Origin of the sequence: Nonomuraea ferruginea, assembly GCF_039540635.1 — a bacterium.
Lineage (GTDB): Bacteria > Actinomycetota > Actinomycetes > Streptosporangiales > Streptosporangiaceae > Nonomuraea > Nonomuraea ferruginea.
Window position 1 is genome coordinate 1 of record NZ_BAABFD010000037.1, and the last position, 52,741, is coordinate 52,741.

Sequence of the window (52,741 nt, forward strand, 5' to 3'; positions counted from 1 at the left end):
CACGAGCAAGATCAAGAGATTACGTGGCCATCGACCAGGATTTCCGATGTCCGTCTACCGGGACCCTTCTGGCCATCTACCTGGAGTCACCTGTCCGCCGACCTGGAGTTTTAGATGGCCGCATACAGGCCTCCAGGGCGGGGGTTCGCGTACGGTACCGGACCTTCACGGTGCCGGGCGGCCTCCACCCAGGGCGGGGGTTCGCGTACGGTACCGGACCTTCACGGTGGCGGGCGGCCTCCAGTGGGGGTCCGCGTACGGACCGGACCCCCACGGCGCGGGGCAGCCTCCCCACGAACCCACATGGAAGCCCGCGTACGGTACCGAATACTCACAGCGCCGGGCAGCCTCCACCACCCCAGGGCGGGGGTTCGCGTACGGACCGGACTCTCACGGTGCTGGGCGGCTCCTCCACGAACCCGGGGGGAGTTCGCGTACGGTACCGAACCTTCACGGTGCCGGGTGGCGTCCACCCAGGGTGGGGGTTCGCGTACGGTGCCGGATGCTTACGGTGCCGGGTGGTTGATCGTGCGGGCGAGGACGAGGAGGCACCGTGGGCTGCCGTCGTCGCGTCGGCCCAGAGCCGTCAAGGGGGCCGTCGTCACGGTGAACCCGGCCGCCGCCAGCTCGGCGCGGACCGCGCTCAGCGGGCAGGTGTTGTAGTACATGACGAACGGCGGGCGCCACAGCGCGTTCCGGGCCCGCATGGCGAGGTCGAACCCGAGCATCGCCCAGTACATGCCCGACGTGACGGGTGGCGGCGCGCCGATGGGGAAGGCGAAGAGCCCGCCGGGCCGCAGCGCGCGACGCACCCCGGCGAAGAGCGCCGGCCGTTCGGCGGGCAGGAAGTGCCCGAGCGCCCCGAAGCTGACCGCGAGGTCGAAGGACCCGGCGAAGGGCAGGGCCCGGGCGTCGGCCTGGACCCACGCGGCGTCCGGGTGCGTCCGGCGCGCCCGCGCGAGCATGCCGGCGCTGAAGTCGACGCCCGTGATCGGTCCCCGGCACAGGGGCGCGAGGACCCGCATGCCCGCGCCGGTGCCACAGCACACGTCCAGCGCCTGACCGAACGGCCCGAGCGGGCGCAGCACGTCGGCCGTGGCGTCGAGGACGCTGTCGGGGGTGCGGAAAGGCGTGTGGTCGAACTTCGGGGCCAGCAGGTCGTAACCCCGCTCCACCGAGGACAGCGCCTGGACCACCAGTTCACGCAGCGACGGACCCTGAGGCGAGAACATCGGCCCAGGGTACTTCGCCCGCCGACGTCGCGTTCGAACACCCGCCCCGAAACGGCGGGCAACCGCCGAAAGCGCCTTCCGCTTCCGCCGCCGTTACGTGCGGACCGGCAGCGCATGGCACGCTTCTCCGTGACGTCACCGCCCGGTGACCCCCTTCTCCGCAACCTGCCGCGATGCGTCATCACCCGGCAGCCCTCTTCTCCGCGACCTCCCGGAGTGCGTCATCGCCCGGTGGCCCTCTTCACCGCGACCTGCCGCGATGTGTCATCGCCTGGCAGCGCCCTTCTCTGCGACCTGTCGCGGTGCGTTATCGCCCGGCGGTGCCCCTCTCTGCGACCTGCAGCGGGGCGTTATCGCCTGGCGGCGTCCCTCCGGGACCTGCAGCGGGGCGTTATCGCCCGGCGGCGCCCTTCTCCGCGACCTGCCGCGGGGCCTCACCGCCCGGCGGCTCCTTCTCCGCGACCCGCCACGGGGCATGATCCGCCGGTTTCCGGTCCGGGGGGCGTCTGGTGAGGCGGGCCGCGATGGGTTGTCCCAGGAGGATGCCGAGGAAGACCAGGACGAGCCCGAAGACCTGCCGGCCGGTCAGCGTCTCGCCGGCGAGCACCGTACCGAGGAGGACTCCCGTCACCGGGTTGAGCAGCCCGATGAGCCCGACCGTACCGGCGCTCAGGTGGCGCAGCCCCGCGAACCAGGCCGCGAAGGCGAGCGCGGTCGCGATGACCGTGACGTAGCCGAAGCCGAGCAGCGCGGGCCCGTCCAGCGAAGGGGGCGCGCCCTCGACCGCGACCGCGACGGGCACCAGCGCGGCGCCACCCGCGATGAGCTGCCAGGACGTGAGCGAGAAGACGTCGACGTCGCCGCTCCACCGCTTGGCCAGCACGTATCCCAGGGACGACATCGTCATGGCGGAGACGGAGGCGAGGATGCCGGTGAGACCGGCCGCTCCCATGTCCTCCAGCAGCATCAGGCCGACGCCCGCGATCCCGACGCACGCCCCGGCGAGATGGGCCACCCGGGGCCGTTCGGACAGGGCGGCCCAGGCGAACAGCATCATCACCATCGGGGAGGTCGCCATGATGGTGGAGGCGACGCTGGTGGGGAGCGTCTGCGCCGCCAGGTAGACCAGGGCGAAGAAGGCGCCCATGTTGAGCGTGCCGAGCACCGCCGACTTCCACCACCACGATCCCCGGGGGAGTCTCCTGCGGACGAGGAGGAGCAGCAGGCCCGCGGGCAGCGCCCGGATCGCGGCGCCGTACATGGGATGGTCGGCCGGCAGGAACTGCTGGGTGACGTAGTAGGTCGCGCCCCACGCCACGGGCGCGATCGCGGTGATGGGCAGCCAGCGGAAGGTAGCTTCCATGGAAGCAATATAACTTCCCGGGAAGATATATTGGAACCATGAGCGAGTACTCGGACCACGTGGCCAGGATCCAGCGAGCGTGGGAGCGCGAACGGCCCGACCTGGACGTGCGGCCGCAGGGCGTGATCGGGCGCCTCCACCGCCTCGCCGGACATCTGACCGAGCAGCTCTGCGCGGTCTACCGCCGCTACGGGCTGGCGGAGGGGGAGTTCGACGTGCTCGCCACGCTGCGGCGCGCCGGCGAACCCTTCGAGCGCGCGCCCGGCGAACTGGCCGCGCACACCATGGTCACCACGGGGGCGATGAGCAAGCGCATCGACCGGCTCGAACGCGCGGGGCTGGTCACCCGCCGCCGCAGCGCGAGCGACGGGCGCGGCCGGGTCGTCGCCCTGACCGCCGCCGGCCGGGAGCTGATCGACGAGGCGTTCACCGAGCACATGCGCAACGAGCGCCGGCTGCTCGACTGCCTGCCGCCCGAGGAGGCCGCCCAGTTGGAGTCGCTGCTGGCCACCTGGCTCGCCTGCTTCGAGACGCCACGCCGGGACGACGCCGGCCGTTGACGTGGGGGCCTTCGCGGCAAAACCCTTAATTTCAGGTTGACTTAGTGGGGAATTTCGGCCAACCTGTGACGCATGCACTCCGGGTCCCTTCTCTGGTCAGACCTGCCCGTCGATCTCGGGCGGCAGGCGAGCGCGCTGTGTACGGCGCCCGCATCCGCGTGACGACGACCGGCATCGACCAGATCAGGAACACCGACATGACCGTGACGACCTCCGCGCCCGCCCGTCCCAGCCTGGAGAGCAGGGCCCGCGCCATCGCCGCCGACCTCGACGCGTGGGTGGGGCGCGTGCGGCTGAACACCGGGGAGCGCTGGTACGAGCGACTCCACCAGGACGACGACCACGAGGTCTGGCTGATCAGCTGGCTCCCCGGGCAGACGACCGGCTTCCACGACCACGGCGGCTCGCGGGGCGCCTTCGCCGTCGCCCTCGGCACCCTCCGGGAGCACGACCTGACCGCCGAACGCGACCTCGCCCCCGGTGAGGCCCGCGCGTTCGGCCCCGGCTACGTGCACGAGGTCCACAACGGCTCCGCCGCGCCAGCGGTCAGCGTGCACGTCTACTCGCCTCCGCTGTCCACGATGAACCGCTACGAGCTCACGGACCACGGCCTGGTCAAGCTGGTGGAGGAGACGGCGGAGCAGTGGTGACGGGACCGCCGCCCGGCGCGCGCACGATCGACCAGATCCTCGACGACAGGCGGAGGCTGCTGCGCCGGCTGCCGCCCGCCGAGGCGCACACCCGGTCCCTCGCCGGGGCGCTCATCGTCGACATCCGCCCGGCGGCCCAGCGGGCGGACGAGGGCGAGGTGCCGGGCGCGCTCGTCGTCGAACGCAACGTGCTCGAATGGCGCTTCGACCCCGCGGGAGAGGCCAGGCTGCCGGTGGCGACCGGCTACGACGTCGAGATCATCGTCCTGTGTTCGGAGGGCTACACCTCCAGCCTGGCCGCCGCCTCGCTGCACGAGCTCGGCCTGACCAAGGCCACCGACGTCGTCGGCGGCTTCCACGCCTGGCGCGCGGCCGGCCTGCCCACGACCGGCGGCACCGCGGCCTGGTACGGCAGCCGGAGGTCGTGATCTTGGGTGTGGCGGCGTGACATAGGACAGCCACCACATGATCATGCCGGGCTTGTGCCGAGTACGAATGCATCAGGATGCACGTCTTGGGGACAGCACTGCATCAAGTCGGTCGAAGCCCTCGGCCACACCGCGGGCCATGGGGGAGGAGACGACGAGATCGCGGGTGTGCTGCGAATCGAACAGCATGGTGGTGGTCAGCGTCGTCCTGTCGTCCTGTTCGGTGAAGTCGTGGCTGACCAGCGACTCGCCCGGGTACCAGTGGTCGTCGAAGGACTCCGTGTAAGCGAGGCGGGCGGGCGGATCGATCTCCCGGTAGACCCCGCCGGAGGACATCGAGGCGCCGTCCGGCCCATCCCAGACGAAGCGCCACTCGCCGCCGAGACGGAGATCGACCTCGGCCACGACCAGGTTCCAGCCGTGCGCGCCGTACCACTTGACCAGCAGCGAAGGTCGGGTCCAGGCGTCGAAGACCAGATGGCGTGGGGCGCTGAAGACCCGCAGCATCACCACAGTCCGGTCGGAAGGCGTCAGAACGGTGACCCCAGCCGTCATGCGGACCACCGCGGATCGCGGCCGATGAGGGCGAGCAGCCGGTCCTGCGGCGGGGCGTCCTCCTCGATCCGCACCTCCGGGCCGAACACCTCCACGCCCGGACCGAACGCGCCGGGCGTGCGGTACTTCTCCAGCAGGTCCGCCGGCAGCGCGGTGATGGCCGACCAGTGGTATTCCACATCGGCGGGGTCCATCGTGTCGTCCTGGCCGGTGGCTCGGGCGAGGTCCCATCCGTGCAACGGAAGATCGGCGCTCGGGACCTTGTCGATGTGCTCCTCGGCCGTCATCCTGCCGGTGGGCGTTTCACACTCGAGGCTCGCCAGCGAAGGGTCGTCCAGGATCGCCTCGACGTCGGCCCGCGCGGAACGGAACGCGGCGACCGGATCCTCGTCCACGGACGGCGCGGCGCTGGGGGTGCGGTCAAGCTGGCGCAGTATCACGCCGTGCATGTCGATGATGTGCCGCACCACATCCCGGGCGGTCCACTTCTCGCACGGGGATGGGTTGTTCCATTGATCAGGGCGTACGGTCGCGACCTTGCGGTCGAAGGCGTCCGCGCGCCGCCGGTAGCGGTCGGCGATCTCACCCATCGTTGGCCTCTTCACCTTTGAGTTCGTCCAGCAGTTCGTCGAGGTTCTGGTAGCGGTCCTCCCAGAACCGGCTATAGCCCTCCAGCCAGTCGGTGGCGGCCTTGAGCGGACCCGCCTGGAGCCGGCAGGGCCGTCGTTGCGCATCCCGGCTCCGGGAGACGAGCCCGGCGCGTTCGAGCACTCTGAGGTGCTTGGAGATCGCCGGCTGGCTCATGTTGAACGGGCGGGCGAGCTCTGTCACGGTGGCCTCGCCAGACCTGAGCCGGGCGAGGATCGCCCGGCGCGTCGGATCTGCGAGGGCGGCGAAGGTGTCGTCGAGCACACTCATCCATAACCTAGAAGTTCAATAACCACCTGGTTTCATACAGCATCGGCGGATCGGGTGTCAACGAGGACTCGTGCGGCGGCCGAAGGTTGTGACCTTTGTGGTTCCGCCGTCGGCTTGCGTCGCCGGTGGTGACAGGTTCGGGCGCGGTGCTGGTGTGGTCCGCTCCGGCGCGTGTGTCATGCGCCGCCCCACATGGGCACGTCGGCGATGTCGTCGTGCTTCCAGCTGAGCTCGTCGCGGACGGAGACGACGCCGTCGACGTTCTCGGCCAGGCGGACGGCGGTGACGGCCTGGCTGTGCTCGGGCAGGGTGCCGGTCAGGGTGACCACGCCCTCGGCGACGGCGACGTCCAGGGCGTGGTCGCCGGCGCGGACGATCTCCCGTACGTGCCGCTCGATGTCCTCGTCGGGGCGCAGGAAGATCTTGATCAGGTCGCGCCGGCTGACGATGCCGACCAGGCGTCCGCCGGCGTCGACGACGGGCAGCCGCTTGACGCCGTAGCGGTCCATCACGCGCGCCGCGGCCACGACCGGCGTGTCGGGGGTGGTGACGCGGGCGGGGCTGGTCATCAGCGCGCCGGCGGTCTCGCCGAGCGACTTGCGGTAGCCGCCGCCCCCGGCGCCCGCGCCGTGGCGGATGCGCGCCCGCAGCGGCGGCCGGTAGTCCTCGCCGTAGTAGAGCTGCTTGAACTCGTGCTTGGCCAGGAGGTCGTCCTCGGAGACGACGCCCAGCACGCGGTTCTCGTCGTCCAGGACCGGGACCCCGCTGACGCCCCGGCTGATGAGCAGCTCGGCCACGGTGTGGAAGGACGCGTTCTGGTTGACGGCGGCGACGTCGGTGGTCATCACGTTCTCGACGATGGCGGTCATGGCGATCTCCTCAGGAGCTTGACCCGGACGACGCCGGGCACGGTGCGGGCGAGCAGCCCGGCGATCTGACCGGTGTGCTCGGAGGGCGGCCCGCTGAGCTCGGCCACGCCGTCGCGCACGGTGACGTCCCAGCTCGGGCCGGAGGGATACTGCTCGCGCAGCGCCGCCTCGACCGCCGCGCGTAGTTCGTCGTCGGTACGGGCGAGCATGGCCATCAGGTCCCGGCGGCTGACCATGCCAACGATCTCCTTGCCGCGGAGCACGGGCAGGCTCTTGATCCGCTTGCCCACCATCAGGTCGACGGCGGTGGTGACGTCGGTCGTCTCGGTGACGGTGACGACGTCGCCGGTCATCACCTCGTTCACCTGGTGCGGCGGCGGCCCGTCCGTCCGGGGGACGGGCGTCACGGTGGCGCGGGGGTCGGGCTCGAACTCCCCGCGCAGCAGATCCAGCTCGCTGACCACGCCGACCAGGCGGCCCGCGTCGTCGACGACCGGAGCGGCGGTGATGTCGTGGCCGTGCAGGATCCGGACGGCCCGCCGCACCGGGTCGGCGCCGCGGACGGTGACCACCGGGCTGCTCATGACCTCGCGCACCAGCATGGCTACCTGCCCTCCCACGCGGAGTCGTCCTGCTTCCAGGTGAGCTTGTCGATGACATCGACGACGCCGTTGACGCGACGGGTCATCCGGACGGCGATGGCGGCCTCGGTGCGGCGCTCCATCCAGCCGGACAGCGTCACGACGCCCTGGTGCACCTCCACCCGCACGCCGGAGGTCTCCACCCACAGCGCGCGGTCGAGGATGTCCTCCCGGACCTCGGCGGCGATCTCCTCGTCGCCGCGCAGGAACAGCTTGACCAGGTCACGACGGCTGACGACGCCCGCCAGCCGGCCGTCGGGGTCGACGACGGCCAGCCGCTTGACGTCGTGCGCGTCCATCAGGCGAGCGGCCTCGACCGCCGACGCCTGGGGGGAGACGGCCACCGCGGGCGCGGTCATCAGCTCGGCGGCGGTGTCGCCCTCGGCCTTCTGCCGTCCCTTGGGGTTGCGCAGCCGGGCGCGGAGCGGCGGCCGGTAGCCCTCACGGTAGAACTGCTCCCTGAACTCCTCCTTGCGCAGGAGGTCGGCCTCGGACACCATGCCGATCACGTGGCGGTCGTCGTCCACGACGGGGACGGCGCTGATGCCGCCGGTGATGAGCGCTTCCGCGATGTCCTTGAACGGGGTGGTGGCGGTGACGGAGACGACCTCGGTCGTCATCACGTCCGCGACGGTCATCCGCATCGGGGTCTCCTTTGTCGTCCCATCCATCGCACCTCATGGAGGAGGCGGATCGAAGGGCCGGAAGTCCTCTGCCGGACGGTCGTTGGTCAGCGCGCCACGCGGGGGCGGACGCTCAGCCGGACGGGGTCCGGCGCGGCGCGTTCTCGACGGCGCGCGCGAGGGCGAGGCAGGCGGCCGTCAGCGTGCGTACCTGTTCGTCGAGGTCGTCGACCCGCTTCTTCAGGGCCAGCAGTTCGGCGTCGATCGCCGGGGCTTCCATGATCACGCGTCCACCGATCATGATCGGTTCACCTCCACATGCCGTGACACCGTCAGGATGGTTTCCCGGGCGGGCCGGGGGAAGCGGCGAACGCCCCTGGTTTCCGGGACCTATGGCTGTGGCCGGCGCCGTCGCGCCGTGGGCCGCCGCCGCTCCGGCCCCGCCGGGGCCTGAAGCTCGCCCGAGCCCGTGGCCGGCCGGCCACCTCTCGGGCGATGCCAGGAGCGCCCTAGTGGGCGGCTTCGTACTTCTCCACCACCGAGGAGGCGATCCGGCCGCGCTCGCTCACCGGCAGACCCTGGGCCCTGGCCCACTGCCGGATCTCGGCGGACTTCTCCCGGCTCAGCGCGCGGGCGGCGCCGCCGGACCCGCGACGGCCGCGCCCGGCCCGCTCGCTCTTGACCGGGCGAGCCTTGGTGATGAAGGGCGACAGCGCCTTGCGCAACGCTTCTTCGTTCTTCTCTCCCAGATCGATCTCATAGGCGACGCCGTCGAGGCCGAACTTGACGACGTTCTCGGACGACATCCGGCTTCCGTCGAGGTCGTCAATGTAAATCTCGCGAATCTGCTTAGCCATGCTGCAGCTCCATAGTCATAGGCTTGCGGTCTACTGTAGCGGTCTTCAGTAGACGGGTTGTCCTCCCGTGACTATGGTGCAGGCGAAACGCGGAGACCGGAGCGTGAAGTCATCCGGGGCGCGCATTGAACCATCCGGAGCGGGCGGGCATGCCGACGGGAGAACGGGCCGATTCATGGCGGGAGAAGGTTGTCCTGAGCGCTTGGGAGCCGGGCGGTCCCGCGCGCCCGATCCGTTCGTCCCACCCGGCGTGACCAGTGCGTAGCCGATAACGGCGGAGGCCCGGTGCAGCGTCCATATCAGCTCGGCATCTCTTCCGCCAGCCTGATTCCCGGCCGTATTGAGAAAAGCCCGTCCGGCGGTTTCCCCGATCCCCCGGAGCGGGGCCCGGCAAAGGCTTCTCCGCGGCGGTTTCGCCGCCGGATGCGGGCCCATGCATCGGGGCGATGAGCGCGTGCTGTCGAAATCGAATTCAGTAGCCCAAGCCGTTCGGTACGTTCCAGACCGGCGCCGGCGCGCATGGAACAGCAGAGCCGCGGACGAAAACTCGCCCGCGGCTCAGTCCCGATCTCTACGCCTCGACGGCCGCCGCGGTGGGACCCGACGGGCGGTCGCCGCTCCGCGCGCGGGGAGCGGTGGAGTCGCGGAGGATGAGCTGCGCGCCCACCCGGTAGGCGCGGCCGTTGGGGGTCTCGCCGTTCTCCGCGCCCCGGGCCTGCTTCAGCTGGTGCAGCAGGAGGTTCATCGCCAGCTCGCCCAGCTCGCTGGCGCCGTTGTCGACCACCGTGATGGCGGGGGACCAGTAGCGCAGCCACGGGATGTCCTCGTAGCACACCAGCGACAGGTCGCCGGGGATGGCGACGCCGGTGCTCGCCAGCGTGGGCAGGATCCCGAACACGGCCTCGTGGTTGGCGGCGAACAGCGCGGTCATCCGCGGCGTGCGCCCCAGCAGCCGGGCGATGGCCTCGGTGCCGAAGGCGGGGGTGAAGGGGCCGCGCTCGATCAGTGACGCGTCCGGGTCGAGGCCGCGTTCCCGCAGCGCCTGCTCGTATCCGGCGAACCGCTCCCGCCCGGAGTTGGCCGTCGGCTCGCCTCCGATGAACCCGATGCGCTCGTGACCGAGGTCGAGCAGGTGGGCGGTCGCCGCGTGGGCGCCCTCCCGGTCGGCGGCCAGCACGGCTGGGGCGGCGCTGTCGATCGGACGGCGGATGACGTTGACCACCGCCACGCCCTCGGCGCGCAGCGCGTTGGTGGTCGCGCCGTTCTTGCCCGTGCCGATCATGACGATCCCGTCCACACCGTGGGCGGCGAGGGTGAGCAGGAACGCCTTCTCCCGCGCCGGGTCGGCGTCGGTGATGCCCAGCATGACCTGGTATCCCTCGGCCGCGGCGCGGCGCTGGACGACCTCGGCGATCGTGTGGAACGACGCGTTGATGAGGTTGTTGAGCACCAGGCCCACCAGGTGGGACTGCCGCGTGCGCAGGGCGCCGGCCAGCCGGTTGGGGCGGTAGTTGAGCCGGGCGGCCGCCTCCTCGACGGCCGCTCGTGTCTCGGCGGAGATCAGCGGGGAGCCGCTGAGGGCGCGAGAGGCGGTGCTGCGCGACACCCCCGCCTCCGCGGCGACCTCCTTCAGTCCGATCCGCATCGTCCTCCTGCCTGGCGTGGATCTTTGGGATCGATCCCATCGTGCACGGTGATCCTTCCAGAAGATCACTCGTACGTCGACGTAACGCCGAGATTTCGCCGGTAAAAACCTGGTTTCGCCCTTGACCGGAAACCGGCGGATGCTACAACCTTATGCAATCGATCCCATTCCAACTTTTTAGAGGTCGAAGAACCGCATGGACCGCGACGACGTCACCTGGCACGGCTACTGGCCTGCCGCTCCCACTCCCTTCACCGCCGACGGGCGCCTCGACGAGGACGCGTGGCGCGCGCTGCTGCGCCTCTACGCCGAGCAGCGCGTGCACGGGGTCCTGGTCAACGGGAGCACCGGCGAGTGGTTCAGCCAGAGCCCGGACGAGCGCCGGCGGGTCGTCGAGATCGCGGCGGAGGAGGTCGCCGGGCGCTTCCCCGTGGTCGCCGGCATCACCGCCTACACGCCGGACGAGGCGATCGGCCTGGCCCGCCACGCCGCCACCGCCGGCGCCGACGGCGTGCTCGCCACGCCGCCGCCGTACGTGCACCCGGGCCCCGACGAGATCGTGGACTACTACGACCGCATCAGCTCCGCCACCGCGCTGCCGTTCATGGTCTACAACTGGCCGCGCGGGGTCGCCGTGGACATCTCCGCCCATCCCGGGCTGGCCGAGCGGCTGGCGGCGCTCGACAACGTGGTCGCCATCAAGGACAGCACCGGCGACTGGCTGCGGATGCTCGGCACCGTCGAGGCGGTCTGCGACCGGGTGCGGGTCTTCGGCAGCTTCCTGCACCGGCGCGGCCTGGCCGTGCTCATGGAGATCGGCGGCGACGGCAACATCGACGGCGGCGGCATGGGAGCCCCGTTCGCCGTCCCCTACTACGAGGCGGTCGCCGCGGGCGACCGTCAGGCCGCCCGCGAGTGGGCCGGCCGCTACGGCGCGCTGTCGTCCCGGCTCATCAACCCGGACTACAGCGGCGTCTACGGCACGCCCATCGCCCAGCTCAAGGCCGCGATGAACCTGCTCGGCCAGCCCGGCGGGCACGTCCGCCCGCCGCTCCTGCCGATCGAGGACGAGGCGACGCTGCGGGCGATCGACGCCGTCCTGACCGAATCCGGCCTGAAGGCCGCGGCGGGAGCCCGGGCATGAGAGCGAAGGCCGTCATCGGGACGCCGCCGCGCACGGTCACGATCCACGTGGACGGCCGGCCGGTCAGCGTCGTCGAGGGCGTCAGCCTCGCGGCGGCGCTCGTCGGCGACCGCACCTGGACCTTCCGCTACAACCCGGTCAGCGAGGAGCCGCGCGGCCCGTTCTGCGGCATGGGCGTCTGCCTCGAATGCGAGGTGACGGTGGACGGCCGGCCCGGCGTGCGGGCCTGCCTGACCCCGGTACGCCCCGGCATGCGCGTCGAGACCGAGGAGGAGCGGGCGTGACCGTCCACGAGCGCGACGTGCTGATCGTCGGAGGCGGCCCCGCCGGGCTCGCCGCCGCGCACCGGCTGGCCGCCGCCGGGCTGAGTGTCACCGTCGTCGACGAGCAGGCGGAGCTGGGCGGCCAGTACTTCAGGCGGCCCGCCCCCGAGGTCGCCCGCGTCTGGGGCGACCACCGCCCCGAGGGCGGGCGCCTGGTCGGCGCCGTGCGCGCGGCCGGCGTCGAGTGCCGCACCGGCCACCTGGTCTGGGGCGTCGGCGACGACGGGCGCACACTGCTGGTCTGCGACCCCGCGGAGCGCCCCGTGCGGCTGCGCGGCCGCTACCTGATCATCGCCACCGGCGCCCACGAGCGCCCCTTTCCCTTCCCCGGCTGGCAACTGCCCGGCGTGACCACGCCCGGCTTCGCCCAGCATCTGGCCGCCGCCGACCACACGCCGATCGGCGAGCGGGTCGTGCTGGCCGGCTCTGGACCGTTCCTGCTGCCGGTGGCCTGCTCGCTGCTGGACCTCGGCGTGACGGTCGCCGGGATCGCCGAAGCGGGCCGTCCCTACCGGCCCAGCACCCGCGCGCTCGGAACCGTACGGCATCCCGCGCGGTTGCGTGAGCTGGCCGGATACGCCGCGCGCCTGGCCCGGGCACGCGTGCCGCTCTGGCAGAACACCGTGGTGGTGCGCGCCGACGGAGGCGACCGGATCACCTCCGTGACGCTGGCCGCCGCCACCGCGCCCACCCGGCCGGTGCGCACGGTCCAGGTGGACGCGCTCTGCGTCGGGTACGGCTTCCGCCCGCAGACCGACCTGGCCAGGATGCTCGGCTGCGCGGTGCGCACCGACCCGGCGACGGGGGACGCGACACCGGAGCTCGACGACTCGGGGCGCTCCTCGCGCGACGACGTGTACGTCATCGGCGAGGCGGCGGGGATCGGCGGCGCGCCCGTCGCGGAGGTCCGCGGCCTCGCCGCCGCGCTCGACATCCTGGGCCGCGAGGGGCACGAACCCCGTGCCGGCGAGGCGCGCGGGCTGGCCGCGGCCGGTCGCCGCCTCGCGCACTTCAAGCGGCTGACCGACGCGCTCTACCCGGCTCCGGCCGAGCTGGCGCGGCTGCTGCCGTCCGCGCTGCCGGACGCCGCCACGCTCTGCCGCTGCGAGGCCGTCTCCGCGGGAGAGGTCCGCGGGATCGCCAGGACCGCCGGCCGCGACGTGAACGCCGCCAAGGCGTGGACCCGCGCCGGCATGGGACCGTGCCAGGGCCGGGAGTGCGGCTTCGCCGTCACCGCCGTGACCCGGGCGTCCCCGGCGGACGGGCTGCCCGCAGGGGTCTTCCCGTCCCGGCTCCCGGTCCGCCCCGTGCCGGTGGCCACGCTGCTGGAGATGGCCGGCGAAGGGGAGCCGGCATGAGGACGGCGGACGTGGTGATCGTCGGCGCCGGCGTGCTGGGCGCGTCGGCGGCGAGCAGGCTGGCCCGCGACGGCCACCGGGTCGTGGTGCTGGAACGCGGCGCCCCCGGACGTGAGGGTTCCGGCACCACCGCCGGGAACCTGCACGTGCAGGCGGTGCACACCCGGCGTCCCGGCCAGGCCGTCCCCCTGGACAGCGCGCGGTTCGCGCCGCTGCAGCGCGCCGCGAGCGACCTGTGGGAGACCGTCGAGGACGACCTGGGCGCCTCGGTCGAGCTGCGCCGCAGCGGCGGGTTCACCGTCGCCGAGACCCCCGAGCAGGTCCAGGAGCTGTACGACAAGCAGGCCTGGGAGAACGCGGCCGGGATCAAGACGGAGATCCTCGGCGGCGACGCGGCCCGCGACGCCCTGCCGCAGCTCGGGCCGACCGTCGCCGCCGCCACCTGGTGCCCGCACGACGGCTACGCCAACCCGCTGAAGGTCACCCCGGCCTACCTGGACGACGCGGTGCGGCACGGAGCCGAGGTGGTGCCGTTCGCGCCGGTCACCGCGATCGCCCGCGAGGGCGGCTCGTGGCGGGTGCGCGCCGGTGCGCGGGAGATCGAGACCCCTGTGGTGATCGACGTGGCCGGGCCGTGGCTGCACAAGATCGCCGCCCTGACCGGGGTCGCGCTCGACATGGCCCCGGTGGCGATCCAGATGCACGCCACCGTGCGCTGCTCGTCGGGCCTGCCGCACCTGGTCCAGCACATCGGCGAAGGACTGTCGGTCAAACAGGTCAACGCGGGCAACCTGCTGGTCGGCGGCGGCTGGCCGGCCCGGCGGCTGAACCTCGACGGCCGCAGCGACGCGGGCGTGGACAGCATGGTGGGCAACCTGGCCCTGGCCGTGCGGATCCTGCCGTTCGTCCGCCGGCTGCGGCTGCTGCGGGCATGGGCCGGGCCGCTCGCGGCCACGCCCGACGAGATGCCGGTGATCGGCGAGGTGCCGGGCAGGCCGGGGTTCCTCGTCGCGGGCGGCACGTACGCCTTCACCTTCGCCCCCTTGTGGGCCGAGACCCTGCGCTGCCTCGTGGCCGGTGCGGAGCCGCCCGTGGACGTCTCCGACCTGGGGCCGGATCGGCTCATGCACAACCTCCCCGAGAAGAAGAGATGAGGAAACGGTGACAGCGATAGACGGGCGAGCGCCCGTGACCGAGCCCGTGTGGCTGTCCGGCGGTCACGTCGTGGACGTGCGATCCGGATCGATCCGGCGGGACACCAACGTCGTCGTACGCGACGGCCGGATCGAACGGATCACCAGCGACGCCCCGCCCCCCGGAGCGCGCACCGTGCCCCTGGGCGGACGCTACCTGCTGCCCGGGCTGATCTCGGTGCACACCCACCTGTCGGTGGTCTACCCGTTCTCGGACAACGACGAGTCGGAGAACCCCGGCATCACGGCTCTGCGCGCGCTGTCCAGAGCTCGCGAGGCGCTGTACGCGGGAGTCACCACGATCCGGACCGTGCACGAGCAGAACCGTGCCGACCTCCTCGTCCGCACCGCCGCCGGCCAGGGCTGGGTGGAGGCGCCGCGGATCGTGGGCGCCGGCCGGGCGATCTCCACGACCGGCGGCCACGGGCAGGGCAGCGGCTGCGCCTACGCCGACGGCTACGACGCCTTCCTGCGCGCCGCCCGCACGGAACTGGCCGCCGGGGCCGACCTCATCAAGATCTTCATCACCGGCGGCATCGCCCACCAGGGCGAGTCGTTCAACGGCGCGCAGATGACCGTCGACGAGATGCGCGCCGTGGTCCGCGCCGCCGACGAGCACGGCACGTACGTGACCGCGCACGCCGGCGCGGGCTCGGCCATCCGCGAGGCGCTCACCGCCGGGGTGCGCGGCTACGAGCACGCCTACGACCTCGACGAGGCCACCGCCAGGCAGATGGCGGCGCAGCGGGTCTACCTGACCCCGACGCTGTGCGTGACCCGCTGCCCCGACTGGATGGCCGAGCACGCCTTCACCCCGTGGCAGATCGAGCGGGCCCTGGAGGTCGGCCCCGGGCATCTCGCCAGCATCCGCACCGCCATCGCGGCCGGCGTCGCCGACCCGTCCGACCCGGAGAAGCCCGGGATCACCTTCCTGGCCGGCACCGACTACCCGCCCGGCGCGCCGATCGAGGACACCGTGGTCGCGGTCCGCGAGATGGAGTTCCTGGCCGAGGCCGGGCTCGACACCCACCAGGCGCTGCGCTCGGGCACCCTCGACGCGGCCCGCCTGACCGGCCTCGAAGGGCAGGCGGGTGTGGTGGAGGAGGGTCACCTCGCCGACCTGATCGTCACCGAGCGCGACCCGCTGAGCGACCTGTCGGCGCTGCGCCGGATCACCTTCGTCATGCAGGCCGGGCGGGTCGTCCGCGACGACCTGCCCGCCGTACCCGACCACCACGCCACGGAGGGCGCACAGTGAGCCAGGACTCCGGCCGCACCCGCTTCGCCGTCGACATCGGCGGCACCTTCGTCGACGCCATCTCCTACGACGACGCCACCGGCGAACTGCGGCTGCACAAGGCCTCCACCACCCCCGACGCCCCGGCACGCGGCGTCCTCGACGCGGTCGGCGGGCTCGCCGACCGGCTGGACGACGTGGAGGCGTTCGTCCACGGCACCACGCTGGGCCTGAACGCGATCCTCCAGCGGCGCGGCGCCGACGTCGGGATCATCACCAACGAGGGCTTCCGCGACCTGCTGGAGATCGCCCGCGCGAACGTGCCCTCCCAGTACATGTACGACTTCTCCTACGCCCCGCCGCCGCCCCTCGTCCCGCGCCGGCACCGCGTCGGCGTGCCCGGCCGCGTGGACGCCCAGGGCACGGTGATCGAGCCGCTGGACGAGGACGCGGTGCGCGAGGCGGGCCGGGTGCTGGTGGAGGAGCACGGCCTGCGCTCGCTGGCCATCTGCTTCCTGCACTCGTACGCCAACCCCGAGCACGAGCGGCTGGCGGCGCGCATCCTGCGCGAGGCGTACCCCGAGGTGTCGGTCTCGACCTCCACCGACATCACCCGCGAGTACCGCGAGTACGAGCGGACCAGCACGGTCACCCTCGACGCCTACATCCGGCCGGTGCTGAACGACTACATCGCCACCCTGGAGTCGCGGCTGAACGACTCCGGGCTGACCCACCCGCTGCACATCATGCGCTCGGGCGGCGGCGCGATGACCTCCGAGCTGGCCAGGCAGGCGCCGCTGATGACCGTGCTGTCCGGGCCCGCGGGCGGCGTGGTCGGCGCCTCCTTCCTGGCCCGCGAGCAGAACCTGCCGAAGGTGATCACCTTCGACGTGGGCGGCACCAGCCTGGACTGCTGCGTGATCGAGGACGGCGAGCCCGGCGAGGTGCACGAGGCCGCCATCGACGGCTTCCCGCTGCTCATCCCGATCTTCGACATCCGCACCGTGGGCGCCGGCGGCGGCTCGATCGCCTGGATCGACGAGGGCCTGCTCAAGGTCGGCCCGCACAGCGCGGGCGCGGTGCCCGGCCCGGTGGCGTACCGCGCCGGCGGCACCGAGCCGACCGTCACCGACGTGGCGCTGGTCCTCGGCTACCTGGACCCCTCCGGGTTCCTGGACGGCGACATGACCATCGACGCCGACGCCGCCCGCGCCGCCGTGCGGACCGAGCTGGCCGAGCCTCTCGGCGTCGACGTCACCAAGGCGGCGGCGAGCGTCTTCCAGGTCCTGCTGGCCCGCACGGTCGGCGCGCTGCGCGAGATCACCGTGGAGCGGGCGCTGGACCCGAGGGAGTTCGCGCTGCTCGCGTTCGGCGGGGCGGGGCCGCTCCTGGCGCCCATGCTGGCCCGCGAGATGGGCATCGCCACCACGATCGTGCCGCAGGTCCCGGCCGCGTTCTCCGCCTTCGGCATGCTGATGTCGGACCTGGAGTACGAGTTCGCCACCACGGTCCTGCGCCCGCTGACCGACGAGACGCTGGCCGCGGTGGAGGACACGTTCGCCGAACTGGAAGGGCAGGGCGAGGAGGTGCTGTCCGCCCAGGGCGTCAAGCCCGAGGACCGCACCCTGATCCGCCGCCTGGACGTGCGCTACCACGGCCAGGAGCACAGCCTCGGCATCGACCTGGTGCCGGGCGACACCGCGGCGTCCGTGCTCGCCCGCTTCAGCGAGCAGCACGAGGCCCGCTACGGCCACGCGATGCCGGAGCCGGGCCAGATCCTGACGCTGCGGGTGCGCGCGGTGGGCCGGCTGGCCAAGCCGGGCCTGCGCGAGCTGCCGCCGGCCGGGACCGCCACCCCCGAGCCGATCGCCGAGCGCCCGGCGTTCGACGTCGCGACGGGCGAGACGGTCCCGTTCCCGGTGTACGCGCGGGCCACCCTGGGCGCCGGCCACGAGGTGAGCGGGCCGGCCATCGTGGAGGAAGGCACCTCCACCACGGTCATCTTCGGAGACCAGCGGCTCACCGTCGACCGATACGGGCAACTGGTGATCACGGGAGGCCAGGCATGAGCACGGGCGAGCGGCTGGACGGCGCGACCGTCGAGGTGATCAGGAACTACCTGGTCTCGGTGGGCGAGCAGATGCGCCGCACCCTGGTCAGGGCGGCGTTCAACCCGGTCATCTACGAGGTGCTGGACTTCGGCATCTCGATCTACAACGCCGACCTGGACCTGACCGCCGAGGCGGCCGGCATCACCTCGTTCCTGGGCGCCAACGACTACGCCATCGTCAAGGGCGTGGAGTACGTCGGCCGCGAGAACCTCGCGCCCGGCGACGTCTACCTGCTGAACTATCCGTACTGGAGCGGCGCGCACTCCTACGACGCGATGCTCTTCGCCCCGGTGTTCCGGGACGGGCACGACGGCCCCGCGGCCTACCTGGCGGTCCGCGCCCACTGGATGGACCTGGGCGCCAAGGCCCCCGGCTACGTCCTGGACTCGACCGACATGCACCAGGAAGGCCTGATCTTCCCCGGCACGAAGATCGTCAGCGGTGGCGAGCCGGTGCGGGACATCATCGAGCTGATCCGGTTCAACTCCCGGCTGCCCGACCTGACCATCGGCGACTTCCACGCCCAGCTCGCGGCGCTGCGCACCGGCGAGAACCGGCTGGCCCAGGTGTGGGAGAAGTTCGGCGGCGAGACCGTGGACCAGGCCATCCGGCAGCTCATCGAGCACGGCGAGCGGGTCGCCCGCAAGGCCGTGGCCGCGCTGCCCGACGGCTCCTGGACCGCCGTGGACTACTGCGACGACGACGGCATCACCGACGACCTGATCCGGATGGAAGTCAAGGTCACCATCGACGGCGACCACATGGAGGTCGACTTCAACGGCTCCGACGGAGCCGTGCTGGGCCCGGTCAACCTGCCCATCGGCGCCACCGAGAGCCTGGCCAAGGCCACGTTCAAGGAGCTGACCAGCGCGGACGAGCCGTCCAACGCCGGGCACTACCGGGCGCTGTCCGTCGTGGCCGACCCCGGCAACTTCTTCAACGCGCAGTATCCGGTGGCGACGTTCACCCAGTGGAGCGCCATCGTCGCCTTCGAACTGCTGCACAAGGCCCTGGCCCAGGTGCTCGACACCATCCCGGCCTCCTCCGGCGGCGACGAGCCGGGCTTCATGGCGCTCGGCAACGACCCGCGCACCGGCGCCGACTTCGTCATCAGCAACAACGAGGGCATCGGCTGGGGCGCGCGCAAGGACCGCGACGGCGCCAACGCCCAGCAGCACCCCTCGCAGAGCGTGGTCCGCAACACCCCGATCGAGGTGCTGGAGCACAAGTCGACCGTGTTCCACGAGCGGCTGGAGCTGATCCCCGACTCCTGCGGGGCCGGCCGCTTCCGCGGCGGCGTGGGCGTGCTGCGGCAGGTCCGCTACCTCGCCGACGGCGAGGTGCTGTCGATGAAGAAGAAGAGCAAGACCCGCCCCTGGGCGCTGGACGGCGGCCACGAGCCCGAGCCCAGCGAGATGGTGCTGTGGCCGGGCACCGACCGGGCCAAGCGGGTCGGCATGTACCGGGCGGCGATGCGGGCGGGGGACCGCTTCGTCAACCGCACCGCGGGCGGCGGCGGGTACGGCGACCCGCTCGACCGCGACCCGGCCGCCGTGGTCGCCGACGTGCTCGACGGCTACGTCAGCGCGGAGGCGGCGGAGCGGGTCTACGGCGTCGTCGTGGACGACTCCGGAGCCTGGCGGCCCACGCCGGCCAGAGCGGCGCGAACGGCCGCCCCGGAGTCCTGACCACGTGGGACACGGCAAGGCGCCGTGGCCGGAAGCAGGTGTTCGCCGCAACGGCGTACTCATGAAGGGTAGAAGATCCATGCACCACCGCATCCCCCCATCAGCGGGACCGTCCCGCCGGGTCCGTCCCCTGCGTCTGGTCGCGGCCGCCCTGGCCGCCTCCCTCGCCCTCGCGGCGTGCGGCGGCGGCGGCGCCGGCTCCACCGGGGCAGGCGCGGACGCGCGCAAGCAGACGCTGATCATCGCCGAGAACGAGCCCCCGGCGACCTTCGACCCCGTCCAGGCGGACAACTCCACCGTGGACGAGGTGTCCATCCCGGCCTACGACACGCTGCTGCGGTACGAGGGCAACGAGCTGTCGCCGTCGGTCGCCACGGAGTGGAAGTTCGACGAGAAGGGCACCGCGCTCGACCTGACGCTGCGCGACGACGTGACCTTCCACGACGGCGCCAAGCTGACGGCCGCCGACGTGAAGTACACGCTCGACCGCGTCGCCCGGCTCGGCATCGGCGTCGCGTCCCTGGTGAGCGCCTACGACTCCACCGAGGTCGTGGACGACACCCACGTGCGGATCAACCTCAAGCAGCCGAACGCGCCGTTCGCCTCCGCGCTCACCCGCGTCTACCTGCTCAACTCCAAGCTCGTGACGGCCAACGCCGGCGACGACGACGGCCAGAAGTGGCTGGCCACCAACGACGCCGGGTCCGGCCCGTACAAGCTGGCCGGCTACACCGCCAACCAGGAGGCGCGCTTCACCCGCTACGACGGCTACTGGGGCGGTTTCACCAACCAGGCCAAGGACGTGGTGTTCCGCTACCTCCCGCAGGCCGCGACCCAGAAGACGGCGCTGGCCTCGGGCGATGTCGACATCGCGATGGACATCGCGCCCACCGACTGGGCCGGGATGGAGGGCTCCGGGTTCACGGTCGACAAGGCCGACACCAACGTCCAGCTGTACGTGTTCTTCAAGATGAAGGACTCGGCGGTGTCGAACCCGAAGCTGCGTGAGGCGATCGCGCACGCCTACGACTACGACCAGCACGTCAGCGCCATCCTCAAGGGAGCCGGCAAGAAGGCCGTCGGCGTCCTGCCCAGCGGCATGACCTGCTTCGACGAGACCACGCCGCAGCCGGTCAGGGACGTGGCCAAGGCCAAGCAGATCCTGGCCGACGCCGGGCTGAGCGGCGTCACGCTCACCATGACGTACCTGAAGGCCACGGCGGAGATGGAGCAGGCCGCCACGCTGCTGCAGTCCAACCTGTCCGAGATCGGCGTCAAGCTGAACCTGGAGGCCATCACCTACCCGCAGTACGTCGAGCGGCTGAAGACCAACGAGACCACGCCGGACCTCGGCATGATCTACGGCTTCCCGCCGTACCCGGACCCGGACGCGGTGCTGTACCTGCAGTTCCACTCCAGCTTCGCCAACGGCGGGCTGAACAGCGGCGGCTACGACAACGCCGAGGTCGACAAGCTCACCGAGCAGGGCCAGCAGGCGACCGACGAGGCCGAGCGGTGCGCCGCGTACAGCGAGGCCCAGAAGCTCATCGCCGCCGACCACTACGCCGTCAACCTGGCGAACTCGCAGTACGTGACGGTCCTGCGCCAGGGCCTGACCGGCTACACCTACCAGCCGGCCCACCACCAGACCGTGGACGTCTACAAGATCCAGGTCGGCTGAGCCGCGGTACGAGGAGGGACCCCCGCATGGCCCGTTTGCTGCTCCGGCGGCTCGTCACGAGCGTCGTCGTGCTGGTCGGCCTGGCCGTCGTCACGTTCCTGATGACCCAGGTGCTGCCCGGCGACCCGGCCCGCGCCGCCGCCGGGCGCAACGCGACAGCCGAGCAGGTGGCCGCCGTCGCCGCCCGGCTGGGCCTGGACCAGCCGGTGTGGGACCAGTTCCTGGCCTACATGGGCCGGCTGTTCCAGGGAGACATCGGGACGTCGGTGTTCACCCAGCGCCCGGTGCTGGAGGATGTCGCGGCCATGCTGCCCTCCTCGCTGGAACTGGTGCTCGCCGCCATGGTGATCAACATCGTGGTGGCGGTGCCGCTGGGGACGTACGCCGCCTGGCGGAGCGGCCGGGCGGCGGACGCCGCCGCCCGGCTGATCACCCTGCTGGGCGCGGCCGTGCCGGTGTTCTGGCTCGGCCTGATGCTCCAGCTGGTGTTCGCCGCCGAGCTCAGGGTGCTGCCCCTCACCGGGCAGCTCTCCTTCGGCCGCCAGGTGCCGGCCATCACCGGCATGACCTCGGTGGACGCGCTGCTCAGCGGAGACATGGCGGCCTTCGGCGACGCCATGGCCCACCTGCTGCTGCCGGCCGTGACGCTCGCCGCGTCGTTCGTGGCGGTGGTGGCCAGGACCGTGCGCTCCTCCATGCTCACCGCGCTGAGCCGCGACTACATCGCGCTGGCCCGGGCGACCGGCGCGTCGGAGTTCCGCGTGGTGGTGCGGCACGGGCTGCGTAACGCGCTGGTGCCCGCCAGCACCATCCTCGGCATGCAGCTCGGCTGGATGCTCGGCTCCACCGTCCTGGTCGAGTCCGTCTTCGGCAGGACCGGCATCGGCTCCTACGCGGTGACCGCGGTGCTGCAGAACGACCTTTACGCCGTGATCGGCACGGTTCTCGTGATCGGAGTGGTCTTCGTGCTGGCGAACATCGCCGTCGACCTCGTCCAGCTCTGGCTGAACCCGAGGCTGCGCCACACCGGCGCCCGCGCCCGGCGCACGACCGTACCTTCAGAGGCCCCCGCGACGGAGGTGCCGGCATGAGCGCGCACGCCGCCGCCAAGCCGCGGACCCGGCGCCGGGTGCCCGTCGTGGAGGGGATCGCCCTCGCCGTGGCGGCGCTCGTGGTGCTGATGGCCGTCGCCGGGCCGCTGCTCGCCCCGTACGACCCGTACGCGGTGGACCTCTCCCGGTCGCTCCTGCCGCCGTCGGCCGAGCACTGGCTCGGCACCGACTCCAACGGCCGGGACGTGCTGAGCCGGGTCCTGTACGGCGCCCGCGTCACCCTGCCGGCGACCCTGGTCGTCATCGCCGCCTCCACGCTGATCGGCCTGCTGATCGGCACGCTCGCGGCGCTCGGCGGGAAGGTCGTCGACGAGGTGCTCATGCGGATCACCGACATCGGGCTGTCGCTGCCGGCGATCATCCTGGCCCTCGGCCTGGCCGCCGCGCTCGGGCCCGGCCTGTCCTCCGCGGTCATCGCGCTGTCGCTCACCTGGTGGCCGGGTTACGCCCGGCTGGTGCGCACGCTCGTCCGCGAGGTCAAGGACGCCGAGTACGTCGACGCGGCCCGCGTCATGGGCGTCCCGCAGGGACGGCTGATCTTCCGGCACATCCTGCCCAACGCGCTCAACACGCTCTACGTGCAGACCACGGTGGACGTGGGCGCGGTGATGCTGGTGATCTCCGGCCTGTCCTTCATCGGCGTGGGCGCCCAGGTGCCCTCGTCCGAGTGGGGCGCGATGATCGCCGGTGAGGCCAACAACCTCACCAACGCCTGGTGGGCCGTGGCCTTCCCGGGCCTCGCCCTGCTGCTGACCGCCCTGGCGTTCAACCTGGTGGGCGACTGGCTGCGGGTGCGCAACGACCCGACGATCCGTCAGGAGGCGCGATGAGCACCGACCCCCTGCTCCGCATCCGGGACCTGCGGGTGTCCTACCCGGCGGCGGGAGGCGCGGGAGGCGCGGGAGGCATGGCCGAGGTCGTCCACGGCGTGGACCTCGACCTCGCGTCCGGCGAGCGGGTCGCCCTGGTCGGCGAGTCGGGGTCCGGCAAGTCGGTCACGGCGCGGGCCGTGCTCCGGCTGGATCCGGACGCGCGGCTGTCCGGCGGCATCGAGCTGGAGGGCGTCGACCTGCTGGGGCTGCCGCAGCGCCGGATGCGCGAGATCCGTGGCGGCCGGGTCGGCCTGGTCTTCCAGGACCCGCTGGCCTCGCTCAACCCGGTGATGACCATCGGCCGCCAGGTCATGCAGCCGCTCGTCATCCGGGGCGTGTCCCGGCGGGTGGCCCGCCGCCGGGCGATCGAGCTGCTGGAACGGCTGGGCGTGCGCGACGCGGAGCACCGCGTCGACGACTACCCGCACCAGTTCTCCGGCGGCATGCGGCAGCGCGTGGTGATCGCCATCGCGGTCATCGCCGAGCCCGCGCTGCTCATCGCCGACGAGCCCACGACCGCGCTGGACGTGCGGGTGCAGGCACGGGTCCTGGAACTGCTGCACGAGCTGGCCGCCGAACGCGGCATGTCCATCCTGCTGATCACCCACGACCTGGGCATCGTCGCCGGGTTCGCCGAGCGGGCGGTGGTGATGCGCCACGGCCGGGCCGTCGAGACCGGCACCGTCGACCAGATCTACAACGCGCCCCGGCACGACTACACCAGGGCGCTGCTGGCCGCCGTCCCGCGCATCGGCGGCGACGTCACCCGGCCGTTGGCCGTCATCGGCGCCGCCGGGAACGCGCCCGAGGAGGAGGAATCGTGAGCGAGCCGCTGCTCCAGGTCCGTGACCTGGTCAAGACCTTCGGCGGGCGGCGCGTGCTGGGCGGCGTCTCCTTCGACGTGGCGCCGGGCGAGGTGCTCGGCCTGGTCGGGGAGTCCGGGTCGGGCAAGTCCACCACCGCGCGGTGCGTCACCCGGCTCACCCGCCCGGACAGCGGCCGGGTCCTCCTCGGCGGCCGCGACGTGCTCACCGCCGGGCGGCGCGAGCTGCGCGCCCTGCGGGCGGACATGCAGATGGTCTTCCAGGACCCGTACTCGTCGCTGAACCCGCGCATGACCGTGGCCGAGCTCGTCGGCGAGCCGCTGCTCGTGCACGGGCTGGAACCCGATCGCCGGCGGCGCCGCGAACGGGCCGCGGAACTGCTGGAGACGGTCGGCATGTCGGCCGAGCACCTGGACCGCCACCCGCGCTCCTTCTCCGGCGGGCAGCGCCAGCGCATCTCCATCGCCCGCGCCCTCGCGGTGGAGCCGCGGCTGCTCATCTGCGACGAGCCGGTCTCGTCGCTGGACGTGTCGGTCCAGGCCCAGGTGCTGAACCTGCTGCGCGACCTGCGCGAGCGGCTGGGCCTGTCCATCCTGTTCATCGCCCACGACCTGGCGGTCGTCTACTACCTCTGCGACCGGGTGGCGGTCATGCTCGACGGCGAGCTGGCCGAGATCGGCACCCGCGAGCAGATCTACGGCGAGCCGAGCCACCCCTACACCCGCTCGCTGCTCGACGCCGTGCCCGTCCCCGACCCGGCGCTCGCCAAGCGGCGCCACACCACCGCATGAAGGAGCACCACGTGGAGAATCTGCGCATGTTCGTCAACGGCCAGGCGATGTCGGGCGGCAGCCTGAACGCCGCGCTGGCCGGCGCGCGGTTCCTGGGGCCGGCGACGACGGCGCCCCGCTACCGGTTCTACTCCGTACGCGACGAGTTTCCCGGCCTCCACCCGGTCGGCGACGGCTACGCGGTGCCCGGCGAGCTGTACGAGGTCACGTACGAGATCCTGCGCGACCACCTGCTGCCGGGCGAGCCGCCCGAGCTGGAGCTCGGCGTGATCGAGCTGGCCGACGGCAGCGGCTCGCTGTCGATGCGGATGCGCGCCGAGGCGCTGGAGGCGCCGGGCGTCGTGGACATCAGCGAGGCCGGCGGCTGGCGCGCGCACCTGGCCGGAGCCGGCGGATGAGCGACCCCGTGGTGATCCGCGGCGGCACGGTGGCGGAGGCGAGCTGGTGCGCCCCCGCCGACGTGTTCGTCGTGGACGGACGGGTGACCGCGCTGGCCGAGCCGGGCACGCCCGCGCCGCGCGGCACCGCCGAGATCGACGCCGGCGGCATGCTGGTGCTGCCCGGCGGCGTCGACCCGCACTGCCACGTCGGCTTCACCTCGGGTGACTTCACCTCACTCGACGACTACGCCCAGTGCACGACGGCCGCGGTGTTCGGCGGCACCACCACCATCGTGGACTTCGCCATCCCGCGCCCCGGCCAGGCCCCCGCCGACGCCGCCCACGCCCAGCGGGCCAAGGCGGCGGGCGGCCTGTGCGACAGCGCGCTGCACGCCTGCGTCGTGGACTGGGACGAGACGGTGCCCGACCAGCTCCGCTCACTGGTCGCCGACGGCATGCCGACGGTGAAGATGTTCACCACCTACCGCGGCGAGACGATGGCCGACGAGGACACGATCCTGCGCACCATGTCCACGCTGCGTGACCTGGGCGGCATGGTGGTGATCCACTGCGAGGCCAACCACATCATCGAGGATACCCAGACGCGCTGCTCGCACGACGGCCGGATCGGCGCCGAGCACATGGCGGCGACCCGGCCCGAGCTGGCCGAGACCGCGTCCGTGGCCGAGGTGCTGGCCATCGCCGAGTCCCTGAAGGCGCCGGTCTACTTCGTGCACCAGTCCACGCCGGAGGCCGTCGAGCTGGTGGCCGCGGCCAGGCGGCGCGGCCTGGCGGCCTACACCGAGTCCGTCGCGCACCACCTGGTGCTGGACGACGGGCTCTACGCCGGGGCCGCCCCCGAGCGGTTCGTGTGCTGCCCGCCGCTGCGCCCGCGCCCGGTGGTGGACGGTCTCGCCCGCCACCTGGCCACCGGCGAGATCACCACGATCGGCAGCGACCACTGCTGTTACGACGTGGCGCAGAAGGAGTCACGCCGGTCCGACGTGCGCGCCATGCCGAACGGGCTGCCCGGCGTCGAGACCCGGCTGCCGGTGATCTTCTCGGAGTTCGTGGCGGGCGGCGCGCTGCCGGTCAGCCGGTTCGTCGAGCTGACCGCGGCCAACCCCGCCCGGACGAACGGCCTGTATCCCCGCAAGGGCACCCTCATGCCGGGCGCCGACGCCGACATCGCGATCTGGGACCCGTCCGCCCGCTGGACGATCACCTCAGGCGACCTGCACATGGCGACCGACTACACGCCGTACGAGGGGATGACGGTCACCGGCAGGCCGCGCACCGTCCTGGTCGGCGGCCGGGTGGTGGTCCACGACGGCGTGCTCGCCGACGCCACCCCGCGAGGCCGCCACCTGGCCGCGAACCCGATCACACCGGCGCCCGCCCGCCGCTGAGCGGAGGACCGTCCGGCCCGGCGGGCGGTCCCGGCGGCAGCAGCGGTCGCGGCGGGAGCGGGGACGAGTAGACGACGCTCGTGGTGACGCCGCCGAGCGCGCCGATCCGGCCGCTCACCCGTTCCAGGTGCTTCATGTCCGTGGCGACGACCTTCATCACGAAGCAGTCGTCGCCCGTGACGTGATGGGCCTCGATCACCTCGGGGAGCTCGGCGAGCAGGCTGTGCAGCGGCTCGTAGGCGCTGCTCGGGTAGCGCAGGCGCAGGAAGGCCATGATCGTGAACCCGAGCCGCTCCGGGTCGACCTGGGCGCCGTAGCCGGTGATCACGCCCGCCTGTTCGAGCCGCCGGACGCGCTCCGCCGTCGCGCTGTGGCTCATGTTGATGCTCCGCGCCAGGTCCGCGACGCTCTGCCGGCCGTTCGCCTGGAGAGCCCGCAGGATGCTCGCGTCGACCTTGTCGAGCTCGTAAGGGACACTGAAGGTCATGTCTTAGATATTGCATCAAATTCCCCGCTATAGCGGTGGAATGCCGGTGATCGGCTCTTCAACCGAGGCCGGAGCCGTCAGTATCGTCGAGGCATGTCACCCGTCACTTCCGCCGCGAGCGCTCTCGTGGCCCACTTCGCCGGCAAGCTCCAGTTCGAGACGGACCCCTCCGACGTGCACGCCGACCAGGAACGCGGCGCCCGGTTCGTGCTGATCGACTCCCGGGGGGACGACGCCTGGACCCAGGGCCGCGTCACCGGCGCCGTCCACCTGCCGACCGCGCGGATCGCCCGTCGCGCGCCTCTGGAGATCCCCCTGGACATGCCGGTCGTCACCTACTGCTGGGGACCCGGCTGCAACGGCGCCACCCGCGCCGCGCTGGAGTTCGCCAAGCTCGGCTACCAGGTGAAGGAGATGATCGGCGGGTTCGAGTACTGGGCCCGCGAGGGCTACCCTGTCGAGGACGACCACGGCCGGGTCGTCCGCGCGGTGGACCCGCTCACCGCTCCCGCGCACGCCATCGGCTGCGACTGCTGACCCCGCCCGGCCGGGACCGGCTTCGCCGACGTCGCCACCAGGGGTGTATCAACCGCTATGGTTAGCATAGATTCAGGACCTCGGGCGATCACCTCCACGAAGGGGCGACATGACGAACGGTACCCGGCCGCCCAAGGCCGCGATGCTGGTGGCCCAGCGGATCATGCGTGACGTCAGCCGGGACGACCTCCACCCCGGCGACATGCTCCTGCCCGAGCGCATCATGCTGGAGAAGTACGAGATCGGGCGCGGCACGCTCCGTGAGGCCCTGCGGCTGCTGGAGTTCCACGGCGTCATCGCCCTCAAGCCCGGCCCCAAGGGCGGCCCGGTGCTGCTCGACCCCGACCCGTCCCACCTGGCCAGCACCATGCTGCTGCTCATGCAGGTCAAGCAGGCCCCGTTCCGGGCGATCATGGAGGTGCGGGCCACGCTGGAGCCCAAGACGGGCGCCCTGGCCGCCGAGCGCATGAGCGACGACCAGATCGCCGAGCTGGGCCGGTGCCTGGCCGACATGCGTGACCACATGGACGACGACTACATCTTCTTCGACACCAACCAGCGCTTCCACGACATCATCGCCTGGGGGTCGGGCAACGCGCTCTTCGGCTACATCGTCGACTCGCTGCTCGGCATCCTCGACGGCACCGTCGCCGCCGTCGACTACAGCGCCGTGGGCAGCGACTATCCGCAGCGCAGGCGCAAGGCCATCCTCAAGGCCCACGAGGAGATCTACGCCATGATCGCCGCCCGCGACGCGGCGGGCGCGGAGGCCCGCATGCAGGAACACATCGACGCCTACGTCCGCTACGTCGAGCGCAAGCATCCGAAGCTGCTGGAGCAGACCATCCGCTGGGACGCGCGGTCCTGAGGTGGAGGGCCGCGAGCGGCCCTCCACCCGGTCACAGACCGGCCGGCCAGTCCGCCTTCTTCCAGGGGTCGCCCGCCCGCATGCGCAGCCGGTCGCCCAGCGCCTGCGGATACTCGCGGACGTCGACGAAGTACATGTAGGCCTGCACCCGCTCGCTGAACCGCCAGCCGTCAGGGCCGCGCCGGTAGCGGTCGTGGTAGCGGAGCGCGGTGATCATCGGCGCGCCGTCCCGCCACACCTCGGCGTGCGAGGAGACCAGCCCGGTGGCCACGTCCGGGTCCTCGTCGTCGAAGTCCACGACGTGGCCGTGGGTGAAGTGGTTCGTCGGCCCGAGGGCGGCGAACCGGCCGCCGAAGTAGGCGGCGATCGCCGCGACGCCCTTGCCCTTGCCTGGCCCGCTCATGGTGCGCAGCTCGGCGTCCTCGGTGAAGAGCGCGCAGACGCCGTCCAGGTCGCGCTCGTCCACCGCGAACCCGTACCGGACGGCCAGGCCGCGGATCTCCTCCAGGTCCTCCAGCCGGCGGATCCGGCTCTCCAGGTCGCTCATGTCCGTCCTCACTCCGGCAGCGGCAGGCCGTTCGCGGCCTCGTGGATCTGGACGTAGACGTTGCGGTAGAAGGTCTTGGCCTTGGCCTTCATGCGCTCGGTCGCCACCGTGCCGTTACGGTAGTTCTGCTGGTAGTCGGGGTTGTCGACGACGGAGACGTCCTCCAGCTCGTAGATGCACAGGTAGTTCGGCCGCCCGTCCAGCGCCTTGTACCTGCGCGCGCTCAGGAAGCCCGGCACCAGGCCGATCTTCTCGGGGATGTGCTCCTCCTCGTACCAGGTGTTGAACTCCTCGTCCAAGGAGTCGGGGATGTCGAACATGGCGACCATCACGCCTGGGCGCTTCGTCATGGTTGTGCCCTCCCGGGGTCATAATTGGTATGCATGATTAGTATGGTGACCACGTTGCCATGTCAAGAAAAGGTGAGAGCGTCATGAAGGTGTCGGTGCGCTGTTTCGGCTTCCCGCTCACGTGGTACCGGCCCATCGCGGAGACGGCCGAGCAGGAGGGGTTCCACGGGCTGTGGATCCCCGACCACGTCGTCTCGCCGACCATGACCGACGGCAAGTACCCGTACAGCGCGCACGGCCGGCCGAGCTTCGACCCGGCGACGCCGTTCGCGGACCCGCTGGTGATGGCGGGCCACCTGGCGGCCGCGACCTCCCGGATCCGGCTGGGCATCGGCGTCTACGTGCTGCCGCTGCGCCACCCGCTCATCGCCGCGCGCTCGGTGATGTCCGCCCAGGAGCTGTCCGGCGGACGGCTCGTGCTCGGGGTCGGCGTGGGCTGGATGCGCACCGAGTTCGAGTCCCTGGACCAGGAGTTCTCCGGCCGCGGCGGCCGCACCGAGGAGATGCTGGACGTCATGCGCCGGGCGTGGACCGGAGAGCCGGTGCGGCACGAGGGCCGGTGGTACTCCTTCCCCGAGCTCACCGTCGCCCCGCCGGTGACCGCGCCGGTGCCGGTGCTCATCGGCGGAGCCAGCGAGCGCGCCCTGGCCCGCGCCGTCCAGCACGGCGAAGGCTGGTACGGCCCTCCCGGCACGGCGGACCAGACCGCTACCTACGTCACCGCGCTCCAGGCCGAGCTGGAGCGCCAGGGCCGCGAGCGCTCCTCCTTCCACATCGTGGCGCGGGCCCCGGAGGACGAGCCGCTCGCCGGCGTCCGGGCGCTGGCCGAACGGGACGTGGACGAGGTGGTGCTGAACCTGCCCAGGGCCGTGGCGGAGGTCGGAGAGGTCACCTCCTGGATCACCGAGGCCGCGGCCCGGCTGCGCGCCGACGGCGCCCTCGCCTGAGTACGGCCCGCCGAGGGCCTGTTGAAGATCACGTCAACAGATCGAGGCGTCTCCGGACGGGGATCCGGGCGCCCCGGTCGCCGGGGCGTCCCCGCTGCGGGACCCGCCGCGCTATCAGTGATAACCAATCGTACGGAATCCACAGAGGGTGCAGGGCCAGGGCGCGGCGCGCTCCGGCCGTCGCTTACCCTGCCCTCATGAGGGTCCGTCCGGGCCTGCCGAGTCCGTCACCGGCAAGATCTGGCTGCTCGCAGACGTTCCGGTGACGCCAAGTCGACGCCGGGAAATCGTTGACGTTGCGCTCTACTGTCCCTATCGTTATCAGGAATTATTGAGGCCTACCTGCACGCCCCCCGGAGATGAGCGCTCCTATGGTTCGTTCCACAAAACTCATTGCCTCGGCCCTCGCGGTCCTGCTCACGGTTCTCGTCAGCGGATGCGCATCCTCCTCGCCGGAGGGTGGCGAGAGCGCCGCGTCCGGCGATGGCGGGCTGACCACGATCAGTTACATCGACGCCGGCTCGGCCTGTCTGTGCAGCTATCCCAGGCTGCAGGCGGAAGCCCAGGGCTACTTCGCCCAGCAGGGCATCGAGATCGACAACAAGACCTCCATCTTCAACGCCAACCAGCTGATCCAGGCCGTCGCCCAAGGTCAGGCCGACATCGCGCTCACCGGCGGGACGGCTCCGCTGGCCTCGGCCGCGGCCGGCAAGCTGGTCAAGGTGGTGGCGGTGCTCGGCGCCCCGGCGCCCGAGCAGATCACGCTCAACAACCAGACGCTGGAGAAGCTCGCCCAGAAGGGCGTCACGCCTGAGTCCCCGTACCAGGAGAAGCTCGCGGCGCTCAAGGGTTTGAAGATCGCTTCAGCGGCGACCGGCTCCACGACGGACCTCCTGTTCCGGCAGATCCTCACCCTCGGCGGCCTCAAGCCGGACAGCGACGTGACGATCCAGCCGTTCAGCGACGCCGCCGCCGGCACCGCCGCGGTCAAGCAGGGCGCGTCCGACGGGCTCGCCGGGTTCCCCAGCCAGACCACCGGCCCCGAGGCCGACGGCTGGGGCAAGGTGTTCATCGACATCGTCAAGGACGCCCCCGAAGCGGCGAACATCCCCTACATCGTGGTGGCCGTCAACCCTGACTTCCTGAAGAACCAGCCCGACGCGGTGACGAAGTTCCTCAAGGCGATGACGCAGGCCCGCGACGACGCCAAGGACTTCAGCCAGGAGCACAGCGACGCCCTGCACCAGAAGTTCTTCGCCAGCACCAGCGACGCCGCGTGGAAGACCGGCATCGAGGCGATCCTGCCCGTCTTCACCGGCAGCATCGTGCCCACCCAGGAGCTCGCCGACAACCTGATCAAGGTCTACAACATCGGCAAGCCGGACCCGGTCTCCGTGCCGTTCGAGGAGCTCTACGACACCGAGCTCGTCAAGGCCCTGCCGGACGCCTGAGTGAGGGAGAGACCCGTGTCCAGCATCGGAACATCGGCCGAGCGCGCGTCCGCCGCGGCGGCACAGGCGGACGACCGTCCGATCGCGGTGAGCTACCACCAGGTCGGGCGCACCTTCACCACCGCCAAGCGCACGTTCACCGCCGTGCAGGGGATCGACCTGGAGATCCGCAAGGGCGAGTTCATCTGCATCATCGGCCCCAGCGGCTGCGGCAAGAGCACCCTGCTCAACATGGCGGCCGGCCTGCTCACCCAGAGCACGGGCGAGGTGCTCTACGACGGCAAGCCCATCAACGGCATCAACAACGACGTCGGCTACGTCACCCAGAAGGACACCCTGCTGCCCTGGCGGACCGTGGAGAAGAACGTCTCGCTCCCGCTGGAGGTGCAGAAGGTGCCCCGCCGGGAGCGCAAGGAGCGGGTCGCCCAGGTGCTCGACCTGGTCGGCCTCGGCCAGTACGGCAACAGGTACCCGTCGCAGCTGTCCGGCGGCATGCTCAAGCGCGCCGCCCTCGCGCAGACCCTCGTCTACCGTCCCAACACGCTGCTGATGGACGAGCCCTTCGGCGCGCTCGACGCGCAGCTGCGGCTCAACCTGCAGCGGCAGACCCTGGAGATCTGGGAACGCGAGCGCAAGACCGTGCTGTTCGTGACCCACGACCTCGAAGAGGCCATCCTCATGGCCGACCGCGTCGTGGTGTTCGGCGCGAACCCGGGGCGGATCATCCACGTCGAGCCCATCACCTTCGCCCGGCCCCGCGACTTCGGATCGCTGCGCACGGACCCCGAGTTCGCCGCGGTCTGGTCACGGCTGTGGGCGCTGCTCAGCCCGCAGATGGAGGATCACTGATGACCAGGTCCGACACGATCGAGGCCGGCCGGCCGGAGGCCGCCCCGAAGCCGGTCGGCGCGCCGGCGGTCTCCGGCGGGCTCAACCCGAGGCTGACCCGGCGCCTGCTGATCACCGCGATCCAGGTGGCGCTGCTCGTCGCCGGGCTCGCGGCCTGGGAGTACTTCGCCGGCAAGCCCGGCGAACCGCACGTCCTGATCGACCAGTACTACGTCAGCAAGCCGTCCCTCATCTGGGAGGCCATGGGCCTCTGGGTCTCGCAGAACCTGCTGTGGCCGAGCCTGTGGGTCACGCTGCAGACGACCGTGATCGGGTTCGTGCTGGGCGCGCTCGCCGGCCTCGTGGCCGGGTTCGTCCTCGGCGTCAGCCCGTTCCTCGCCTCCGTCTGCCAGCCCTTCGTGGACGCGATCTACGCGATCCCGCGGCTGGCCCTGGTGCCGCTGTTCATGCTCTGGTTCGGCATCGGCATCGGCTCCAAGCTGGCCCTGGTCATCAGCGTGGTCGCCTTCCTCGTCTTCTACTCCACGTACGCGGGGGTCAAGGACGTCGACCACCTGCTGGTGGACAAGCTCCGGCTCATGCGGGCCAGCCGCCTGCAGGTTCACCTGAAGGCCACCCTGCCCTCGGCGATGACGTTCATCATCTCCGGCCTGAGCGTGTCGGCCCCGTACGCGCTCGTGGTCGCGGTGACGGCCGAGATGATGTCGTCCAACCGCGGGCTCGGATACCTGCTCGTGCAGTCGGCCAACCAGTTCGACACCGCCGGCACGTTCGCCGCGATCTTCGTGCTCATGATCGTGGGCATCGCCCTGATGCTGCTGATCCGGCTCATGGAGATGTGGCTGCTCCGCTGGAAGCCCAAGCGGCCGACCGGGCGGGCCTGATGGAGACGTTCATCGCGCTCGGCCCCGCCGGGCTGCCCGCCCCTGACGGGGCCGCCGTCTGGTCGCTGGCCCGCGACATCGGCGAGAACGACACCGTCTTCCCCGTCCTGGCGCTCGCCCGCGTGACCGGTCCCGGCGCGCTCGACCCCGGGTTCGGTGACGTCGCCTGGCGGGCCGTGCCGCAGACCGGATGGGTCAGCCCTTCGGCGTCCGAGTCCCTGCCCGAGGACCATCGGGAGATCTTCGTGGTCTTCAACAACGCCGTCCAGGGCCGGGAGGGCGAGTACGCCCGCTGGTACGACCAGGTGCACCTCGCCCACACCTTCGAGCACATGGGATTCGAGGGCGCCCAGCGCTTCGCCCTGGAGCCGGTCGGCGGGCAGAGCCCGCCCTACCGCTACCTCACCCTGTACGCGGTGCCCGAAGGCGGGATCGCCCGGTGCGAGGAGCGCCGGATCGCCGTGGGGGAGGAGCGCGAGCGCGCCGCCCGCGCCGGCCGGGAGCCCGAGGTGCCGGTGAGCGACGCGCTCACCGGGCCCCGCCACGCCAACTACTTCAGAAAGGTCCCCGGCTGATGTCAGACGTGTCAGGTCTGCGGTTCCTCATCACCGGCGGCGCCAGCGGCATCGGCGCCGAGACGGCGCGCCTGGCCGCGGCCCGCGGCGCCACGGTGGTCATCGCGGACATCGCCGACGACGCGGGCAGGCGGCTGGCCGCCGAGATCGGCCCCCGCGCCGACTACGTGCGCGGTGACATGAGCGACCCCGCCTCGATCACCGAGATGGTGGAACGTGCCACCGCTCTCATGGGCGGCCTCGACGTGCTGCACAACAACGCCGGCGTGGCCGACGCCGTGGTCAGCCGCACCCTCGGCATCGAGGACTTCGGCCCCGAGGAGTGGGACCGGGTGCACGCCGTCAACCTGCGCGGACCGTACCTCGCCGCTCGCGCCGCGCTGCCGCACCTGCGGCGCAGCGAGAACCCCTCCATCATCAACGCCGCCTCGATCGCCGCCGGCCTGGCCCGGCCGCACACCCTCGCGTACGCGGCCAGCAAGGCCGGAGTGGCCCAGCTGACCCGCAGCCTGGCGCTGGAGCTCGCCCCCGACGGCATCCGGGTCAACTGCTACGCGCCCGGGATGATCGAGACCGAGATGGCCTCGCGCTACATCGCCTCCCGCCCCGACCCCGAGGCCACCCGCCGGGACGTCCTGGCGAACTACCTCAGCCGTTCCATCGGCAAGCCGCGTGACGTGGCCGAGGTCGTCTGCTTCCTGGCGAGCCCCGCCGCCGCGTTCGTCAACGGCGCGGTGTGGAGCGTCGACGGCGGGTTCACGGCCTGGAAGGCCACCGGGTCCGAGCTGGAGTCGTGAGGAGTTGTGATGACTGATCGTGGTCTGCCGGAGCTGCTGTCCCCGGAGGTCGCCGCCGACCCGCACGCCTTCTACCGCCGCCTGCGCGCCGAGGCGCCGGTCGTCTGGGACGAGAGCGTGCGGGCGTACCTGGTCAGCAGGTACGAGGACGTCGCGCGGGTGTACAAGAACCCGGTCTTCAGTACGAAGGCGTACGAGTGGCAGCTCGAACCGGTGCACGGCAAGACGATCCTGCAGATGGACGGCACCGAGCACGCCAGGCACCGGGCCCTGGTGTCGCCCGCCTTCCGGGGCAAGAGCCTGGACCGGCTGCACCCGATGCTCATGCGCAACGCGGGCGCCGTGGTGGAGGAGATCGTGCTGCGCGCCGCGACGGACCTCGCCGGGGAGCTGGCCGGGCGGCGTGACGTCGACCTGGTGCGCGACTTCGCCAACTACTTCCCGGTGTACGTGATCGCCGACCTGCTCGGCTTCGACAAGGAGGACCACCCGAGGTTCCTGCGGTGGTACACCGCCGTGATCCGGGTCATCTCCAACCTCGGCCGCGACCCCGAGATCATCGCCGAGGCCGCCGCCATCCGGGCGGAGATCAGCGAGTTCGTCACCCCGTTCATCGCCGAACGGCGGGCGAACCCGGGAGAGGACCTGCTGTCGGTCCTGGCCACCGCCGAGATCGACGGTGAGCCGCTCGCCGACGACGAGATCAGGGCGTACGTCAGCCTGCTGCTGACGGCCGGGGCGGAGACGACCGACAAGACCTTCGCGAGCCTGTTCCGCAACCTGCTCGCCGACCCCGGCCAGTTCGAGCGGATCAGGCACGACCGCTCGCTGGTCGTCAAGGCGGTCGCCGAGACGCTGCGGTTCTCCCCGCCGACGCAGATCAACACGCGGGAGACGACGGAGGACGTCGAGCTCGGCGGCGTGCTCATCCCGGCGGGGTCCACGGTGCTGGTGCTCATCGGCTCGGCCAACCGTGACGACCGGCGCTACGCCGATCCCGACCGGTTCGTGCTCGAACGCGATGACCTGGACGCGACCAAGGCGTTCTCGGGAGCGGCCGACCACCTGGCGTTCGGCTCCGGGCGGCACTTCTGCCTGGGCGCCATGCTGGCGAAGGCGGAGCTGGAGATCGGCGTGAACCTCTTCCTGGACCGGTTCCCGGAGATGCGGCTGGCCGACCCCGAGGCGGCGAGTGACGTCGGGCTGAAGATGCGCGGGCCGCGTACCGTGCCCGTGACCCTGTAGCGGGAACGGGTGGAACCGGCCGAGACCGTCCAGGCGTCCCGGCCGGCGCCCGCCGGCGGGCGGGCGTGGTGGGCGGCCATCCTCATGCTGGCGGCGGTGGTGTCCACCCCGATCCTGGTGGGTGTCCTGGCCGTCGAGATCCAGGCCGACCTGGGCATCGGCGACGGCGCGCTCGGGCTGTGCGTGACCGCGTTCTGGGCGTGCACCGGGCTCACCGCCCTGGCCGGCGGCCGTCTGATCGACCGCGCCGGCTGGCGGCGCGCGGCCCTGGCGGGGCTCGCGGTCAGCCTGGTGAGCCAGCTCGGCGTCGCCACGAGCGGGTCGGTCGCGGCGCTGCTGGCGTGGCTGGTCGTCGCGGGCGCGGGGTACGGGGTGGTAGCGCCCGCCAGCAACCTGGTCGTGGTCCGGGAGATCCCCGCCCGGCTGCGCGGCACGGCCCTGGGCGCCAAGCAGTCGGCGACCCCCGTCGTCGCCCTCCTGGCCGGGCTCGCCGTCCCCCTGGTGGCCCTGACCATCGGCTGGCAATGGGCCTTCGTCCTCGCCACCCTCCTGACCGTGGCCGCAGCCGCAACCAGCCTCCCCCGCACCCGGCCCTCACTTCGGGCCACCCGTCCGGAGCACACCCCCGCGTCCACGTCACCGGCCGCAAGCTCCTCTCACGCGAACCAAACCCCGCCGACGACTACGCCCACGACGCAACCCGCACGCAAAGATCAAGATTCGGCGGGGACCGCAGAAGAGACGCGGCCCATGCCTGCGGGTCCGGGCCCTGCGGCGAGTTCGGGGTCTGTGGCGGCGGTCGGGGAGGCGCGGTCTGAGAGCGCGGGTTCGGGGCTTGTGGCGAGTTCGGGGTCTGTGGCGGCGGTCGGGGAGGCGCGGCCCGCGCCTGCGGGGCCCGGGCCTCTGGCGAGTGCGGGGCCGACGGCGGCCGCTGGAGGCGTGCGGTCCGCGCCTGCGGGGGCGGGGTCTGCGGGCGCCGCTGGGGAGGTGCGGTCCGTAAGCGCGACTCCGGGGCCTGTGGCGAGTGCGGGGCCTGCGGCGGCCGCTGGAGACGTGCGGTCCGCGCCCGCGAGTCCAGGGTCCGCGGCGGTTGCTGGGGAGGTGCGGGTCGGGAGCGCAGGTCCGAGGGCGGTGACGTCGTTGGTGCGGGTTTCGGTTGTCGCCGGGCTTGGGACGTTGTCTATTGGTTCGCTCACCACCTTTGCTGTGAGCACGCTCACGCGGGCCGGGCTCGATGTCAGTACGGCGGGGCTGGTGATCTCGGTCACCAGTCTCGTGTCGCTCGTCGTGCGGCTCGGCGCGGGGCGGCTGGCGGACCGGCGCGGGTCGGACGGGTTCAGGCCCGCGGCCGTGATGATCGCCGCCTGCGCCCTGGGGATGCTCGCGATGGCCTCGGGCGGCACCGCGCTCACCGTGGCCGGCACCGTCGTCGCCTTCTGCGGCGCGTGGGGCTGGCCCGCGTTGCTGCTGATGGGCGTGCTGGCGCAGCATCCGGACCGGCCGGGAGTGGCCGGGGCCAGGTTCCAGCTGGGCACCGCCCTGGGCGCGGCCACCGGGCCGCTGCTGTTCGCCGCCGTGTCCGAGGTCGTGGGCCTGCCCGCCGCCTGGCTCACCGTGACGGCCTGCACGGCGGTGTCCGCGGCCCTCGTCCTTCTCAGCAGCCGGACCCGAGTTGCAGGACGAGGATAATCATGTGTATCAATAGGAGGGATTGCAGAGGAGTCAGGATGGGTTCTGGAGTGCGGTTCGGCATCCTCACCACGCCGATCCACGGCGCCGAGACGCCGTACGGGCAACAACTGAGAGAGCACCGCGAGCTGGTCAGGGTCGCCGACCAGCTCGGCTTCGACATGATGGTGGCGGGTCAGCACTTCCTCGGCACCGAGCTGCGCTACTACCAGCCGGTCCCGTACCTCACATACCTGCACGGCGCCGCGCCCCGCATGACCGCCGTCACCGGCATCATGCTGCTGTCCATGGCCAACCCGGTCGACCTGGCCGAGCAGATCGCCACGCTCGACGTGGTCACCGACGGCCGCTGCGTCTTCGGCGCCGGGCTCGGCTACTCCGAGCGGGAGTTCCGCGCCTTCGGCATCGACTCCCGCTCCAAGGTCAAGCGGTTCGAGCACGGCCTCGCCCTCATCAAGGCCCTGTGGTCGGGGGAGAAGGTCGACTTCGACAGCCCGTACTGGAAGGTCGAGGACGTGCTCCCGGCCGTCCAGCCGGCGCGGCCGGGCGGGCCGCCCGTCTGGATCGGCGGCCAGTCGGCGGCGGCCGTGCGGCGCGCCGCACGGCTGGGCGACGCCTGGTACGCGCCGCCGTTCCCCAGCCACGACGAGCTGGCCGGCCTGCGCGAGATCTTCCTGGAGGAGCGCGCCGCGCACGGCCTGTCCCTCGACGGCGACTTCCCGCTGCGCCGCGAGCTCATCGTGGCCTCCTCCCGCCGCGAGGCCGAGGAGCTGGCCCGGCGGCGCAGCGCCCTGCGCTACCAGACCTACCGCTCGTGGGGCCTGTCGGGCGAGAACACCCCGGTCCAGGCGGACGCGCCCGGCATCGACGTCGAGCGGCAGTTCCTGCTCGGCTCACCGGCCGAGATCGTCGACCAGCTCGGCCGCCTCCGCGACGAGCTGGGGATGACGCACTTCATGTACAAGTCGCACTGGCAGGGGCTCCCGCACGCCGAGGCGATGCGCCAGCTTGAGCTGTTCGGCACCCGGGTGCTTCCCGAGCTGGCCGGTTGAGACGCAGAGAGGATCAGATGGTGACAGCCACCGACATGGCCGGCGAGGCGGCGCAGGAGCTCGGAGCGCTCGTGCGCGACTTCGGTCTCAAGGAGATCCGCCCCCGGATCCGGGAGCTGGAGGAGGCCGGGGAGTTCCCCCGCGACCTCTACCGGCAGATGGGCGAGCTGGGCTTCTTCGGCTGCTGCTTCCCCGAGCAGGTGGGCGGGACCGACGCCGGCTACCAGGCGCTGGCCGCGGTCGCCGAGCAACTCGCCTGGGCCTACCCGCCGCTGAGCGCCGCGATGAACCTCCAGGCCGCGACCGTGCCGCTGACCATCGCCAACTGGGGCGCCGCCGAGCTGGTCGAGCGGTACGTGCCCGGCCTGATCTCCGGCACGCTGCTGGGCTGCAACGCGATGACCGAGCCCGACGGCGGCTCCGACCTGCTGGGCGCCATGCGGACCAGGGCCGTGCGCGACGGCGACCACTACGTCATCACCGGCAGCAAGATGTGGATCACCAACGCGAACGTCGCCGACGTCGCCGTGGTCTACGCCAAGACCGATCCCGAGCTGGGCCACCGCGGGGTGAGCGCGTTCGTGGTGCCCACCGGCACGCCGGGCTTCGCCACCAGCCGGGTGCCCTGCCGGGTGCTCGGCAAGCTGATGCCCACCAACGAGGTCATCCTCAGCGAGGTCCGGGTGCCGGCCGCCAACCTGCTCGGCGAGGAGGGCGAGGGCTTCAAGGTCGCCATGAGCGCCATGGACTACGGCAGGCTCTCCGTCGCCGCCCGCTCGGTCGGCCTCGCCCAGGCATGCCTGGACGCCTCGGTCGAGTACGCGAACCAGCGCGAGGCGTTCGGCCAGCGGATCGGCTCCTTCCAGATGGTCAAGAAGCAGATCGCGGACATGGCCTGCGAGGTGTCGGCCGCCAGGGCGCTGGTCCAGGACGCCGCCGCCCGCTACGACGAGGGCGTCATCCCCACCCGGGAGAGCTCCATCGCCAAGTACTACGCCGGCGAGGTGTGCAACCGGGCGGCCCAGGCCACCGCCGAGATCTTCGGCGGTTACGCCTTCAGCGACGAGCTGCCGATCAGCACCTATCTCAACTACGCCAAGCTCTGGCAGACCGGCGAGGGCTCGGCCAACATCCAGGCCGTCCTGATCGCCGACGACGCCCTGGGCTGGAAGTCCATGGACCGGCACCGCCGTCCATCCAAGCCGGGAGCGCGCGCGTGAACCTGGAACTCGACGGCAAGGTCGCCATCGTCACCGGAGCCAGCCGCGGCCTCGGCGCCGCGGCCGTGCGCAGCCTGGTGGCCGAGGGCGTGAACGTGGTGGCCGCGGCCCGCTCCGGCGACGAGCTGGACAAGCTCGCGGCCGAGGCGCCGGGCCGCATCGCCGGCGTCGTGTGCGACATGCGCGACGCGGCCGGGCTGGCGGCCCTGCCGGAGCGGGCGCTGCGGGAGTTCGGCCGGCTGGACATCCTGGTCAACAACGCCGGCATCGCGCCCGCGGGGAAGTTCCTGGACGCCACCGCCGAGCTGCTTGAGGACGTCTTCGCGGTCAACGTGGTGGCGCCCGCCCTGCTCGCCCGCGCCTGTGGCGAGATCTTCGTCGGGCAGGGCTCGGGGAAGGTCGTCAACGTCGCCTCCATCTCCGGCGTGCGCGGCAAGGGCAGCCTCGCGGTCTACTCGGCGTCCAAGGGCGCGCTGGTCCGGCTCACCGAGGCGCTGGCCGCCGAATGGTCCAGGCACGGCGTCCAGGTGAACGCGATCGCCCCCGGCGCGTTCGCCACCGAGGCGCAGCGCGCGGTGCTCGACGACCCCGAGACGCTGCGCCGCCGGGTCGCCAAGATCCCCGCCCGCCGGGTCGCCGACCCGGCGGAGATCGGCGCCCTGGTCTGCTACCTGGCCTCGCCGCTGAGCGGCTTCGTCAGCGGGGCCACGTACGTCATCGACGGCGGCGAGACCGCCAAGATCTGAGGAGACTGCTGTGAACGGTTTTCGGCTCAGTGATGAGCAACTCCACCTGCGCGAGGTCGCCGCGAAGGTGGCCAAGGAGGTGTACGCGCCCAAGGCCGCGCAGTGGGACCTGGAGCGCGCGCCGCTGCCCGCCGAGGAGGTGACGCGCCTGGCCGAGCTGGGCTTCCTCGGCCTGGCCCTGCCCGAGGAGTACGGCGGCGCGGGCGGCACCCTGCTGGACGCCCTGATCGTGATCGAGGAGCTGGCCAAGGAGTGCCGCTCCGCCGCGTTCCAGGTGTTCGAGGCGAACGTGGGCCCGGCCCGGGTGCTGGAGTTCTTCGGCACCGAGGAGCAGCGCCAGAAGTACCTGCCGAAGGTGGTGACCGGCGAGGTGACGATGGCCATCGGCATCTCCGAGCCCGACGCCGGCTCCGCCGCCACCGACATGACCACCCGGGCGCGGCTGGAGGGTGACGAGTACGTCATCAACGGCACCAAGCGGTGGATCTCCAACGGCGGCCACGCCGACCACTACCTGCTCTACTGCAGGCTCAGTGACGCGCCCGGGTCGAAGGGCATCGGCGCGATCATCGTGTCCGCCGACACGCCCGGCCTGTCGTTCGGGCAGCGGGAGCGGCTGATGGGCTGGCGCACCATCCCGTCCGCCGACCTGATCTTCGAGGACGCCCGGGTGCCCGCCGAGAACCTGGTGGTCGGGCCCGGCGGGTTCCGCGACCTGTTCGGCGTCTTCTCCATCGAGCGCCTCGGCAACTCCACCATGAGCCTGGCCCTCGGGCAGGCCGCGCTGGACCGCGCCGTCGCGTACGTGCAGGAGCGCAAGCAGTTCGGCCGGACGCTGGTCGAGTTCCAGAACGTGCAGATGACCGTCGCCGACATGGCGCTCCAGGTCGAGGCCGCGCGGCTGCTCATCTACCGGGCGGCGGGCAACGCCGGCCGCGGCCTGCCGGACCCGCTGGAGGTGTCGCTGGCCAAGTGCTTCGCCAACGAGATGGGCAAGCGGGTCTCCGACCTGGGCATGCAGATGCACGGTGGCAACGGCTACACCGAGGAGTTCGGCCTGGAGGCGCTGCACCGCGACGCGCACGGCTGGGCCATCGCCGGCGGCACGCCCGCCATCCAGCGGGTCAGGATCGCCTCCGAGCTGTTCGGGCGCGGCTTCGACCAGCGTCCGGCGGCCGCCCGATGAGCGGCGCCGAGTTCGAGCTGCCCGAGCGCTACCACGGGCTGCGCGAGGAGGCCGCGGCGCTCGCCGTGTCGGTCGCGCACCTGGCCGCCGAGGCGGACGAGGCCGGCGCGATCGACCCGGGGATGCGCGCGGCGCTGGCCGCGAGCGGGCTGGCCGCCGTGTGCGTGCCCGCCGAGTACGGCGGCCGGTACGCGGACATCGACCCGCTGGCCGTCGCCGTCGTCCGCGAGCAGCTGGCCGCCGAGAGCGCGCATCTGGACTCGCTCTTCGCCATGCAGGGCATCGGCAGCTACGCGCTGGCCAGGGGCGGCACGCCCGAGCTGCGCGAGCGGTGGCTGCCCCGGGTGGCCGCGCTGGACGCGATCGCCGCGCTCGGGCTGACCGAGCCGGACATCGGCTCCGACCTGCGCGGCACCGCCACCACCGTCGCCGAGGACGGCGACGAGCTGGTGGTCGGCGGTCACAAGTCGTTCATCACCAACGGCGGCGACGCCGACTTCTACTGCGTGCTGGGCAAGGAGGAGGCGGGCCTGTCCATGGTGCTGGTGCCCGCGGACACGCCCGGCCTGACCACCACCCGCCCGCACCAGATCATCGCCCCGCACGTCCTGGGCGACGTGGTGCTGGACGGGGTCCGGGTGCCCCGGTCGTGGCGGCTGGGCGAGCCCGGCAAGGGCATGCGGCTCGGCCTGGCCACGCTGGCGACCTTCCGGGTGTCGGTGGCAGCCGCGGCGGTCGGCACCGCGCAGGCGGCGCTGAAGGAGGCCACCGTGCACACCGCGAACCGCGAGCAGTTCGGCCGGCCGCTCATCCAGCTCGGCGCCGTGGCCGACCAGCTCGCCAGGTCGTGGACCGAGATCGAGATGGCCCGCGCGTTCACCTACCGGGCCGCCGCGGCGGCCGCCCGCGACCCGCTGGGCAGCCTGCACCTGTCCTCGATGGCCAAGGTGGCGGCGACCGAGACGGCCGGCCGGGTGGTCGACCGGTGCGTCCAGGTGATGGGCCGGTTCGGGCTGGTCCGGGGGTCGAAGATCGAGCGGCTCTACCGTGCGGCCCGGCCGATGCGGGTCTACGAGGGCGCCACCGAGGTCATCTTCGACTCGCTCTCCCGCAAGCTGGTCAAGGAGCTCGCCACATGATCATCGACGCGCACGCGCACGTCTGGCCGGACGAGATCGCCCGCAAGGTGCTGGCCGACCGCCCGGTCGGCCTGGACCCGGTGCACGACGGGACCCTGGACGGCCTGCGGGCCACCATGGACGCGGCCGGCATCGACCTGGCCGTCTGCCTGGCCGTGGCCAACGTGGCCAGGCACGTGGCCGGCACCAACCGGTTCATCGGCGGCATCGACCGCACCAGGTTCATCCCGTTCGGCACCGTCCACCCGGACCTGCCGGTGGAGGAGAACCTCGCCTCGCTGAAGGACAACGGGATCCCCGGCGTGAAGCTGCACCCGCTGTTCCAGGAGCTGTCGCTCGGCGACTCCCGGGTGGTGGAGCTGCTGTCCGCGCTGGCCGAGGAGGGCATCGCCGTCATCACCCACGTGGGCGCCGGCGGCGACGAGGCGGCCAACGAGCGGGGCGCCTCGCGGCACATCCCCGCCCTGGCCGAGCGCATCCCGGGGCTGACCCTGATCGCCTGCCACTTCGGCGGCTACCACCGGCTGGAGGAGGCGGAGGAGGTCGTGGCCGGCTCCGGGGCGGTGCTGGAGACGTCCTGGCCGCCCAGCCTCGGGAGCCTGCCGCCCGAGCGGGTACGGAAGATCATCGAGAGGCACGGCGCCGATCGCGTGGTGTTCGGCTCCGACTGGCCGATGACCGACCCGGCCACGGAGATCGCGGCGGTGCGGGCGCTGGGCCTGCCGCCGGAGGACGAGGCCGCGATCCTCGGCGGGAACCTGGCGGGCCTCCTGGGCCTCCAATGACCGTGGTGCCGCCGCGCGTCCCCCGGCCGCGGCGGCGCCACGCAAGCCCGCCACCAGGAGAAATTCGTTGAGGCTGACCGATTGACGCGGCCGAATCTATGCATAAGATTAGCATCAAGTGAGATCGTGATGGGGAGCAGCGAGTGAAGACAGTCCGACTGGGTGCGGGAATGGCTTTCTGGGGGGACAGCGTGCTCCCCGCCGTCCAGATGGTGGAGCGCGGGGAGATCGACTACCTCTGCTGCGACCATCTGGCCGAGCTGACCATGTCGATCCTGAGCAAGCAGAGGTCCCGCAACCCCGAGTACGGCTACACGCGTGACGTGCTCGACCTGCTGCGCCTGAGCATCCGCCAGTGCGTGACCAACGGCGTCAAGGTCATCACCGACGCCGGCGGCGCCAACCCGCGCGCCTGCGCGGAGCGGGTCGCCGAGCTGTGCAAGGACCTCGGCCTGACCGGCGTCCGCATCGCCGTGGTGACCGGCGACGACATCAGCGGCGACATCGACCGGCTGATGGCGCAGGGCGTCTCGTTCACCAACATGGACACGGGGGAGCCTCTCTCCTCGGTCCGTGACAGGCTCACCCACGCCAACGTCTACACCGGCGCCGACGGCATCGTGACGGCCCTGGAGCAGGGCGCCGACATCGTCATCTGCGGCCGGGTCACCGACATCGCGCTCTACCTGGGGCCGTTGCGGCACGAGTTCGGCTGGGCCGCCGACGACTGGGAGAGGCTCGGCATGGCCACCGTCGTCGCGCACGCGATCGAGTGCGGCGGCCAGGCCACCGGCGGCCTCTACGACGGCGGCTGGTGGAAGACCCCCGGCCTGGAGAACCTCGGCTACCCCATCGCGGACGTCAGCGAGGACGGCACCGCGGTCATCACCAAGACCCCCGGCAGCGGCGGCAGGGTGGACATCGGCACGGTGAGCGAGCAGCTCGTGTACGAGATCCTCGACCCGGCCAACTACCTCACCGCCGACGTCACGGCCGACTTCTCCGGCGTCCGCCTCACCGAGGTCGGCCCCGACCAGGTCCGCATCACCGGCGGCACCGGCCGCGCCCGCCCCGACACGCTCAAGGTCAACATGGGCTACCGGGCCGGCTTCATCGGCGAGGTCCAGTTCACCTACACCTGGCCCGACGCCTACGCCAAGGCCCGGCGCGGCATCGAGTTCCTGGAGAACCGGCTCGACAGGGCCGGCTTCAAGTCCGACGACGTGCAGATCGAGTACGTCGGACGCAACTCCATGTGGGGCGACCGGGTGGCCGAGCCCGACCCGGCGGACGACGACCTGCTGGAGCTCGTGGTGCGCTACGCCGCCCGCTGCCCGGACGAGACCGAGGCGCGCAAGGTCTTCACCGAGAGCGTCCCCCTCTACAACAACGGCCCGGCCGGCGTGGGCGGCATCGGCACCCGCCCGCCGCTGAAGGAGCTGTTCTCGCTCTGGCCCTGCCTGATCCCCCGCGAGCACGTGACCGCGGCCGTCGACATTCTGGAGGTCTGAGATGGCGAACATCAGGGTCGCCGACATCGCCCACGGCCGCTCGGGCGACAAGGGCGACGTGTGCAACGTCGGCCTGGTCGCCTACGACGACGCGGGCTACGCCACGCTCAAGAGCGAGCTCACCGAGGAGCGGGTCAAGGAGCACTACGGCTCCCTCGTACGCGGCACCGTGACCCGCTACGAGATCCCCGGCATCAAGGCGCTCAACTTCGTGCTCACCGGGGCGCTCGACGGCGGCGGCACCCGCTCGCTGCGCTCGGACCACCTGGGCAAGACCATGTACGCCTGGCTGCTGCGCATGGAGATCACCGCCGCCGAGGACGTCCCCACCTACCCGACGGGACCGCGGCCGGAGGCGGTCGCGTGATCACCGTCACCGGCGCGGAACCCGCCGTCCAGACGCTCTTCAACCCCCGGTCCGTCGCCGTGATCGGCGCGTCGAGCAAGCCCGGCACGCTCAGCTGGTGGCCGCTGCGCCTGCTCGTCCAGTACGGCTTCGCGGGCGGCGTGCACCCGGTCAACCCGTCCCGCAGCGAGATCGAGGGCGTGCCCTGCGTCGCCTCGCTCGCCGACGTCGGCGGGCCCGTCGACCTGGCGGTCATCGCGCTCAACGCCAAGAACACCGTCCAGGCCGTACGCGACTGCGCCGCCGCCGGCGTCAAGGTGGCCGTGCTGCCCTCGCAGGGCTTCGGCGAGACCGGCGAGGACGGCCGGGCCATGGAACGCGAGATGCTGGCCGCCGCCCGCGAGAGCGGGCTGCGCATCGTCGGCCCCAACACCGACGGCGTCGGCAACCTGGCCACCGGCGCGCTCGCCACCATCCAGCCCATCTTCGGCCAGGGCGTCGAGCCCGGCCGGGTCGCGGTGATCACCCAGAGCGGCGCCACCGCCGCCTCCCTGATCATGCGGCTCAAGGAGGAGGGCATCGGCACCCGGCTGTACGCCAGCGCCGGCAACGAGATCGACCTGGGCCTGGCCGACTACCTGTCCGTCGCCCTGCAGGACCCCGAGGTCTCCATGGTGGTCTCGTTCGTCGAGGCCATCCGCCGTCCCGGCGACTTCGTCAAGGTCGCCGAGCTGGCCGCCGAGCTGGGCAAGCCGATCGTGCTCATCAAGGTCGGCAGGACCGAGCAGGCCGCCCGCCGGGCCGCCGCGCACACCGGCGCGCTGGCCGGCGCCGACGAGATCTACCAGGCGGTCTTCGACTCGCTCGGCATCATCAGGGTCGACGAGCTCAGCGAGGTCGTCGCCGTCGCCAAGTTCTACCTGTCACGCGGGCTGCCCCAGGACGACGGCGTCGCCATCATGTCCGTCTCCGGCGGGCAGGCCGGCGCGCTCGCCGACCGGGCCGCCCGCTCCGGCGTCACCGTGCCCGACCTCGGCCCGGCGGCCACCGCCGAGCTGGAGGAACTGCTGGCCTTCGGTACCGCCATCAACCCGTGCGACCTGACCGGCGAGGTGGCCAGGGACAGCGGCCTGGCCACCGCCGCCTACACCGCCTTCGACGCCGACCCGGCCATTTCCACGGTCGTGTACGCGCGCAAGGAGCTGACCGGCGACGCCGGGCGGCGCGCCTCCGAGCGGATCGCCGCGGCCGCCGCGCCGAAGGAGCGCACCCCGCTCGCGATCTACTCCATGGACGGGGAGCTCAACGACGAAGAGAAGGCGGCGTTCGCCGAGGCGGACATCCCCGTCTTCACCTCGGCGGGCGAGCTGTTCACCGCCGTCCGCACGCTGGCCGCCTACCGGCGCGGCGCCGAACGCGCCCGCACCAGGAAGACCGGCCCGGCGGCCCGGACCGGGGAGTCCGGTGGGGCGGGAACCGTCCCGGCGATCCGCACCGGGGAGTCTGCTGGGGCGGGAACCGGCCCGGCGGCCCGCACCGGGGAGTCCGGTCAGGCGGCCTCGCGCGCGCTGCCCGGCGGCGCCGGCCCGCTGGACGAGGCGGCCGCCAAGGCGCTGCTCGCCGAGTACGGGGTCGCCGTCCCCGCCGAGGCGCTGGCCACGAGCGCGGACGACGCGGTGGCGCACGCCGAGCGGATCGGATACCCGGTCGTGCTCAAGGTCGCGGACGCCCGCGTCCCGCACAAGACCGAGATCGGCGGCGTCGAGGTCGGCCTGGCCGGCGCCGCCGCCGTGCGCGCCGCGTACGAGGGGATCGACGCCCGCGCGCGGGCACACCTCGGCGACGCCCCCGAGGGCGTGCTCGTGCAGCAGCAGATCACCGACGGCGTCGAGATGATCGCCGGCATCGTGGTGGACCCCCAGTTCGGCCCGTTCGTGCTACTGGGCAGCGGGGGAGTGCTCACCGAGCTGCTCTCCGACGCCGTGCTGCGGCCCGCCCCGGTGGAGCCCGGCGAGGTCCGCGACATGATCGCGGAGCTGCGGGGCCGGAAGCTGCTCACCGGCTTCCGCGGCGCCCCGCCCGCCGACGTGGACGCCCTGGCGGACACGGTCAGTGCCCTGTCGCGGCTCGGCGCCGACCACGCGGACCGGATCGCCGAGCTGGACCTCAACCCCGTGCTCGTCAGGCCCGCCGGCCACGGCGCGGTCGCGGTCGACGCACTGATCGTCCTCGGCGAGACGGAGGAGAGCCGATGAGCAGCGGCGAGAAGATCCTGGTGACCCGGCGCGGCAGCCTCGGGCTCGTCACGCTGAACCGCGCCAAAGAGCGCAACCCCCTCGACCAGGAGACGGCGGCCGGGCTGCGCGACGCCTTCCTCGGCCTGTTCGCCGACCCGCAGGTGCGTTCGGTCGCCGTGACCGGCGACGGGGACGCGTTCTGCGCAGGCGGCGACCTGAGGCAGATGCGGGAGCTGGCCGAGGGCGACGTCGAGGACGCGTACCTGTGGCCCGGCGCCATCGTCGACCTGCACCGGCTCATGCTGGAGGCGCCCAAGCCGGTGATCGCCGCGGTCCACGGGCCCGCCTACGCGGGCGGGATGGGCCTGGCCGGGATGTGCGACGTCATCCTGGCCACGCCGAAGGCCCGGTTCGCGATGCCCGAGGTGAAGATCGGGCTCTTCCCGATGATCATCGTGGCGCACCTGGCCAGGTCGCTGCCCCGCAAGCGGCTGCTGGAGATGATGCTGACCGGAGAGAGCATCGACGCCGACGAGGCGCACCGGCTCGGCTTCGTCAGCAAGGTCTACCCCGACCGCGACGGCCTGATGGAAGGGCTGGACGCGTACGCGGCCAAGTTCGAGGCGGTCAGCCCGGCGGCCGTCCGCCTCGGCAGGCGCGCCTTCACCCTGCTCTCCGACATGCCGGCCGGGCAGGCGCTGGACGCCGCCCAGTTCCTCAACCTGCCGTTCTTCCTCGGCGGCGACCTGCGCGAGGGCACCCAGGCGTTCTTCGACCGGCGCCCGCCCCGCTGGACCACCCCCGACGACGAGCTGGAGAAGACCTCATGAGGACAGCCGTGGTGGTCGACGCGGTCCGTTCCCCCATGGGGAAGGGCAAGCCCGGCGGCGCGCTCTCCGAGCTGCACGCCGTCGAGCTGCTCGCCCAGGTGCTGGCCGGGCTCGTGAACCGTACCGGCATCGACCCCGGCACGGTCGAGGACGTGATCGTCGGCTGCGTCAGCCAGGCGGCCGACCAGTCCGTCACCCCCGGCCGGATGGCCTGGCTCGCGGCAGGGTTCCCCGAGCACGTGCCCGCCACCACCATCGACCGCCGCTGCGGATCCAGCCAGCAGGCGCTGCACTTCGCCGCCCAGGGCGTGCTCGCCGGCGCCTACGACGTGGTCGTCGCGGGCGGCGTGGAGTCGATGAGCCGGGTGCCGATGGGGTCGGCGCGGATGGGCCGCGACCCGTACGGGCCCTCGGTGACCGAGCGGTACGCGCCCGGCCTGGTCTCCCAGGGGGTGGCGGCGGAGCTCGTGGCCGCCAAGTGGGCGCTGGAGCGCGAGACGCTCGACGCCTACTCAGCCCGCTCCCACCATCGGGCCGCCGCCGCGGCCGACGCGGGACACTTCCGCGACGAGATCGTGCCGATCACCGTGCCCGGCGGGACCGTCGTCGACCGCGACGAGACCATCAGGCCGGGCACCACCACCGAGCGGCTGGCCGGGCTCAAGCCCTCCTTCCAGGACGAGGAGGCCGCCCGGCGCTTCCCGGAGATCGGCTGGCGGGTCACCGCCGGCAACTCCTCGCAGATCACCGACGGCGCGAGCGCCGTGCTGGTGATGAGCGAGGAGCGGGCCGAGCGCCTCGGCCTGACCCCGCTGGCGCGCTTCCACGCCTTCTCGGTGTGCGGCGACGACCCGGTGACGATGCTCACCGCCCCCATCCCCGCCACCGCCATGGTGCTGGAGCGGGCCGGGCTCGACCTCGCGGACATCGACCACGCCGAGGTCAACGAGGCGTTCGCGCCGGTGCCCCTGGCCTGGCAGGCCGAGTACCCGGTCGCCGACGAGGTGCTGAACCCGGTCGGCGGCGCCATCGCGCTCGGGCATCCGCTCGGCGCGTCCGGCAGCCGGCTCTTCACCAGCATGCTGTGGAACCTGCGCCGCACCGGCGGGCGCTGGGGCCTGCAGACCATGTGCGAGGCCGGCGGGATGGCCAACGCGACCATCGTCGAACGTCTGTGAACAGGAGTTCATCACCGTGAAAGTGGAAGGATCCGTCGCGCTCGTCACCGGCGGCGCGTCCGGGCTCGGCCTGGCGACCGCGACCCGGCTCGCCCGGGGCGGCGCGAAGGTCGTCATCGCCGACCTCCCCGGCTCGCCCGGCGAGCAGGTGGCGGCGGACCTCGGCTGCCGGTTCGCGCCCGCCGACGTCACCGACCCCGAGCAGGTGACGTCGGCCCTCGACGCCGCCGCCGGACTCGGCCCGCTGCGCGCGCTCGTGCACTGCGCCGGCCGCGGCGGCACGGTCCGCGTCGTCGACAGGGAAGGCGCCCCGGGCTCGCTGGAGGACTACACCCGCATCGTCACCACCAACCTGATCGGCTCGTACAACGTGATCCGGCTGGCCGCGGCCCGCATGTCCGCCACCGAGCCGGTGGACGGCGAGCGCGGCGTGTGCGTGCTGACCGCCTCCGTCGCCGCCTACGAGGGACAGATCGGCCAGGTCGCCTACGCCTCCTCCAAGGCCGGCGTGGTGGGCATGACCCTGGTGGCGGCCCGCGACCTGTCGCGGCGGCTCATCCGCGTGTGCAGCATCGCCCCCGGCGTGTTCGACACCCCGATGCTCGGCCGGCTGCCGGAGGAGGTGCGCGCCTCGCTCGGCGCGGCCGTGCCGCACCCCAGCAGGCTCGGCGACCCCGCCGACTACGCGGCCCTGGCCGAGCACATCATCGCCAACCCGATGCTGAACGGCGAGACGATCCGGCTCGACGGCGCGATCAGGATGGCTCCCCGATGAGCGCCCCCGTCCTGGTGGCCGACGAAGGCCCGGTGCGGCTCATCACCATCAACCGGCCGCAGGCCCGCAACGCCGTCGACCTCGCCGTCGCCGAGGGCATCGAACAGGCCCTCGACGCGTACGAGGAGGCGCCCAGTCTGCGTGCCGCCGTCATCACCGGCGCGGGCGGCACCTTCTGCGCCGGCATGGACCTGAAGGGCTTCCTGCGCGGCGAGCGTCCCTCGACGGCCAGGAGCGGGTTCGCCGGTCTGGTCGAGCGCCCCCCGAGCAAGCCGCTCATCGCCGCGGTCGAGGGCTACGCGCTGGCCGGCGGGTTCGAGATCGTGCTGGCCTGCGACCTCATCGTGGCCGCGGAGTCGGCCGTGTTCGCCTTGCCCGAGGTCCAGCGCGGGCTCGTCGCCGCCGGCGGCGCGCTGCTGCGGCTGCAGCACCGGCTGCCCTACCACCTGGCCATGGAGCTGGCGATCACCGGCAGGCGGCTGAGCGCCGCCGACGCCGCCGCCCACGGCCTGCTGAACCGGCTCGTCCCCGAGGGCGGGGCGGTCGCGTCCGCGCTCGAACTGGCGCGGGCGGTGGCCGCCAACGGCCCTCTGGCCGTCTCGGCGAGCAAGAAGATCATGACCGAGTCCGCGCACTGGCCGCCCGAGCAGGCGTTCGACCGTCAGCGCGAGATATCGGAACCCGTCCGTGCCTCCGAGGACGCCCGCGAAGGCGCCCGCGCCTTCACCGAGAAGCGGGCTCCCGTGTGGCAGGGACGTTGACAGGAGAAACCATGCGAGAAGCCTTCATCGTCGGCGCGGTGCGGTCCGCGGTGGGCCGCCGCCGCGGCGGACTGTCCGGCGTCCACCCGGCTGACCTCGGCGCCGAGGTCGTGGCCGCGCTGCTGGACCGCGCCGGCATCGCCGGCGAGCACGTGGACGACGTCGTCTTCGGCTGCGTCAGCCAGATCGGCGCCCAGTCGACCAACATCGCCAGGGTCGTCGCGCTGTCCGCGGGCCTGCCCGAGTCGGTGCCCGGCACCACCGTCGACCGGCAGTGCGGCTCGTCCCAGCAGGCGGTCCACTTCGCCGCGCAGGCGGTCGCGTCCGGCGCGCAGGATCTCGTGGTGGCGGGCGGCGTCGAGGTGATGAGCCTGATCCCGATCGCCTCCTCCGCCATCGTGGGCGCCGACGCCGGCATGGGCATGCCCCGGGGCGGCCGCAAGTGGGCGGAACGCTACGGTGACCAGGAGATCAGCCAGTTCCGCGGCGCGGAGACGATCGCCGCCAAGTGGGACGTGAGCCGCGCGGCCATGGAGGAGTTCGCGCTGGCCAGCCACCAGCGGGCCGCCGCGGCGGCCGGCGCCGGGCTCTTCGCCGGCGAGATCGTCCCGGTCGCCGGGCTGGAGGCCGACGAGGGCCCGCGCCCCGAGACCAGCCTGGAGAAGATGGCGACCCTCCAGCCGCTCGTCCCCGACGGCCGGCTGACCGCCGCCACCTCCAGCCAGATCTCCGACGGCGCCGCCGCGCTGGCGATCGCCTCCGGAGACGCGGTACGGAGGCTCGGGCTCACGCCGCTGGCCCGCGTGCACAGCATGGCGGTCGTCGGCTCGGACCCGGTGCTCATGCTCACGGGCCCGATCCCGGCCACCGAGGCGGTGCTGCGCCGGGCCGGGCTCAAGCTCGGCGACATCGACGCGTTCGAGGTGAACGAGGCCTTCGCCTCGGTCGTCCTGGCCTGGCAGCGGGAGACCGGCGCCCCGGCCGATCGCGTCAACCCGCTCGGCGGCGCGATCGCGCTCGGCCATCCGCTGGGCGCGACCGGCGCGCGGCTGATGACCACGCTCGTCCATCACCTGCGCCGCAACGGCCTGCGTTACGGCCTGCAGACGATGTGCGAGGGCGGCGGCATGGCCAACGCCACTATCATCGAGGCGGTCTGAGCTGTGATCAAGCAGGTTCGGCAGCTCGATCGGGTGATCATCCGGTTCGCCGGTGACTCCGGTGACGGCATGCAACTCACCGGTGACCGGTTCACCGCGGGCACCGCCGAGTTCGGCAACGACCT

The 52,741-nt window shown here is 72.2% G+C and carries 55 protein-coding genes; 41 read left to right on the plus strand and 14 right to left on the minus strand.

The genetic code is table 11. From position 1 onward, the window contains the following. Positions 1-506: 506 nt before the first annotated feature. Positions 507-1,232, minus strand: coding sequence for a class I SAM-dependent methyltransferase (locus tag ABD999_RS42355; RefSeq protein ID WP_271279156.1), 726 nt, complete (start codon positions 1,230-1,232; stop codon positions 507-509). Between the two features lie 391 nt (positions 1,233-1,623). Further along, entirely contained in the window at positions 1,624-2,595 is a 972-nt protein-coding gene (locus ABD999_RS42360; protein ID WP_271279155.1) for a DMT family transporter, read from the minus strand. 38 nt (positions 2,596-2,633) lie between these two features. Here ABD999_RS42360 and ABD999_RS42365 point away from each other — a divergent pair, with 38 nt between their 5' ends. The 3 genes from ABD999_RS42365 to ABD999_RS42375 all read left to right on the plus strand — a co-directional run bounded on the left by ABD999_RS42365 (position 2,634) and on the right by ABD999_RS42375 (position 4,233). Next, positions 2,634-3,155: a MarR family winged helix-turn-helix transcriptional regulator gene (locus ABD999_RS42365; protein ID WP_148031047.1), complete on the plus strand. Its 522-nt coding sequence runs from the start codon at positions 2,634-2,636 to the stop codon at positions 3,153-3,155. A 137-nt stretch (positions 3,156-3,292) separates the two neighbouring features. Beyond that, positions 3,293-3,805, plus strand: a complete 513-nt coding sequence (locus tag ABD999_RS42370) for a cysteine dioxygenase (protein ID WP_271279154.1) — start codon at positions 3,293-3,295, stop codon at positions 3,803-3,805. Continuing rightward, positions 3,802-4,233 (plus strand): rhodanese-like domain-containing protein, encoded by a 432-nt coding sequence (locus ABD999_RS42375; RefSeq protein WP_187281112.1) that lies wholly within the window; start codon positions 3,802-3,804, stop codon positions 4,231-4,233. Before ABD999_RS42370 ends, ABD999_RS42375 begins: the two co-directional genes overlap by 4 nt. 72 nt (positions 4,234-4,305) lie before the next feature. Here ABD999_RS42375 and ABD999_RS42380 read toward each other — a convergent pair whose 3' ends face one another. The 9 genes from ABD999_RS42380 to ABD999_RS42420 all read right to left on the minus strand — a co-directional run bounded on the left by ABD999_RS42380 (position 4,306) and on the right by ABD999_RS42420 (position 10,341). Further along, positions 4,306-4,788 (minus strand): SRPBCC family protein, encoded by a 483-nt coding sequence (locus ABD999_RS42380; protein WP_271279153.1) that lies wholly within the window; start codon positions 4,786-4,788, stop codon positions 4,306-4,308. Further along, complete coding sequence (locus ABD999_RS42385; RefSeq protein WP_271279152.1) at positions 4,785-5,378, minus strand: TIGR03086 family metal-binding protein; 594 nt, start codon at positions 5,376-5,378, stop codon at positions 4,785-4,787. Before ABD999_RS42385 ends, ABD999_RS42380 begins: the two co-directional genes overlap by 4 nt. Then, on the minus strand, positions 5,371-5,706 hold the full coding sequence (locus ABD999_RS42390; protein ID WP_148031051.1) for an ArsR/SmtB family transcription factor: 336 nt from the start codon (positions 5,704-5,706) through the stop codon (positions 5,371-5,373). Before ABD999_RS42390 ends, ABD999_RS42385 begins: the two co-directional genes overlap by 8 nt. A 176-nt stretch (positions 5,707-5,882) precedes the next feature. After that, positions 5,883-6,575, minus strand: coding sequence for a CBS domain-containing protein (locus ABD999_RS42395; RefSeq protein WP_271279151.1), 693 nt, complete (start codon positions 6,573-6,575; stop codon positions 5,883-5,885). Further along, a complete protein-coding gene (locus tag ABD999_RS42400) occupies positions 6,572-7,195 on the minus strand; it encodes a CBS domain-containing protein (protein WP_271279150.1) in 624 nt (207 codons plus the stop codon). The genes ABD999_RS42395 and ABD999_RS42400 overlap by 4 nt, the downstream gene beginning before the upstream one ends. After that, entirely contained in the window at positions 7,180-7,860 is a 681-nt protein-coding gene (locus tag ABD999_RS42405) for a CBS domain-containing protein (RefSeq protein ID WP_271279149.1), read from the minus strand. The genes ABD999_RS42400 and ABD999_RS42405 overlap by 16 nt, the downstream gene beginning before the upstream one ends. Positions 7,861-7,972: 112 nt before the next feature. Beyond that, positions 7,973-8,140, minus strand: a complete 168-nt coding sequence (locus ABD999_RS42410) for a hypothetical protein (RefSeq protein WP_187281114.1) — start codon at positions 8,138-8,140, stop codon at positions 7,973-7,975. Positions 8,141-8,348: 208 nt separating this feature from the next. Continuing rightward, positions 8,349-8,696 carry a histone-like nucleoid-structuring protein Lsr2 gene (locus ABD999_RS42415; RefSeq protein WP_148031054.1) on the minus strand — a complete coding sequence of 116 codons (348 nt, stop codon included), beginning with the start codon at positions 8,694-8,696 and terminating at the stop codon, positions 8,349-8,351. Between the two features lie 571 nt (positions 8,697-9,267). After that, positions 9,268-10,341, minus strand: a complete 1,074-nt coding sequence (locus ABD999_RS42420) for a LacI family DNA-binding transcriptional regulator (protein WP_271279148.1) — start codon at positions 10,339-10,341, stop codon at positions 9,268-9,270. A gap of 196 nt (positions 10,342-10,537) precedes the next feature. Here ABD999_RS42420 and ABD999_RS42425 point away from each other — a divergent pair, with 196 nt between their 5' ends. From ABD999_RS42425 to hydA, 14 genes are all read left to right on the plus strand, one after another. Continuing rightward, positions 10,538-11,485, plus strand: coding sequence for a dihydrodipicolinate synthase family protein (locus ABD999_RS42425; protein WP_271279147.1), 948 nt, complete (start codon positions 10,538-10,540; stop codon positions 11,483-11,485). Further along, entirely contained in the window at positions 11,482-11,769 is a 288-nt protein-coding gene (locus tag ABD999_RS42430; RefSeq protein WP_148031057.1) for a (2Fe-2S)-binding protein, read from the plus strand. Before ABD999_RS42425 ends, ABD999_RS42430 begins: the two co-directional genes overlap by 4 nt. Next, complete coding sequence (locus ABD999_RS42435) at positions 11,766-13,166, plus strand: FAD/NAD(P)-dependent oxidoreductase (RefSeq protein ID WP_271279146.1); 1,401 nt, start codon at positions 11,766-11,768, stop codon at positions 13,164-13,166. Before ABD999_RS42430 ends, ABD999_RS42435 begins: the two co-directional genes overlap by 4 nt. Next, positions 13,163-14,320 (plus strand): NAD(P)/FAD-dependent oxidoreductase, encoded by a 1,158-nt coding sequence (locus ABD999_RS42440; protein WP_271279145.1) that lies wholly within the window; start codon positions 13,163-13,165, stop codon positions 14,318-14,320. The genes ABD999_RS42435 and ABD999_RS42440 overlap by 4 nt, the downstream gene beginning before the upstream one ends. A gap of 34 nt (positions 14,321-14,354) precedes the next feature. Next, complete coding sequence (locus ABD999_RS42445; protein WP_271279144.1) at positions 14,355-15,617, plus strand: amidohydrolase family protein; 1,263 nt, start codon at positions 14,355-14,357, stop codon at positions 15,615-15,617. Further along, positions 15,614-17,665, plus strand: a complete 2,052-nt coding sequence (locus ABD999_RS42450) for a hydantoinase/oxoprolinase family protein (protein WP_271279143.1) — start codon at positions 15,614-15,616, stop codon at positions 17,663-17,665. Before ABD999_RS42445 ends, ABD999_RS42450 begins: the two co-directional genes overlap by 4 nt. After that, positions 17,662-19,395, plus strand: coding sequence for a hydantoinase B/oxoprolinase family protein (locus ABD999_RS42455; RefSeq protein ID WP_219551905.1), 1,734 nt, complete (start codon positions 17,662-17,664; stop codon positions 19,393-19,395). The genes ABD999_RS42450 and ABD999_RS42455 overlap by 4 nt, the downstream gene beginning before the upstream one ends. A 79-nt stretch (positions 19,396-19,474) precedes the next feature. Next, a complete protein-coding gene (locus tag ABD999_RS42460) occupies positions 19,475-21,076 on the plus strand; it encodes an ABC transporter substrate-binding protein (RefSeq protein ID WP_271279142.1) in 1,602 nt (533 codons plus the stop codon). A gap of 26 nt (positions 21,077-21,102) precedes the next feature. Beyond that, positions 21,103-22,167, plus strand: a complete 1,065-nt coding sequence (locus ABD999_RS42465) for an ABC transporter permease (protein WP_345483235.1) — start codon at positions 21,103-21,105, stop codon at positions 22,165-22,167. Beyond that, a complete protein-coding gene (locus ABD999_RS42470; protein ID WP_148031064.1) occupies positions 22,164-23,018 on the plus strand; it encodes an ABC transporter permease in 855 nt (284 codons plus the stop codon). The genes ABD999_RS42465 and ABD999_RS42470 overlap by 4 nt, the downstream gene beginning before the upstream one ends. Then, positions 23,015-23,884: an ATP-binding cassette domain-containing protein gene (locus tag ABD999_RS42475; protein WP_271279547.1), complete on the plus strand. Its 870-nt coding sequence runs from the start codon at positions 23,015-23,017 to the stop codon at positions 23,882-23,884. Before ABD999_RS42470 ends, ABD999_RS42475 begins: the two co-directional genes overlap by 4 nt. Then, the gene (locus ABD999_RS42480) at positions 23,881-24,675 is read left to right on the plus strand and encodes an ATP-binding cassette domain-containing protein (RefSeq protein WP_261808486.1); all 795 of its coding nucleotides are present in this window, start codon (positions 23,881-23,883) and stop codon (positions 24,673-24,675) included. The genes ABD999_RS42475 and ABD999_RS42480 overlap by 4 nt, the downstream gene beginning before the upstream one ends. An 11-nt stretch (positions 24,676-24,686) precedes the next feature. Next, the gene (locus ABD999_RS42485; RefSeq protein ID WP_148031067.1) at positions 24,687-25,073 is read left to right on the plus strand and encodes an allophanate hydrolase-related protein; all 387 of its coding nucleotides are present in this window, start codon (positions 24,687-24,689) and stop codon (positions 25,071-25,073) included. Further along, positions 25,070-26,464, plus strand: a complete 1,395-nt coding sequence (gene hydA, locus ABD999_RS42490; protein WP_271279546.1) for a dihydropyrimidinase — start codon at positions 25,070-25,072, stop codon at positions 26,462-26,464. Before ABD999_RS42485 ends, hydA begins: the two co-directional genes overlap by 4 nt. Here the strand turns inward: hydA and ABD999_RS42495 are convergent. Continuing rightward, positions 26,439-26,951, minus strand: coding sequence for an Lrp/AsnC family transcriptional regulator (locus ABD999_RS42495; RefSeq protein ID WP_148031069.1), 513 nt, complete (start codon positions 26,949-26,951; stop codon positions 26,439-26,441). The genes hydA and ABD999_RS42495 overlap by 26 nt on opposite strands. A 93-nt stretch (positions 26,952-27,044) precedes the next feature. Between ABD999_RS42495 and ABD999_RS42500 the strand changes: the two genes are divergently transcribed. Then, on the plus strand, positions 27,045-27,488 hold the full coding sequence (locus ABD999_RS42500) for a rhodanese-like domain-containing protein (RefSeq protein WP_219551420.1): 444 nt from the start codon (positions 27,045-27,047) through the stop codon (positions 27,486-27,488). Between the two features lie 109 nt (positions 27,489-27,597). Further along, complete coding sequence (locus ABD999_RS42505) at positions 27,598-28,356, plus strand: FadR/GntR family transcriptional regulator (RefSeq protein ID WP_148031071.1); 759 nt, start codon at positions 27,598-27,600, stop codon at positions 28,354-28,356. A 31-nt stretch (positions 28,357-28,387) separates the two neighbouring features. On the opposite strand, the gene ABD999_RS42510 is transcribed toward ABD999_RS42505, so the two are convergent. Both ABD999_RS42510 and ABD999_RS42515 read right to left on the minus strand, forming a co-directional pair. Continuing rightward, positions 28,388-28,903, minus strand: coding sequence for a nuclear transport factor 2 family protein (locus ABD999_RS42510; protein ID WP_148031072.1), 516 nt, complete (start codon positions 28,901-28,903; stop codon positions 28,388-28,390). 8 nt (positions 28,904-28,911) lie between these two features. Continuing rightward, positions 28,912-29,253 (minus strand): DUF4286 family protein, encoded by a 342-nt coding sequence (locus tag ABD999_RS42515; RefSeq protein ID WP_271279545.1) that lies wholly within the window; start codon positions 29,251-29,253, stop codon positions 28,912-28,914. Positions 29,254-29,336: 83 nt separating this feature from the next. Here ABD999_RS42515 and ABD999_RS42520 point away from each other — a divergent pair, with 83 nt between their 5' ends. From ABD999_RS42520 to ABD999_RS42625, 22 genes are all read left to right on the plus strand, one after another. Next, positions 29,337-30,200, plus strand: a complete 864-nt coding sequence (locus ABD999_RS42520) for a TIGR03619 family F420-dependent LLM class oxidoreductase (RefSeq protein ID WP_271279544.1) — start codon at positions 29,337-29,339, stop codon at positions 30,198-30,200. Positions 30,201-30,571: 371 nt separating this feature from the next. Beyond that, positions 30,572-31,651: an ABC transporter substrate-binding protein gene (locus ABD999_RS42525; RefSeq protein WP_271279543.1), complete on the plus strand. Its 1,080-nt coding sequence runs from the start codon at positions 30,572-30,574 to the stop codon at positions 31,649-31,651. A gap of 15 nt (positions 31,652-31,666) precedes the next feature. Beyond that, positions 31,667-32,500 (plus strand): ABC transporter ATP-binding protein, encoded by an 834-nt coding sequence (locus ABD999_RS42530; protein ID WP_271279542.1) that lies wholly within the window; start codon positions 31,667-31,669, stop codon positions 32,498-32,500. Further along, positions 32,500-33,384 (plus strand): ABC transporter permease, encoded by an 885-nt coding sequence (locus tag ABD999_RS42535; RefSeq protein ID WP_271279541.1) that lies wholly within the window; start codon positions 32,500-32,502, stop codon positions 33,382-33,384. The genes ABD999_RS42530 and ABD999_RS42535 overlap by 1 nt, the downstream gene beginning before the upstream one ends. Continuing rightward, positions 33,339-33,959, plus strand: coding sequence for a hypothetical protein (locus ABD999_RS42540; RefSeq protein ID WP_271279540.1), 621 nt, complete (start codon positions 33,339-33,341; stop codon positions 33,957-33,959). The genes ABD999_RS42535 and ABD999_RS42540 overlap by 46 nt, the downstream gene beginning before the upstream one ends. Further along, entirely contained in the window at positions 33,959-34,756 is a 798-nt protein-coding gene (locus ABD999_RS42545; protein WP_148031079.1) for an SDR family NAD(P)-dependent oxidoreductase, read from the plus strand. Before ABD999_RS42540 ends, ABD999_RS42545 begins: the two co-directional genes overlap by 1 nt. Before the next feature lie 9 nt (positions 34,757-34,765). Beyond that, positions 34,766-36,001: a cytochrome P450 gene (locus tag ABD999_RS42550; RefSeq protein ID WP_219551430.1), complete on the plus strand. Its 1,236-nt coding sequence runs from the start codon at positions 34,766-34,768 to the stop codon at positions 35,999-36,001. 9 nt (positions 36,002-36,010) lie between these two features. After that, on the plus strand, positions 36,011-37,690 hold the full coding sequence (locus tag ABD999_RS42555; RefSeq protein ID WP_345483237.1) for an MFS transporter: 1,680 nt from the start codon (positions 36,011-36,013) through the stop codon (positions 37,688-37,690). Between the two features lie 38 nt (positions 37,691-37,728). After that, complete coding sequence (locus tag ABD999_RS42560; protein ID WP_345483238.1) at positions 37,729-38,742, plus strand: LLM class flavin-dependent oxidoreductase; 1,014 nt, start codon at positions 37,729-37,731, stop codon at positions 38,740-38,742. A gap of 17 nt (positions 38,743-38,759) precedes the next feature. Next, positions 38,760-39,962: an acyl-CoA dehydrogenase family protein gene (locus ABD999_RS42565; RefSeq protein WP_148031083.1), complete on the plus strand. Its 1,203-nt coding sequence runs from the start codon at positions 38,760-38,762 to the stop codon at positions 39,960-39,962. Beyond that, entirely contained in the window at positions 39,959-40,708 is a 750-nt protein-coding gene (locus ABD999_RS42570) for an SDR family NAD(P)-dependent oxidoreductase (protein WP_148031084.1), read from the plus strand. Before ABD999_RS42565 ends, ABD999_RS42570 begins: the two co-directional genes overlap by 4 nt. A 10-nt stretch (positions 40,709-40,718) precedes the next feature. Beyond that, positions 40,719-41,894, plus strand: a complete 1,176-nt coding sequence (locus tag ABD999_RS42575) for an acyl-CoA dehydrogenase family protein (RefSeq protein ID WP_271280435.1) — start codon at positions 40,719-40,721, stop codon at positions 41,892-41,894. Continuing rightward, the gene (locus ABD999_RS42580; RefSeq protein WP_271280436.1) at positions 41,891-43,033 is read left to right on the plus strand and encodes an acyl-CoA dehydrogenase family protein; all 1,143 of its coding nucleotides are present in this window, start codon (positions 41,891-41,893) and stop codon (positions 43,031-43,033) included. The genes ABD999_RS42575 and ABD999_RS42580 overlap by 4 nt, the downstream gene beginning before the upstream one ends. Next, positions 43,030-43,818: an amidohydrolase family protein gene (locus ABD999_RS42585; protein WP_271280437.1), complete on the plus strand. Its 789-nt coding sequence runs from the start codon at positions 43,030-43,032 to the stop codon at positions 43,816-43,818. The genes ABD999_RS42580 and ABD999_RS42585 overlap by 4 nt, the downstream gene beginning before the upstream one ends. Positions 43,819-43,961: 143 nt before the next feature. After that, on the plus strand, positions 43,962-45,329 hold the full coding sequence (locus ABD999_RS42590) for an acyclic terpene utilization AtuA family protein (protein ID WP_425571080.1): 1,368 nt from the start codon (positions 43,962-43,964) through the stop codon (positions 45,327-45,329). Position 45,330: 1 nt separating this feature from the next. Continuing rightward, a complete protein-coding gene (locus ABD999_RS42595) occupies positions 45,331-45,696 on the plus strand; it encodes an AtuA-related protein (RefSeq protein WP_187281122.1) in 366 nt (121 codons plus the stop codon). Next, the gene (locus tag ABD999_RS42600; protein WP_271280218.1) at positions 45,693-47,930 is read left to right on the plus strand and encodes an acetate--CoA ligase family protein; all 2,238 of its coding nucleotides are present in this window, start codon (positions 45,693-45,695) and stop codon (positions 47,928-47,930) included. The genes ABD999_RS42595 and ABD999_RS42600 overlap by 4 nt, the downstream gene beginning before the upstream one ends. Then, positions 47,927-48,742: an enoyl-CoA hydratase/isomerase family protein gene (locus tag ABD999_RS42605; protein WP_271280219.1), complete on the plus strand. Its 816-nt coding sequence runs from the start codon at positions 47,927-47,929 to the stop codon at positions 48,740-48,742. The genes ABD999_RS42600 and ABD999_RS42605 overlap by 4 nt, the downstream gene beginning before the upstream one ends. Beyond that, the gene (locus tag ABD999_RS42610) at positions 48,739-49,920 is read left to right on the plus strand and encodes a thiolase family protein (protein WP_271280220.1); all 1,182 of its coding nucleotides are present in this window, start codon (positions 48,739-48,741) and stop codon (positions 49,918-49,920) included. Before ABD999_RS42605 ends, ABD999_RS42610 begins: the two co-directional genes overlap by 4 nt. A 16-nt stretch (positions 49,921-49,936) precedes the next feature. Continuing rightward, complete coding sequence (locus ABD999_RS42615) at positions 49,937-50,695, plus strand: SDR family NAD(P)-dependent oxidoreductase (RefSeq protein ID WP_219551448.1); 759 nt, start codon at positions 49,937-49,939, stop codon at positions 50,693-50,695. Further along, positions 50,692-51,456 carry a crotonase/enoyl-CoA hydratase family protein gene (locus tag ABD999_RS42620; RefSeq protein ID WP_271280221.1) on the plus strand — a complete coding sequence of 255 codons (765 nt, stop codon included), beginning with the start codon at positions 50,692-50,694 and terminating at the stop codon, positions 51,454-51,456. The genes ABD999_RS42615 and ABD999_RS42620 overlap by 4 nt, the downstream gene beginning before the upstream one ends. Before the next feature lie 11 nt (positions 51,457-51,467). Next, positions 51,468-52,616: an acetyl-CoA C-acyltransferase gene (locus ABD999_RS42625; protein ID WP_271280222.1), complete on the plus strand. Its 1,149-nt coding sequence runs from the start codon at positions 51,468-51,470 to the stop codon at positions 52,614-52,616. Positions 52,617-52,741: the final 125 nt, after the last annotated feature.

Excerpts from the sequence above, each read along its gene's own strand:
- ABD999_RS42475 (WP_271279547.1), top strand. The coding sequence starts at position 23,015 with ATGAGCACCGACCCCCTGCTCCGCATCCGGGACCTGCGGGTGTCCTAC.
- ABD999_RS42500 (WP_219551420.1), top strand. The coding sequence starts at position 27,045 with ATGTCACCCGTCACTTCCGCCGCGAGCGCTCTCGTGGCCCACTTCGCC.
- ABD999_RS42405 (WP_271279149.1), bottom strand. The coding sequence starts at position 7,860 with ATGCGGATGACCGTCGCGGACGTGATGACGACCGAGGTCGTCTCCGTC.
- ABD999_RS42455 (WP_219551905.1), top strand. The coding sequence starts at position 17,662 with ATGAGCACGGGCGAGCGGCTGGACGGCGCGACCGTCGAGGTGATCAGG.
- ABD999_RS42525 (WP_271279543.1), top strand. The coding sequence starts at position 30,572 with ATGGTTCGTTCCACAAAACTCATTGCCTCGGCCCTCGCGGTCCTGCTC.
- ABD999_RS42620 (WP_271280221.1), top strand. The coding sequence starts at position 50,692 with ATGAGCGCCCCCGTCCTGGTGGCCGACGAAGGCCCGGTGCGGCTCATC.
- ABD999_RS42580 (WP_271280436.1), top strand. The coding sequence starts at position 41,891 with ATGAGCGGCGCCGAGTTCGAGCTGCCCGAGCGCTACCACGGGCTGCGC.
- ABD999_RS42515 (WP_271279545.1), bottom strand. The coding sequence starts at position 29,253 with ATGACGAAGCGCCCAGGCGTGATGGTCGCCATGTTCGACATCCCCGAC.
- ABD999_RS42625 (WP_271280222.1), top strand. The coding sequence starts at position 51,468 with ATGCGAGAAGCCTTCATCGTCGGCGCGGTGCGGTCCGCGGTGGGCCGC.
- ABD999_RS42550 (WP_219551430.1), top strand. The coding sequence starts at position 34,766 with ATGACTGATCGTGGTCTGCCGGAGCTGCTGTCCCCGGAGGTCGCCGCC.
- ABD999_RS42510 (WP_148031072.1), bottom strand. The coding sequence starts at position 28,903 with ATGAGCGACCTGGAGAGCCGGATCCGCCGGCTGGAGGACCTGGAGGAG.
- ABD999_RS42420 (WP_271279148.1), bottom strand. The coding sequence starts at position 10,341 with ATGCGGATCGGACTGAAGGAGGTCGCCGCGGAGGCGGGGGTGTCGCGC.
- ABD999_RS42360 (WP_271279155.1), bottom strand. The coding sequence starts at position 2,595 with ATGGAAGCTACCTTCCGCTGGCTGCCCATCACCGCGATCGCGCCCGTG.
- ABD999_RS42560 (WP_345483238.1), top strand. The coding sequence starts at position 37,729 with ATGGGTTCTGGAGTGCGGTTCGGCATCCTCACCACGCCGATCCACGGC.
- hydA (WP_271279546.1), top strand. The coding sequence starts at position 25,070 with ATGAGCGACCCCGTGGTGATCCGCGGCGGCACGGTGGCGGAGGCGAGC.
- ABD999_RS42355 (WP_271279156.1), bottom strand. The coding sequence starts at position 1,232 with ATGTTCTCGCCTCAGGGTCCGTCGCTGCGTGAACTGGTGGTCCAGGCG.
- ABD999_RS42415 (WP_148031054.1), bottom strand. The coding sequence starts at position 8,696 with ATGGCTAAGCAGATTCGCGAGATTTACATTGACGACCTCGACGGAAGC.
- ABD999_RS42470 (WP_148031064.1), top strand. The coding sequence starts at position 22,164 with ATGAGCGCGCACGCCGCCGCCAAGCCGCGGACCCGGCGCCGGGTGCCC.
- ABD999_RS42610 (WP_271280220.1), top strand. The coding sequence starts at position 48,739 with ATGAGGACAGCCGTGGTGGTCGACGCGGTCCGTTCCCCCATGGGGAAG.
- ABD999_RS42465 (WP_345483235.1), top strand. The coding sequence starts at position 21,103 with ATGGCCCGTTTGCTGCTCCGGCGGCTCGTCACGAGCGTCGTCGTGCTG.
- ABD999_RS42460 (WP_271279142.1), top strand. The coding sequence starts at position 19,475 with ATGCACCACCGCATCCCCCCATCAGCGGGACCGTCCCGCCGGGTCCGT.
- ABD999_RS42585 (WP_271280437.1), top strand. The coding sequence starts at position 43,030 with ATGATCATCGACGCGCACGCGCACGTCTGGCCGGACGAGATCGCCCGC.
- ABD999_RS42565 (WP_148031083.1), top strand. The coding sequence starts at position 38,760 with ATGGTGACAGCCACCGACATGGCCGGCGAGGCGGCGCAGGAGCTCGGA.
- ABD999_RS42520 (WP_271279544.1), top strand. The coding sequence starts at position 29,337 with ATGAAGGTGTCGGTGCGCTGTTTCGGCTTCCCGCTCACGTGGTACCGG.
- ABD999_RS42505 (WP_148031071.1), top strand. The coding sequence starts at position 27,598 with ATGACGAACGGTACCCGGCCGCCCAAGGCCGCGATGCTGGTGGCCCAG.
- ABD999_RS42440 (WP_271279145.1), top strand. The coding sequence starts at position 13,163 with ATGAGGACGGCGGACGTGGTGATCGTCGGCGCCGGCGTGCTGGGCGCG.
- ABD999_RS42535 (WP_271279541.1), top strand. The coding sequence starts at position 32,500 with ATGACCAGGTCCGACACGATCGAGGCCGGCCGGCCGGAGGCCGCCCCG.
- ABD999_RS42380 (WP_271279153.1), bottom strand. The coding sequence starts at position 4,788 with ATGACGGCTGGGGTCACCGTTCTGACGCCTTCCGACCGGACTGTGGTG.
- ABD999_RS42425 (WP_271279147.1), top strand. The coding sequence starts at position 10,538 with ATGGACCGCGACGACGTCACCTGGCACGGCTACTGGCCTGCCGCTCCC.
- ABD999_RS42365 (WP_148031047.1), top strand. The coding sequence starts at position 2,634 with ATGAGCGAGTACTCGGACCACGTGGCCAGGATCCAGCGAGCGTGGGAG.
- ABD999_RS42545 (WP_148031079.1), top strand. The coding sequence starts at position 33,959 with ATGTCAGACGTGTCAGGTCTGCGGTTCCTCATCACCGGCGGCGCCAGC.
- ABD999_RS42430 (WP_148031057.1), top strand. The coding sequence starts at position 11,482 with ATGAGAGCGAAGGCCGTCATCGGGACGCCGCCGCGCACGGTCACGATC.
- ABD999_RS42395 (WP_271279151.1), bottom strand. The coding sequence starts at position 6,575 with ATGACCGCCATCGTCGAGAACGTGATGACCACCGACGTCGCCGCCGTC.
- ABD999_RS42495 (WP_148031069.1), bottom strand. The coding sequence starts at position 26,951 with ATGACCTTCAGTGTCCCTTACGAGCTCGACAAGGTCGACGCGAGCATC.
- ABD999_RS42605 (WP_271280219.1), top strand. The coding sequence starts at position 47,927 with ATGAGCAGCGGCGAGAAGATCCTGGTGACCCGGCGCGGCAGCCTCGGG.
- ABD999_RS42385 (WP_271279152.1), bottom strand. The coding sequence starts at position 5,378 with ATGGGTGAGATCGCCGACCGCTACCGGCGGCGCGCGGACGCCTTCGAC.
- ABD999_RS42410 (WP_187281114.1), bottom strand. The coding sequence starts at position 8,140 with ATGATCGGTGGACGCGTGATCATGGAAGCCCCGGCGATCGACGCCGAA.
- ABD999_RS42595 (WP_187281122.1), top strand. The coding sequence starts at position 45,331 with ATGGCGAACATCAGGGTCGCCGACATCGCCCACGGCCGCTCGGGCGAC.
- ABD999_RS42390 (WP_148031051.1), bottom strand. The coding sequence starts at position 5,706 with ATGAGTGTGCTCGACGACACCTTCGCCGCCCTCGCAGATCCGACGCGC.